General features: G+C 59.7%; 58 protein-coding genes (2 of these 58 only partly in view). 34 read left to right on the forward strand and 24 right to left on the reverse strand.

Annotated features, from left to right (window positions below):
* From ACHZCJ_RS15500 to ACHZCJ_RS15520, 5 genes are all read left to right on the forward strand, one after another.
* Positions 1-1438: the 3' portion of a TonB-dependent receptor domain-containing protein gene (locus ACHZCJ_RS15500; RefSeq protein ID WP_321327440.1), read on the forward strand. The gene continues 1289 nt to the left of window position 1, outside the view; 1438 of the gene's 2727 nt are visible here — the last part of the coding sequence; the start codon falls outside the window, past its left edge; it ends in the stop codon at positions 1436-1438.
* 185 nt (positions 1439-1623) lie between these two features.
* On the forward strand, positions 1624-3180 hold the full coding sequence (gene gspE, locus ACHZCJ_RS15505) for a type II secretion system ATPase GspE (RefSeq protein WP_321327442.1): 1557 nt from the start codon (positions 1624-1626) through the stop codon (positions 3178-3180).
* A gap of 65 nt (positions 3181-3245) precedes the next feature.
* Positions 3246-4043, forward strand: coding sequence for a tryptophan 2,3-dioxygenase (locus tag ACHZCJ_RS15510; RefSeq protein ID WP_321327444.1), 798 nt, complete (start codon positions 3246-3248; stop codon positions 4041-4043).
* A complete protein-coding gene (locus ACHZCJ_RS15515) occupies positions 4040-5161 on the forward strand; it encodes a class V aminotransferase (RefSeq protein WP_321327445.1) in 1122 nt (373 codons plus the stop codon). The genes ACHZCJ_RS15510 and ACHZCJ_RS15515 overlap by 4 nt, the downstream gene beginning before the upstream one ends.
* Positions 5162-5303: 142 nt before the next feature.
* A complete protein-coding gene (locus ACHZCJ_RS15520; RefSeq protein WP_159645144.1) occupies positions 5304-5990 on the forward strand; it encodes a crotonase/enoyl-CoA hydratase family protein in 687 nt (228 codons plus the stop codon).
* Positions 5991-6005: 15 nt separating this feature from the next.
* On the opposite strand, the gene ACHZCJ_RS15525 is transcribed toward ACHZCJ_RS15520, so the two are convergent.
* The 4 genes from ACHZCJ_RS15525 to ACHZCJ_RS15540 all read right to left on the reverse strand — a co-directional run bounded on the left by ACHZCJ_RS15525 (position 6006) and on the right by ACHZCJ_RS15540 (position 9458).
* The gene (locus ACHZCJ_RS15525) at positions 6006-6374 is read right to left on the reverse strand and encodes a VOC family protein (RefSeq protein WP_321327447.1); all 369 of its coding nucleotides are present in this window, start codon (positions 6372-6374) and stop codon (positions 6006-6008) included.
* Positions 6375-6395: 21 nt separating this feature from the next.
* Complete coding sequence (locus ACHZCJ_RS15530) at positions 6396-6926, reverse strand: DUF4199 domain-containing protein (protein WP_321327449.1); 531 nt, start codon at positions 6924-6926, stop codon at positions 6396-6398.
* A 93-nt stretch (positions 6927-7019) separates the two neighbouring features.
* Positions 7020-7433 (reverse strand): LuxR C-terminal-related transcriptional regulator, encoded by a 414-nt coding sequence (locus tag ACHZCJ_RS15535; RefSeq protein ID WP_321327450.1) that lies wholly within the window; start codon positions 7431-7433, stop codon positions 7020-7022.
* A gap of 81 nt (positions 7434-7514) precedes the next feature.
* Positions 7515-9458: a prolyl oligopeptidase family serine peptidase gene (locus ACHZCJ_RS15540; protein ID WP_321327452.1), complete on the reverse strand. Its 1944-nt coding sequence runs from the start codon at positions 9456-9458 to the stop codon at positions 7515-7517.
* A 71-nt stretch (positions 9459-9529) separates the two neighbouring features.
* Between ACHZCJ_RS15540 and pabB the strand changes: the two genes are divergently transcribed.
* The 6 genes from pabB (at position 9530) to ACHZCJ_RS15570 (ending at position 15021) form a co-directional block, all read left to right on the forward strand.
* Positions 9530-11362: an aminodeoxychorismate synthase component I gene (gene pabB, locus ACHZCJ_RS15545; protein ID WP_321327453.1), complete on the forward strand. Its 1833-nt coding sequence runs from the start codon at positions 9530-9532 to the stop codon at positions 11360-11362.
* A 31-nt stretch (positions 11363-11393) separates the two neighbouring features.
* The gene (locus ACHZCJ_RS15550; protein WP_321327454.1) at positions 11394-11576 is read left to right on the forward strand and encodes a type II toxin-antitoxin system HicA family toxin; all 183 of its coding nucleotides are present in this window, start codon (positions 11394-11396) and stop codon (positions 11574-11576) included.
* Between the two features lie 12 nt (positions 11577-11588).
* Entirely contained in the window at positions 11589-11975 is a 387-nt protein-coding gene (locus ACHZCJ_RS15555) for a type II toxin-antitoxin system HicB family antitoxin (RefSeq protein WP_100093946.1), read from the forward strand.
* A 374-nt stretch (positions 11976-12349) separates the two neighbouring features.
* Entirely contained in the window at positions 12350-12823 is a 474-nt protein-coding gene (locus ACHZCJ_RS15560) for a hypothetical protein (RefSeq protein ID WP_100093947.1), read from the forward strand.
* 156 nt (positions 12824-12979) lie between these two features.
* A complete protein-coding gene (locus tag ACHZCJ_RS15565) occupies positions 12980-13942 on the forward strand; it encodes a sulfite exporter TauE/SafE family protein (protein ID WP_321327456.1) in 963 nt (320 codons plus the stop codon).
* 71 nt (positions 13943-14013) lie between these two features.
* Positions 14014-15021: a DNA topoisomerase IB gene (locus tag ACHZCJ_RS15570; protein WP_321327458.1), complete on the forward strand. Its 1008-nt coding sequence runs from the start codon at positions 14014-14016 to the stop codon at positions 15019-15021.
* A gap of 90 nt (positions 15022-15111) precedes the next feature.
* On the opposite strand, the gene ACHZCJ_RS15575 is transcribed toward ACHZCJ_RS15570, so the two are convergent.
* Entirely contained in the window at positions 15112-15654 is a 543-nt protein-coding gene (locus tag ACHZCJ_RS15575; protein ID WP_321327459.1) for a GNAT family protein, read from the reverse strand.
* A gap of 45 nt (positions 15655-15699) precedes the next feature.
* Positions 15700-16353 (reverse strand): twin-arginine translocation pathway signal protein, encoded by a 654-nt coding sequence (locus ACHZCJ_RS15580; protein ID WP_394700146.1) that lies wholly within the window; start codon positions 16351-16353, stop codon positions 15700-15702.
* Positions 16354-16653: 300 nt separating this feature from the next.
* Here ACHZCJ_RS15580 and ACHZCJ_RS15585 point away from each other — a divergent pair, with 300 nt between their 5' ends.
* Positions 16654-17022, forward strand: a complete 369-nt coding sequence (locus tag ACHZCJ_RS15585) for a PRC-barrel domain-containing protein (RefSeq protein WP_236553950.1) — start codon at positions 16654-16656, stop codon at positions 17020-17022.
* A 95-nt stretch (positions 17023-17117) separates the two neighbouring features.
* Here the strand turns inward: ACHZCJ_RS15585 and ACHZCJ_RS15590 are convergent, their stop codons facing one another.
* The 3 genes from ACHZCJ_RS15590 to ACHZCJ_RS15600 all read right to left on the reverse strand — a co-directional run bounded on the left by ACHZCJ_RS15590 (position 17118) and on the right by ACHZCJ_RS15600 (position 18498).
* Positions 17118-17309, reverse strand: a complete 192-nt coding sequence (locus ACHZCJ_RS15590) for a DUF3008 family protein (protein ID WP_159645045.1) — start codon at positions 17307-17309, stop codon at positions 17118-17120.
* 49 nt (positions 17310-17358) lie between these two features.
* Positions 17359-17844, reverse strand: a complete 486-nt coding sequence (locus ACHZCJ_RS15595; protein ID WP_159645042.1) for an MgtC/SapB family protein — start codon at positions 17842-17844, stop codon at positions 17359-17361.
* 159 nt (positions 17845-18003) lie between these two features.
* Positions 18004-18498, reverse strand: coding sequence for a pyridoxamine 5'-phosphate oxidase family protein (locus tag ACHZCJ_RS15600; RefSeq protein WP_236553949.1), 495 nt, complete (start codon positions 18496-18498; stop codon positions 18004-18006).
* Between the two features lie 197 nt (positions 18499-18695).
* Between ACHZCJ_RS15600 and ACHZCJ_RS15605 the strand changes: the two genes are divergently transcribed.
* From ACHZCJ_RS15605 to msrA, 5 genes are all read left to right on the forward strand, one after another.
* Positions 18696-19985: an O-acetylhomoserine aminocarboxypropyltransferase gene (locus tag ACHZCJ_RS15605; RefSeq protein WP_159645039.1), complete on the forward strand. Its 1290-nt coding sequence runs from the start codon at positions 18696-18698 to the stop codon at positions 19983-19985.
* A complete protein-coding gene (locus ACHZCJ_RS15610; protein ID WP_321327464.1) occupies positions 19985-20287 on the forward strand; it encodes an alkylphosphonate utilization protein in 303 nt (100 codons plus the stop codon). The genes ACHZCJ_RS15605 and ACHZCJ_RS15610 overlap by 1 nt, the downstream gene beginning before the upstream one ends.
* Positions 20288-20360: 73 nt before the next feature.
* Positions 20361-21563 carry a pyridoxal phosphate-dependent aminotransferase gene (locus ACHZCJ_RS15615; protein WP_321327465.1) on the forward strand — a complete coding sequence of 401 codons (1203 nt, stop codon included), beginning with the start codon at positions 20361-20363 and terminating at the stop codon, positions 21561-21563.
* Positions 21564-21943: 380 nt separating this feature from the next.
* Positions 21944-22102: a hypothetical protein gene (locus tag ACHZCJ_RS15620; protein ID WP_159645008.1), complete on the forward strand. Its 159-nt coding sequence runs from the start codon at positions 21944-21946 to the stop codon at positions 22100-22102.
* Positions 22103-22107: 5 nt separating this feature from the next.
* Positions 22108-22845 (forward strand): peptide-methionine (S)-S-oxide reductase MsrA, encoded by a 738-nt coding sequence (gene msrA / locus ACHZCJ_RS15625; protein ID WP_159645003.1) that lies wholly within the window; start codon positions 22108-22110, stop codon positions 22843-22845.
* 162 nt (positions 22846-23007) lie between these two features.
* Here msrA and ACHZCJ_RS15630 read toward each other — a convergent pair whose 3' ends face one another.
* Entirely contained in the window at positions 23008-24978 is a 1971-nt protein-coding gene (locus ACHZCJ_RS15630) for a hypothetical protein (protein WP_321327467.1), read from the reverse strand.
* 113 nt (positions 24979-25091) lie between these two features.
* A complete protein-coding gene (locus ACHZCJ_RS15635; RefSeq protein ID WP_159644981.1) occupies positions 25092-25508 on the reverse strand; it encodes a helix-turn-helix transcriptional regulator in 417 nt (138 codons plus the stop codon).
* A 48-nt stretch (positions 25509-25556) separates the two neighbouring features.
* Here ACHZCJ_RS15635 and ACHZCJ_RS15640 point away from each other — a divergent pair, with 48 nt between their 5' ends.
* Complete coding sequence (locus ACHZCJ_RS15640) at positions 25557-26645, forward strand: alpha/beta hydrolase fold domain-containing protein (RefSeq protein WP_321327469.1); 1089 nt, start codon at positions 25557-25559, stop codon at positions 26643-26645.
* Positions 26646-26661: 16 nt separating this feature from the next.
* On the opposite strand, the gene infC is transcribed toward ACHZCJ_RS15640, so the two are convergent.
* On the reverse strand, positions 26662-27177 hold the full coding sequence (infC, locus tag ACHZCJ_RS15645; RefSeq protein ID WP_159644947.1) for a translation initiation factor IF-3: 516 nt from the start codon (positions 27175-27177) through the stop codon (positions 26662-26664).
* A gap of 166 nt (positions 27178-27343) precedes the next feature.
* Complete coding sequence (gene thrS / locus ACHZCJ_RS15650) at positions 27344-29344, reverse strand: threonine--tRNA ligase (RefSeq protein ID WP_321327470.1); 2001 nt, start codon at positions 29342-29344, stop codon at positions 27344-27346.
* A gap of 376 nt (positions 29345-29720) precedes the next feature.
* Between thrS and ACHZCJ_RS15655 the strand changes: the two genes are divergently transcribed.
* From ACHZCJ_RS15655 to ACHZCJ_RS15675, 5 genes are all read left to right on the forward strand, one after another.
* The gene (locus ACHZCJ_RS15655; protein WP_394700147.1) at positions 29721-30260 is read left to right on the forward strand and encodes a hypothetical protein; all 540 of its coding nucleotides are present in this window, start codon (positions 29721-29723) and stop codon (positions 30258-30260) included.
* On the forward strand, positions 30257-30448 hold the full coding sequence (locus ACHZCJ_RS15660; RefSeq protein ID WP_159644902.1) for a helix-turn-helix transcriptional regulator: 192 nt from the start codon (positions 30257-30259) through the stop codon (positions 30446-30448). The genes ACHZCJ_RS15655 and ACHZCJ_RS15660 overlap by 4 nt, the downstream gene beginning before the upstream one ends.
* A gap of 53 nt (positions 30449-30501) precedes the next feature.
* Positions 30502-30849 (forward strand): hypothetical protein, encoded by a 348-nt coding sequence (locus tag ACHZCJ_RS15665; RefSeq protein WP_159644872.1) that lies wholly within the window; start codon positions 30502-30504, stop codon positions 30847-30849.
* Positions 30850-31009: 160 nt separating this feature from the next.
* Positions 31010-31756: an alpha/beta hydrolase gene (locus ACHZCJ_RS15670; protein WP_394700148.1), complete on the forward strand. Its 747-nt coding sequence runs from the start codon at positions 31010-31012 to the stop codon at positions 31754-31756.
* Positions 31757-31797: 41 nt separating this feature from the next.
* Entirely contained in the window at positions 31798-32628 is an 831-nt protein-coding gene (locus ACHZCJ_RS15675) for a tetratricopeptide repeat protein (RefSeq protein ID WP_321327473.1), read from the forward strand.
* Positions 32629-32672: 44 nt separating this feature from the next.
* Here the strand turns inward: ACHZCJ_RS15675 and ACHZCJ_RS15680 are convergent, their stop codons facing one another.
* On the reverse strand, positions 32673-33392 hold the full coding sequence (locus ACHZCJ_RS15680; protein ID WP_321327474.1) for an SIMPL domain-containing protein: 720 nt from the start codon (positions 33390-33392) through the stop codon (positions 32673-32675).
* Between the two features lie 132 nt (positions 33393-33524).
* Here ACHZCJ_RS15680 and ACHZCJ_RS15685 point away from each other — a divergent pair, with 132 nt between their 5' ends.
* Complete coding sequence (locus ACHZCJ_RS15685) at positions 33525-33944, forward strand: VOC family protein (RefSeq protein ID WP_236554166.1); 420 nt, start codon at positions 33525-33527, stop codon at positions 33942-33944.
* Between the two features lie 9 nt (positions 33945-33953).
* Here the strand turns inward: ACHZCJ_RS15685 and ACHZCJ_RS15690 are convergent, their stop codons facing one another.
* Positions 33954-35678 carry a diguanylate cyclase gene (locus tag ACHZCJ_RS15690; RefSeq protein WP_321327477.1) on the reverse strand — a complete coding sequence of 575 codons (1725 nt, stop codon included), beginning with the start codon at positions 35676-35678 and terminating at the stop codon, positions 33954-33956.
* Positions 35679-35787: 109 nt separating this feature from the next.
* Here ACHZCJ_RS15690 and gloB point away from each other — a divergent pair, with 109 nt between their 5' ends.
* A complete protein-coding gene (gene gloB, locus ACHZCJ_RS15695; protein WP_321327478.1) occupies positions 35788-36510 on the forward strand; it encodes a hydroxyacylglutathione hydrolase in 723 nt (240 codons plus the stop codon).
* An 80-nt stretch (positions 36511-36590) separates the two neighbouring features.
* Positions 36591-37013: a hypothetical protein gene (locus ACHZCJ_RS15700; protein ID WP_321327479.1), complete on the forward strand. Its 423-nt coding sequence runs from the start codon at positions 36591-36593 to the stop codon at positions 37011-37013.
* Between the two features lie 94 nt (positions 37014-37107).
* Here ACHZCJ_RS15700 and ACHZCJ_RS15705 read toward each other — a convergent pair whose 3' ends face one another.
* The 6 genes from ACHZCJ_RS15705 to ACHZCJ_RS15730 all read right to left on the reverse strand — a co-directional run bounded on the left by ACHZCJ_RS15705 (position 37108) and on the right by ACHZCJ_RS15730 (position 42660).
* Positions 37108-37728, reverse strand: coding sequence for a hypothetical protein (locus ACHZCJ_RS15705; protein ID WP_321327481.1), 621 nt, complete (start codon positions 37726-37728; stop codon positions 37108-37110).
* Positions 37729-37795: 67 nt separating this feature from the next.
* Positions 37796-38146 carry an antibiotic biosynthesis monooxygenase gene (locus ACHZCJ_RS15710; protein ID WP_321327483.1) on the reverse strand — a complete coding sequence of 117 codons (351 nt, stop codon included), beginning with the start codon at positions 38144-38146 and terminating at the stop codon, positions 37796-37798.
* Between the two features lie 29 nt (positions 38147-38175).
* Entirely contained in the window at positions 38176-39042 is an 867-nt protein-coding gene (locus ACHZCJ_RS15715; protein ID WP_321327484.1) for an extensin family protein, read from the reverse strand.
* Between the two features lie 282 nt (positions 39043-39324).
* On the reverse strand, positions 39325-39642 hold the full coding sequence (locus ACHZCJ_RS15720; RefSeq protein WP_321327486.1) for an XRE family transcriptional regulator: 318 nt from the start codon (positions 39640-39642) through the stop codon (positions 39325-39327).
* Positions 39643-39644: 2 nt separating this feature from the next.
* Positions 39645-40007: a type II toxin-antitoxin system RelE/ParE family toxin gene (locus tag ACHZCJ_RS15725; RefSeq protein WP_321327488.1), complete on the reverse strand. Its 363-nt coding sequence runs from the start codon at positions 40005-40007 to the stop codon at positions 39645-39647.
* 895 nt (positions 40008-40902) lie between these two features.
* Positions 40903-42660: an AMP-dependent synthetase/ligase gene (locus ACHZCJ_RS15730; protein ID WP_321327819.1), complete on the reverse strand. Its 1758-nt coding sequence runs from the start codon at positions 42658-42660 to the stop codon at positions 40903-40905.
* A 245-nt stretch (positions 42661-42905) separates the two neighbouring features.
* Here ACHZCJ_RS15730 and ggt point away from each other — a divergent pair, with 245 nt between their 5' ends.
* On the forward strand, positions 42906-44642 hold the full coding sequence (ggt, locus tag ACHZCJ_RS15735; protein ID WP_394700149.1) for a gamma-glutamyltransferase: 1737 nt from the start codon (positions 42906-42908) through the stop codon (positions 44640-44642).
* Between the two features lie 14 nt (positions 44643-44656).
* Here ggt and ACHZCJ_RS15740 read toward each other — a convergent pair whose 3' ends face one another.
* Positions 44657-45694: a quinone-dependent dihydroorotate dehydrogenase gene (locus tag ACHZCJ_RS15740; protein WP_321327492.1), complete on the reverse strand. Its 1038-nt coding sequence runs from the start codon at positions 45692-45694 to the stop codon at positions 44657-44659.
* 196 nt (positions 45695-45890) lie between these two features.
* Between ACHZCJ_RS15740 and ACHZCJ_RS15745 the strand changes: the two genes are divergently transcribed.
* Both ACHZCJ_RS15745 and ACHZCJ_RS15750 read left to right on the forward strand, forming a co-directional pair.
* Complete coding sequence (locus ACHZCJ_RS15745; RefSeq protein WP_321327493.1) at positions 45891-47054, forward strand: isovaleryl-CoA dehydrogenase; 1164 nt, start codon at positions 45891-45893, stop codon at positions 47052-47054.
* Complete coding sequence (locus tag ACHZCJ_RS15750) at positions 47051-47713, forward strand: RNA methyltransferase (RefSeq protein WP_321327495.1); 663 nt, start codon at positions 47051-47053, stop codon at positions 47711-47713. Before ACHZCJ_RS15745 ends, ACHZCJ_RS15750 begins: the two co-directional genes overlap by 4 nt.
* Before the next feature lie 29 nt (positions 47714-47742).
* Here the strand turns inward: ACHZCJ_RS15750 and ACHZCJ_RS15755 are convergent, their stop codons facing one another.
* Positions 47743-49152, reverse strand: a complete 1410-nt coding sequence (locus ACHZCJ_RS15755; RefSeq protein ID WP_321327497.1) for an alkaline phosphatase PhoX — start codon at positions 49150-49152, stop codon at positions 47743-47745.
* Positions 49153-49232: 80 nt separating this feature from the next.
* Between ACHZCJ_RS15755 and ACHZCJ_RS15760 the strand changes: the two genes are divergently transcribed.
* From ACHZCJ_RS15760 to ACHZCJ_RS15775, 4 genes are all read left to right on the forward strand, one after another.
* Entirely contained in the window at positions 49233-49919 is a 687-nt protein-coding gene (locus ACHZCJ_RS15760; RefSeq protein WP_321327500.1) for a glutathione S-transferase family protein, read from the forward strand.
* A 93-nt stretch (positions 49920-50012) separates the two neighbouring features.
* A complete protein-coding gene (locus ACHZCJ_RS15765; protein ID WP_321327502.1) occupies positions 50013-51500 on the forward strand; it encodes a SulP family inorganic anion transporter in 1488 nt (495 codons plus the stop codon).
* A 395-nt stretch (positions 51501-51895) separates the two neighbouring features.
* A complete protein-coding gene (locus tag ACHZCJ_RS15770) occupies positions 51896-52528 on the forward strand; it encodes a glutathione S-transferase family protein (protein WP_321327504.1) in 633 nt (210 codons plus the stop codon).
* A gap of 3 nt (positions 52529-52531) precedes the next feature.
* Positions 52532-53398, forward strand: coding sequence for a DMT family transporter (locus ACHZCJ_RS15775; protein ID WP_394700150.1), 867 nt, complete (start codon positions 52532-52534; stop codon positions 53396-53398).
* Here ACHZCJ_RS15775 and ACHZCJ_RS15780 read toward each other — a convergent pair.
* Positions 53395-53910 carry a sterol desaturase family protein gene (locus ACHZCJ_RS15780; RefSeq protein WP_321327508.1) on the reverse strand — a complete coding sequence of 172 codons (516 nt, stop codon included), beginning with the start codon at positions 53908-53910 and terminating at the stop codon, positions 53395-53397. The two genes, ACHZCJ_RS15775 and ACHZCJ_RS15780, sit on opposite strands and share 4 nt — an antisense overlap.
* Before the next feature lie 102 nt (positions 53911-54012).
* Here ACHZCJ_RS15780 and leuC point away from each other — a divergent pair, with 102 nt between their 5' ends.
* Positions 54013-55255 carry the 5' portion of a 3-isopropylmalate dehydratase large subunit gene (gene leuC / locus ACHZCJ_RS15785; protein WP_321327509.1) on the forward strand. It continues 188 nt past the right edge of the window, so 1243 of the gene's 1431 nt are visible here — the first part of the coding sequence; the start codon lies at positions 54013-54015; its stop codon lies beyond the right edge, outside the window.

Raw genomic sequence — 55255 nt, forward strand, 5'->3', positions numbered from 1 at the left:
CTTTACCTATTTCTATGACCCGGTTGCCGAGGATTATGTCAATAACCTGCTGACCAACCCGCAGTCGGCCACTATCGCATTCAGCGATCTGAACGAAGATGTGTGGAATGGCGGTATAGATTTTGCCTATGCTCTGCCGACTTCGCGCAACATAACTTTGTCGGCCGGCTACAGCTATGTGAACACCAGCCGGAACGCATTCCGGCGCGACTTCCGCTACTTTCCGACCAGCAGCCTGCCGTTCGGGGTGAGCCAGGAGCGTCCAGATTATCTCGTTTCCGACTTTAATGTCTACGGCGGCTACACCGAAGGCATTACAACCGACGGTATTTTCATTCAGGAAGACCAGACCAATGCAGGCTCTCAGGCCTATGATGCAGAGCTGACCGTTCACGGTGCCTATGTCAAAGCCGATGTGGAACTGATTGACTTCGTTCAGGCCGAATTGGGTGTCCGCTATGAGTCGGCTGATCAGTCGATAACCGCGCTGGATATCTACAATGACGGCACGCTGGTGCAGACAGCCCCGCTCAAAAATGACTACTGGTTGCCTGCCGGTACACTGACATGGAATTTTGCCGAGGATATGCAATTCCGTGCAAGTGCTTCGAAAACCATCGCTCGTCCGCAATTTCGCGAACTGGCCCGCCCGCAATATCTCGACCCGGACTCCGGCCGGGTATTCTCGGGCAACCCCTTTCTCGAAGATAGCGAGCTGTTCAACGCCGAAGCCCGCGTCGAATATTATTTTGGCGATGGAGAACGTGTCCTGCTGGCTGGCTTCTACAAGAAGATCGACAATCCGATCGAACCCGTTGCATTCATTCCTGCCGGCAGTTCGGATTTCCAGACCACATTTGCCAATGCTCCGGAAGCCCAGCTATATGGTGCGGAAATCGAGCTGCTGAAATATTTCCCGATGGACGGGCTGGGGAGCTCAGACTTTTTTGCGGATAGAAGGTTCGTTGCGATTGCCAACTATACCTATACCGATTCCGAGCTGAAGGTGGGCACGAACGATACGACCATCCTGGACGATACGCTGGGCGTACGCTCGGCGGATCAGGTGTTCATCGACGGTTCGCCTTTGACCGGACAATCGAAACATCTGGCAAATTTCCAATTCGGAATCGAAAATACCGAACGGCTTTCGCAATATACTTTCCTGCTCAGCTATGCCAGCGACCGGGTCACCACGCGTGGCCCGATCACGGGTGGCCAGCCCGACCCGGATCTGGTGCAGGACGCAAGCCTGAAGCTGGATTTTGTTGCGAGAGAAGCGGTCACCATTGGCGGTCAGGAACTGGAAATCAAATTTGAGGCACGCAACCTGACCAACGAGAATTTCCGGGAAACCCAGTCCGGCAACGTTCTGATCATCAACCAGCAATATGATCTCGGCCGGAGCTTCTCCATTGGGGTCAAGGCGAAATTCTAGCCCCCCGGCGCGAGCGTAACCTATCTGTCATCTTAGTGTCGCGGAGGCGTCACCATAGCGATCTAGCCAGTGTAACGGGCAAGACAGGACAGGGACGTCGTGATAACCGGATTTCTGACAACAGGCTGCAAGAATAGGGTCGGATCGGCCGGGCAGGCCGTCCGATCCAATGACGGATTGCTGCCATGAATATGCCCGCTCCGGTCGAACAAACATCCGGCGGGAACACATCCCGGCCCATTTGCGACAGCCAAGCGCTATTGCTCGACCTTCCTTACAGCTATGCCCGCGATCAGGGCGTTATAATCTGTTCGATGGAGGACGAGCGGGCAACCATAGCAATGCGCGAGGGTGCGGACCCGTCCGCCTTGCTGGAAGTGCGGCGCTATCTGGCTCTGCCCTTCGATGTGGAACTGGTCGATGCTCCGGCGTTCGAGAAGCTGCTCAGCGCCCATTATGCGATGGACGGCTCGGCGGCCGCCATGGCGGGCGATATGGCGCTGGCCGGCGAGGGGCTGGACGATATTGCCGGGGATATCCCGAGCGCCGAGGATCTGCTCGACAGCGCCGATGACGCGCCGACCATCCGGCTGATCAACGGGATCATCGCCGAGGCGGCGCGGCAGGGCGCTTCGGACATCCATATCGAACCTTACGAGACGGGGCTGGTGGTCAGGATGCGGGTCGACGGCGTGCTGACCGAGAAATTGCGTATGCCGCCGCATGTCGCGGGCGTGATCGTCAACCGGATCAAGGTTATGGCGCGGCTCGATATTGCCGAGCGGCGGATACCGCAGGACGGCCGGATCAGCCTGACGCTGGGCGGAAAGCTGCTCGATGTGCGTGTTTCCACCTTGCCCAACCGGGCGAGCGAGCGGGTGGTGATGCGGATTCTCGACAAGGAAAGCGCCGGTATTTCGCTCGACCTGCTGGGCATGTCCCCCAATACCCACGCGATCCTCAGCGAGGCGCTCAGCGAACCCAATGGCATCATCCTGGTCACCGGCCCCACCGGCTCGGGCAAGACCACCACGCTTTACGCCGGCCTCAAGCAGCTCAACGACGGCAGCCGCAATATCCTGACCATCGAGGATCCGGTGGAATATGCGATCGAGGGGATCGGCCAGACGCAGGTCAATGCCAAGGTCGGCCTGACCTTCGCGGCCGGTCTGCGCGCGATCCTGCGGCAGGATCCCGATGTCGTGATGATCGGCGAGATCCGCGACCGCGAGACGGCCGAGATTGCGGTGCAGGCGAGTCTTACCGGTCATCTCGTGCTCTCCACCGTGCACACCAATGACGCGGTCGGTGCGATCACCCGGATGCGGGACATGAAGGTGGAGCCGTTTCTGCTCGCCTCGACCCTGCGCGCGGTGGTTGCCCAGCGTCTGGTGAGAAAGCTCTGCGACCATTGCCGCACCCCGATCCAGGCCGACGGGAGCCTCGCCTCGCTGCTCGGCTTTGACAATGGCACCGTGGTCTACCGCGAGACCGGCTGCGACCATTGCAACCATACCGGCTTTCAGGGCCGTATCGGCGTGTTCGAGGCGATCCGCATCGACGACACGCTGCGCAAGCTGATCAACGACGGTGGCGACGAGGCGCGCATCGCATCGCATGCATTTCTCAAACAGCCCAATCTGGGATCCGCTGCCAGAGCGCTCGTTCGCGAAGGCCTAACCACTGCCGAAGAAGGAATCCGGATTTCCCGCCGCGAAAGCGAGACGATATTGATTGGATGAGATGATTTCATCGGATATCAGTCCGCTTCTCTTCCCATCAGGCGATAGCGGCGTTACACTTCCGCATGACCGACACATCCACCATGACCTATGCGCGCTATCTGGCGCTGGACACATTGCTCGACGCGCAGCATCCCCGGTCCGATCTGGACGACGAGATGCTGTTCATCATCATCCACCAGACCAAGGAACTGTGGCTCAAGCAGATCATCCGCGAGATGCGCTTCGCCAAGCAGCAGATCAGGACCGATGCGCTCGTCCCCGCTTACAAGGCGCTGGCGCGGGTCAGCCGGATTCAGGCTGTCATGACGCTGAGCTGGGACGTATTGTCGACCATGACGCCGAGCGATTATACGCGCTTCCGTCATGTTCTAGGACCCAGCTCGGGTTTCCAGTCCGACCAGTTCCGGACCGTCGAATATATGCTCGGCCTCAAGGACAAGGGCTTCCTGAAATATCAGGAGGATCGTCCGGAAGCGCAGTCGGCGATGCAGGCCGCGCTGGACCAGCCGAGCATCTGGGATGATGCGATCGCGGCGCTGGCGCGGGCCGGTTTCGATATTGATCCAGAGCTTCTGGACCGCGATTTTTCGCAATCCCATCAACCGTCCGAACAGGTCGAGGCAGCGTTTTTGGAAGTCTATCGCAAGCCCGAGCAATATTGGGAGCTTTATCAGCTGGCGGAAAAGCTGGTCGATCTGGATGATGCAATGGCGACCTGGCGGCACAAGCATGTGCTGACGGTCGAGCGGATCATCGGCGGAAAAATGGGAACCGGCGGCACGGCGGGCGTTTCCTATCTGCAGAGCACATTGGGCAAACGCGCCTTTCCCGAACTATGGTCACTGCGCACCCAGTTATGAGCTGGAAACATCTGTTCTCCCGCTCTCTGTCGGCCAATCCGGAGCGGCTGCATTTTGCTGCTCACAGCCACCATCTCTGGCCCGATGCCAGCCACGACGGCCATATGACTGCCTGGCAGGATGCAGCGGCGTTGGCGGATCACAAATGGGACAAGATCATGGGGCCGGTCTGGACCGCAGCGCAGCAGCATGTTGCGAATGAACTGAACCTGCCCGATCCTGCCACCCTGTGCTTCGCGCCGAACACGCATGATTTCATCGTGCGCCTGTTGTCGGCCATCCCGAAGCGGCCAGTCCGGGTGCTGGCGACCGATGGCGAGTTTCACAGTTTTCGCCGGCAGATGACCCGCTGGGTGGAGGCGGGGGAGGTCATCCTGGAAACGGCTTCGTCGGACAGCTTGCTGGAGACGGCTCGATCCGGGCAATTTGATCTGATATTTGCGAGCCATGTGCTGTTCAATTCCGGCGCCATTGTCTCCGTGCTGGACGAGCTTGCGGCGCTGGCGCGTCCCGAGGGACCTTGGGTTGTGATCGATGGCTACCATGGCTTCATGGCGATCGAGACCGACCTGTCGCAAATTGCCGACCGGGTATTCTATCTTTCGGGCGGTTACAAATATGCGATGGCCGGTGAGGGTGCCTGTTTCCTGCACGCACCGCCGGGCTATGCCGAACGGCCGGTGGTGACGGGCTGGTATGCCGCCTTCGACGATCTGGCCCTGCCACCCGAAGAGGTCGGCTATGCACCGGACGGGCGGCGCTTTCTGGGCAGCACGTTCGATCCGTCCGGCCTTTACCGCTTCAACGCCGTCCAGAATATGCTGGCTGCGGAAGGGCTGACGACAGCGGTAATTTCCAGCCATGTCGGCGCATTGCAGGCGCAGTTTCTGGAAGAAGGTCCGCTGGCAGATTTCGAACTGCTCAATCCGCTTGGCGACCGGCAGCACGCCCGTTTTCTCGCCTTTCGCGGTGACACAGCCTCCGCGCTCCATGACCGGCTGGCCGCGTGCAATGTCGTGACCGATGTGCGCGGCGATGTCCTGCGGATCGGCTTTGGTCTTTATCATGACCACGACGATGTGGCCCGCTTGCTAAAAATAGCAGGCGAGCCGGGCTGAGGGATTTGCCGCTACGGCTTGTCAGCCCAGGCCCGTCACTCAGCGGCTTTCGAGATTTAGGCCGCACATTTTTCGATTGACCTGAGCCGATTCGGCCATAGGCTTAACCGGTCAATTAAACACGCATTGAAAGGGACAGGCCATGAGTATTTCCGTCGATATCCAGAATGATGTGGCTCTTATCACCCTCGATGACGGCAAGGCCAATGCGGTCAATTTCGACCTGATGATCGCGCTCAACGAAGCGCTGGACAAGGCTGAGGCGGACGCCAAGGCGATCGTGCTGGCCGGCCGTGAAGGCCGTTTTTCCGGCGGTTTTGATCTTGGCATGATGGGCAGCTTCACCCGCGAGGATTCCGTTCGTCTGCTCGATCGTGCTTCGGAGCTGGTGCTGCGGCTCTATGGCGGGCCGCTTCCTGTGATCGGTGCCTGCACCGGCCACGCGATTGCCATGGGCGTCTTCCTCCTGATGTGCTGCGACACGCGGGTGGGAGCCGCCGGCGAATTCAAGCTGGGCGCGAATGAATCGATTACCGGCATGACGCTGCCGGTCTTTGCGGTGGAACTGGCACGCGACCGGCTCAGCCCGCTGCACCAGACCCGCGCGATGATCCAGGCGTTTATCTATGATCCGAACGGCGCGGTCGAGGCGGGATATCTGGATATGCTGGTGGAACCGGACAAGGTGGTCGGACAGGCAACAGCGATAGCGGAGCAACTCGCCAAGCTGCCGGGCCATGCCTATGCCTATCAGAAATCGGCGATGCGCAAGCCGGCGCTGGACGCGATCCGCGCGAGCATTGGCAATCATCCGAATTTGCGGAACTAGCGCCGAGCGCCGCCGCTAGCGATGCTGGTCGATCAGGATCGGATTGCCATCGGGATCGGTGAGCATGATGCTGGCCGGACCTTCCCCGTCATCAGCCTGACTGTCGAGCTGCACGCCCGCTGCCAGCAATGATTTCTGGATATCGCGGACATCATCGAAATCGTCGAGATTCTGGCTTTCCTGATTCCATCCCGGATTGAACGTCAGCATATTTTGGGGAAACATGCCCTCGAACAGGCCGATCAGCGTCTCGCCATTTTTCAGGATCAGCCATTTCTGATCCTGATCGCCGGCGCATTGAACAAAGCCGAGTTTTTCGTAAAAGGCTCTGGAAGCGGCAATATCCTTCACCGCCAAGCTGATTGAAAAGGCTCCGAGTATCATATTCCCTCTCCTTGTGCGGGTTCATTGCCGTGCGGGCAGGATTTTCGGATTTTGCAGAAGCGCGGCCGACAGGATCGATATGATCAGGCCGACCGGAAATATCTCCAGAAAGGTCATCGGCATGCGGATATAGATTTTTCCGTAGTCGGTTCGCATTTTTTCCAGACCGGCGATTTCCTGCGCCAGTTTCTCCGCGGGCAGCCCGGCGGCTTTTCTGGCCTCGATCGCGCTGTTCACATAGCTGTCGATGAATGCATAGCCGTTGCTCATCGAATAGAGTTCCCAGACCAACGTATACATGATTCCGGCGATCACCGCGATGGCGAGCCCCATGGCAAAAGCGGGAAGAAAGCGGATCACCCCGCCCAGTTCCTGGTCGCGGTAGCGTTTGATACCGATGAATATCATCGACAGCGCAACCAGCATCGTCAGATAGCCGAACAGTTCGGATGACAGGAAACTACCGCCGTCGCTGACCACCAGGCCCAGGATCAGGGTGACGATAGTGATCGTTCCGGACAGCACTCCGTAGGTCAGGGCGATTTTCCGCATGATCGTTCCTCCGCTTGAGCGGTGGTTATGGCACCTGCTCCTGCATTTGGAAATCACCCGGATGGGTGATCTGGGGCCAATCACCCGGATATATTAGGGGATCAGATGCAGGTGCCGCGCCTGTTCGATCGCCCGGACGCGGCCGCTGACCTGCAGTTTTTCGTAAAGCCTAGCGATATGGGTCTTCACGGTGTTGGGCGAAATAGCGAGCGTCCGCGCGATCTCCTTGTTCGACTGTCCCGCTGCCAGCGCCACGAGTACTTCGAGTTCCCGGTCCGAAATGCCCAGCGATTTCAGCGCTGCCCTGTTCTGTTCAAACGGACCGCGCGCTTTTTTCGCGGTCAGCCTGTGCCCCACCCAGATGCCCAGCGCGGCAAAGACCAATGCGATCAGAACGACATAGATTTCCACCGAATAGACCTTGGTGAAATATTGATATTGCAGCCACTCCAGAGCGAAAACAGCGGCGGCGAGGGCCATCGCATAGAGGATGACAATCCTGGCCACCCGAAAGGTCACTCCTGCCACCGAGGAATTATAACGGCGGAAATGACCTTCGGGAAATTCATATGGCCGGCACCCTCTTATTCATTCTCCACCCAGTAAATATTTCTGCCAGAAGAGCAGGCTCGCCCAGAATTGATAATCGGCGTTGGCCTTCTTGCGGAAACCGTGCCCCTCGTTCTCGGCCAGCAGATGCCAGGCGGGACGCCCGTTGGCGCGGACCGCGGCGACGATCTGGTCGGCTTCGCTGGCCGGGACGCGCGGATCATTGGCGCCAGTGACCACCATCAGCGGGATATCGATCTCGCTGGCGCGGCGTAGCGGGCTGATTTCTTCCAGTTTGGCGCGTTGTTCGGGAATACGCTCGTCGCCATATTCCACCCGCCTGAGATCGCGGCGATAGGCCTGGGTATTCTCGAGAAATGTGACGAAACTGGAGATGCCGACGACTTCGAGCCCGGCCTTCAGTTTCCTGCCGTAGCGCAACATCGACGCCAGCGTCATATAGCCGCCGTAGCTGCCGCCGGTCACCGCTATGCGCTTGCGGTCGATCCGTTTGTCCTTGCGCAGATGATCGAGGAACGCCCCGATATCGAGCACGCTATTCTCCCGCAGCCACGGTCCGTTGTCCAGCGCGACAAATCTTTTGCCGAAGCCGGTGGAACCGCGAACATTGGGGTAGAATATGGCGACACCCAGCGTGTTGACGAGATAGTTGCTGCGCCCGAGAAAACGCGGGGTGGCCTGACCTTCCGGACCGCCGTGTATATTGATGATCAGCGGCCGTTTGCCGGTGTGGCGCGCAGGATCGGGGCGATACAGAAAACCGGAAATTTTCTCGCCGTCGAAACTTTCTATCTCCACCAGTTCGGGCGCGACATTGTCCGCTGCATCAAGCCCGCCGGTCTCGCTTCTGGTCCAGCGGGTCACCGCCAGCGTTTCCGGGTTGATGCTATAGGCATCTATGCCGGTCCGGTTGCTGTTCAGAGTGATGCCCAGTTCGCCCCAGGGCGCGAACTTGACACCACTGATCACGCCATCGGGCAAGCCGTCAACGATCCGGACCGCGCCGCTCTGCATATCATAGAATTTGAGCACGGAACGGCCCGCATGGTTCACCTCGAATGCGATCCAGCGGCCGTCAGGACTGATGTCGAAATCGGTGATATCCCGGATTTTCTCGTCAATCACCGGTTCAAACGTCGCGGTTTCCAGATTGACGATGCCGAGCCGTTTGACGTCGCTGCCATCGTCCGATGCTGCCCAGAGCCGGCCGTCGGGCGCGAATTTCAGCCCGTCATAGGCCACCGGCTGGTCGCTTTCGGTCAGCTTGCGCGATGTCCCGTCGGCAATGTCGATCAGATAGAGTTGGTTGTCGGTAACCGACACATAGTTGAACACCAGCAACTGCTTGTCATCGGGCGAGAAATCGATCGGGAACCAGCCGCCGCCGGTTGAGGCAACCAGCATTTTCGCGCTCTCCGGATCAGCCGGATCCATCAGGTAGATATCGTTATACAGACCGGTGCGCTTGTTCGAGCCGAAGGCGACCAGTGTGCCGCTGCTTGACCAGGGGCCCAGGCTGTTGCGGCTTTTGCCGTCGGTCAGCATTTTGGGCTGGCCCTTTTCCAGCGCGTAGATCTGGTTGACCTCGTTGCCGCCGCTGTCCTTCTCGAACAGCAGGGCCGAGCCGTCGGGCGCGTAACGGGCGGAATAGACCGGTTCGCTGGCGAAAGTCAGCTGCTGGCGCTGGCCCATCGGTGCAGCGACGCGGTGCAGCTGGCTGGTATCGGCGAAGCGGGTGGAAATCAGCATTGCCCGGCTTTTCGGATCCCAGTCGACGAAACTGGCGGTGCGATATTCCATATAGGGCCGGGTCTGCTCGACGATTTCCTGCGGGATGACAGGGACTTGATCGGCGACCAGCGCTGCCGGGCGAGGGGCAATCCCATCCGCCTCCGCGGCTGCTGGAGCACCGGTAAATACCGACAATATAAGGCCAATCTGCCAGGCCGGTCCAAAACGCATATGACAAGCTCCCTGTGTTTCTTTTGGCAAGCTTATGGACGAATGGTGGCAAAAGCAATTAGGGGAGGGAGGTGTTCGATGGAAATTCTCCCTTTGTCCTGCTCGACGATGCCCGGGCCTGTGATGCAGCGCCAGCGCGGCTTTACAGCGATCCGGTGGCGGTCATCCGGGCCGACAAAATGGAAGAATTGGAAGCATGTTTTGCCGCCCTGTCGCGGGCCCGATCGGCGGGGCAGCATGTGGCGGGCTATCTGTCCTATGAGGCGGGACTGGGACTGGAGGCGCGGTTGCGGGGCAAAATGCCGGCGGATTTGCCCGCCCCGCTGGCATGGTTTGGAATATTCAATGATTACAAGGAATTAAGTCCAGACGCCGTCGCCGAAGCGCTGCCCGACCGCCACGGGGCCTGGCTCGGGCGGCTCAAGCCCTCCATCGCGCGCGACGCTTATGACGCGGCGTTCAAAAAGGTACAAAATTATATCAATAATGGCGATATCTATCAGGCCAATCTCACTTTTCGCGCGGAAATGGACTTTTCCGGACATCCTCTGGCGCTTTATGCCGCAATCCGGGGCAGAGCGCAGGCCGGCTATGGCGGCGTGGTGTTTGACGGGAGCAACTGGATGCTGTCCTTCTCGCCGGAACTGTTCTTCGCGCTGAAGGACGGCCGGATCACCGCGAAGCCGATGAAGGGCACCGCCGCGCGTGTTGCCGATCCGACAGCCGACGCAGCGGTGCAGGACCATCTGCAAAGCGACCCCAAACAGCGGGCGGAAAATCTGATGATCGTCGACCTGCTGCGCAACGACCTTTCGCGGGTGGCGCAGCGCGGCAGCGTCGCCGTGCCGGAGCTGTTCCATATCGAAAGCTATCCGACCATCCACCAGATGACCTCGACCGTCACCGCGCAGCTGCAGGACGGGCTCGACGCGGTCGATGTGATTCGGCAGATTTTCCCCTGTGGCTCGATCACCGGCGCCCCGAAAATCCGCGCGATGGAGATTATCGACGAGCTGGAAAGCGCGCCCGCAGGCGCCCCCGCCGACCACGCCCCGCGCGGCATCTATTGCGGCTCGATCGGCCGGATCGACGCGCCCGACGCACAGGGCCGCTCCGACGCCGCCTTCAATGTCGCGATCCGCACCTTCTTCCTGCAAGAGAGCAAAGAAACGCTTTCCATCGGCCTCGGCTCTGGCATAGTGGCGGACTCGGACGGGGAAGACGAGTGGCGGGAATGCCTCGCCAAGGGGAGATTTGCGAAAGTGGATGCCAATGCGGAAGGCGGCCATAAGGTCGATCTGATCGAGACCATGGCCTTTGATCCCGCCAGCGGCATCGCCCGGCTGGAAGCGCATCTCGAGCGGATGAAGACCAGCGCCGCCACCCTCGACTTCGAATTCGACCGCCACTCCGCCCGCAACGCGATCCAGGCCATCACCTTTCACCAGGACAGCCCCGCGATGGTCCGCCTGCACCTCGGCCAGTCCGGCGCGCTGGCGATCGAGCTGAAACCGATGCCCGCCCCGCAGGACGGGCCCGTCCCATGCCGGCTGGTGCCGATGCAGGCCGACAAGGCGGATTTCCGGCTCCACCACAAGACCAGCGACCGGCGGGTCTATCAGGTCGCCAGCGAAGACGGCGGCCGGGGCGAGGGCGTCCACCCGATTTTCGTCGATGGCGAGGGCTTTGTCACCGAAGGCGCGATCTGGAATATCTTCGTCGAGCGCGACGGCAAGCTGCTGACGCCGCCTCTGGGCCGCGGCGTTCTGCCGGGCGTGCTGCGCGCGGAGCTGCTGGAGAGCGGGCAGGCGGTCGAGGCGGATTTGCGCGCGGAGGATCTGGCGGGCGGGTTTCTGGTGGGGAATAGTGTGCGGGGGTTGGTGACCGCTATAACCGTCGATTGACTTCCATCAAAAAATGTGTATATAAATACACATGGAGCGGAGCAGCAAGCCGATCATCCGGCGGCTCCGCAAGGAGGGCTATGAACTGGTTTCGATCAGAGGCTCCCACCATAAATATCGCAAGGATGATCGCACCATCATTGTTCCGCATCCCAGGAAGGACTTGCCCGTCGGCACGGCGCGCAGCATCGCCCGGATGGCGGGATGGATTTGAAAGGCCCAGCCCATGTTTTATTTTGCCGTTGTGCATAAGGATGAAGACAGCGCCTACGGAATTTCCTTTCCGGATGTGCCCGGCTGCTTTTCCGCCGCGGACCGGCAAGAGGATATTATTGCCAACGCGATCGAGGCACTGTCGCTCTATTTCGAGGATGAGGAGTTGATTCCCGCCAGTCCGATCGGCGAAATCCAGAAATCAGCTGCCGACGATCTGAAGCACGGCGCCTTTCTGGTCCAGATCCCCTATCTGGAGCGCACCGGCCGGACCGGCCGCTATAATGTGTCACTCGACACCGGCGTCGTCAAAATGATCGACAGCGCCGCCCGCACCCGCAAGATGACGCGCAGTGCGTTTCTGGAGGATGCGGCGTTGAAGGAGATTGGGGTCGGGTGAGGGGATGTGATGAGGTTTTACCAATTAGTCCGCTGGCACCGTAATTCTGGCAGCGCACCGGATCTCAGGTCTCCAGATCCACCGAATTGCTTTATTTAACCAATTGGTGAAAAATAGTTTCACTAATCGACGACCTCTCACCTAAGAGATGTGCTCGAATCACTTAATTGGGGGGTCCAATAATGAAGACGTTTTTGCTGGTGGCTACGGCTGCTATGAGTTTTACTGTAACACAAGCCATCGCTCAGGAAGCCACGCCAACGGAAGCAGTCGCTCCGGTTGCGGTACCGACATCGGCCGCGGTGGCCCCTATTCCTGAACTGGTGACTTAGAACGCGGTTTTACGCGCTGGAACGCCGATCACGCTTCGCTTGATGGAAGAAGTGACAACCAAGAAGAAGTCGGCCCGCGTTGGGCAACGCGTGCGCATGGAAGTTGCCGCCCCAGTCTACGTCAATGACGTCGTTGTTATCCCTGCCGGGTCGCCTGCTGAAGCGGAACTGACGAGCGTTCGCAACAAGGGCATGTGGGGCAAATCGGGCAAGCTTGAAGCACGTGCCCTGTTCGCTCGGGTCAACGGTCGGCAAATCCGTCTGACCGGTGCCTTTGACGACAAGGGTGTGACGGGAACAGCCGGCGTGGTTGGTGCGATTGCGCTGGTCCCGATTGCCGGATTTTTCATGACAGGAACCAGTGCCGTTTTCCCGATGGGGGGCGAAGTGCCGGCCTTTATCGATGAAGATGTGGAACTGGCTATTCAGGCAAAGAAAGCGGCGCCACTAACGGTTGAAACGCCAGCGGCTCCACTGGCGATCGAGGCGGAAACAAGCGCAGCCGCGACGGAATAATTATCATTAGAATGGCGGTGGCAGCGCGCTCTGAGACCGGACCTGTGCGGGTTTCTCGCGCGAACTGTCACTGCCATTCCCTTTTCACCATCCGACCCCACCTCGGTTGGTTCATTACCGCTTGCGTCGCGCTGCGCATTTCGCCAACGCCGCCACATGACCACACCCCAGCTTAAATCCACAGCACCACCGCAAGGCCGTATCGTAATCTACGGCGCTGCCGTCCTCCTCGCGCTTTATGCCGGCATATTGCTGTTTGCCTCTTATGATCCCGCTCTGCTGGGCCAGCTCTGGTTTCTGCCCGGCATCGGGGCGCTGGCGGCGGTGATTGCCAATACGTCGGGGACCGGGGGCGGGGTGGTGTTTGTGCCGGTGTTCAACGGGCTGCGCGAGCACGGGATCATGGCGCTCGATCCGCTGCGGGTCACCGCCGCGTCGATGGCGATCCAGTGTTTCGGCATGACCATGGGCGGGCTGCGCTGGACCGACCGTCTGCTGCACCAGCCGGCTGCGGACGCGGCTGGCGTGGCTGGCGCGGGCTATGTCCAGGTCCGGCCGCGCGATTTTGCCCTGGTGATCGGGGCCGTGCTCGCCTTTGCCCTGCCGGCGCTGCTGGCGATGCAGCGGCTGACCATGGTCGACGGGCAGATGATCCTGCTCGGCTACAAGATTTTCTCGATCTTTCTCGGCCTCGCGCTGATCATCACCACCTGGACGATCAACCACAAAAGGGCGGAGCGGGCGCGGCTGGAGAAGATCGATCTGCTGATCCTGATGCTGATCGCGATCCCCGGCGGCGCGCTCACCGCGCTCTTCTCGGTCGGCGTGGGGGAGCTGGTCGCGCTCTATCTGTTCATCCGCCACTATCCGGTGCTGCTGTGCACCGGCACCGCCTGCGTCATTTCCTCGATCAGCGTGCTGGTCGGCATCGTCTGGCATATCGAGATGGACACGGTGGCGTGGGAGATCGTGCTGCTGGCCGGACCGGGCGCGGTGCTCGGCGCCTTCCTCGCCCGCCCGATCGCCCTGTGGCTGGGCGCGAAAAGGCTGAAGACGCTGGACGGGACGTGGATTGTCCTGTCGGCAGTCTATCTGATCGTGCTGAACTGGGTTTTTTGAGCGGGACGGCGGGGCGCTGAACATTCGCTCCTGCCGCGGGAACCGAATATCGCGGCCGGCGTTTTTCGCTCATGATCCACGATTCCTCTCTCCGCATCCCCAGCCTGGTCTACAGCAGCGACGAAGAGCCGGGCATATCGAGGGTGCGGCGGGGGCGGGGGTTTCAATATTTGCTGCCCGACAAGAGCCATCTGAAATGCCGGGTGGAACTGGCGCGGATCAGGAAGCTGGGCATTCCGCCGGCCTATAGCGATGTGTGGATTTGCGTGAAGGCCAATGGCCATATCCAGGCGACCGGCTATGATGCCGCGACGCGCAAGCAATATCGCTATCATGACGACTGGCGGCTCTATCGCGACCGGCAGAAATTTGACCAGCTGGCGGAATTTGCGACGCGGCTTCCGCGGATCCGGCGCAAGGTGAACGCTCTGCTGCGGCCCGACGGCGCGGCCGATGTGCGGAGCAAGGAAGTGGCGATTGCCGCGCTGGTGCGGCTGATCGACCGCACCGCGATCCGGGTTGGCGGCAGCTCGCGGATGAGCAAGGGGGCGACCACGCTGGACGGCGGCAATATCCGCTATGACGAGGACAGGCTGCGCCTGCGCTATCGCGCCAAGGGCGGGAAGCGGGTGAGCTGCAGCCTGCGCGACACGCGGCTGCAGAGGATATTGGAGCGGATCGACGACCTGCCGGGCAAGCGCCTGTTCCAATATGTCGGCAGCGACGGCGCGGTCCATCCGCTCGACAGCGGCGACGTCAACGACTGGCTGAAAGAGGCGTCCGGTATGGACAGCCTGAGCGCCAAAATGTTCCGCACCTGGCACGGCAGCGTCGCCGCGCTGGATGCGATCGCGCCGGAGGAGAATCCGACGATCAAGCAGGCCTGCGAAGCCGCCGCCGCGACCCTGCGCAACACGCCGGCGATCTGCCGCAAGAGCTATGTCCATCCGGCGGTGCTCGATCTGGTCGAGATGGAGGCGGCGGAGCGAACGGCGCTGATCGATGGGCTTGGCGCGGATATCGCGGGCCTGCGGGTGGGCGAGAACCGTTTTGTCGGATTGATTGGCGGGGGAGACTGACTGTTCCCGATGCCCAAATCTTGTGCCGGTGCAGGCCTTGGCCGGGATAACGAATGCTGGAGAATCAGCCGGTGACGGTCTGGCATCCGGTTACAGCAATTGTTGCGCACCGCTCCATTCACGCCGCAGCAGGCCGTAGACCAGCATGTCGCACAGGCCTGCATGCGTGCGTTCATGTTCGCGCAAGCAGGCTTCGCGGGTGAAGCCCAGACGCTCGGCCAGCGCGACCGAGGCCAGGTTGCGGCTGTCGATTTCCGCGAACACCCGGCGGTGGTCCTCGCGTTCGAACAAATGGCTGATCAGCGCGGCGGTGCAGGCGCGGGCGACGCCCCGGCCCTGCCGGTCGGCGACCGTGACATATCCCAGCTCGCTCACCTGCTCGTCTCCGGCCGGGACCGCGACAAAGCGGCCGACAAGGGCACCGTCGGATTTGTCGATTGCGACCCAGCTGCGGCCATTCCATTCCGGATCGGTGAGCCAGGCGCATAGCTCGGCTTCGCTCTCGAAACGCGGGCGCGCGAGAAAGCGGCAGGCTTCCTCGCTCGCAAATGTTTCGAACAGGGCCGCGCTGTCCCCGGGCTCCAGCTTGCGAAGCCGATATTGGTCGGTCTCGATCAGTGGCGTGTCCGGCATCGGGTCACCCCCTTGTTCCTGTCCGCATCCGGCGGCTGTTCACGATCACTGGTCGGCCTTGCCGGCCTTTGATGCCGCCACGAGGGCGTCCCAGCTCTCCCAGTCGATCGCGCGGCCCGGATAGGCGACCTTCTCGAACGGCCAGTCGCTTTCTACCCAGCCGCGCGCCCAGGCATAGAGTTCGGCATCGAAGCCCGCGTCATATTCGGCCTTGGTCACCCACAGGCGGACCTCGGCGTCATGGCCGTCGACGCTGCTCGGGCGGACATAGAGCGAGCCCCGCTCGCGGCTGCCGTCCGGCGTCAGTACGGCATAGGCAAAGGACTCGCGTTTTGCGAAGCGGGCCTGTTCGGTTTCCATATCCCGCATCGCATCGGCAGCGGAAATATCCTTGTGCGGCCAGCCGGTGCTACGGGTGAAGGTCTGCTGCAAATGTTCGATCGAGGACATATAGGCCGCGAAATCGATGTCGACGAGGTCGGGGCCGAGCGGGACAAGCTTGAAATTTTCGGTTTCCACCAGCGTCGGAGCATCGAAATCGGCCGGTATGAAGGCGGAGGAAGCTTCGGCGCCCGGCGCTGCATCCGGCTCTGCAATTGCGGCGGTGCTGGCTGTTGCAAGGGCTGCCGCGGTGGCCGTGCCGCTCGTCATTACCAGCATTGCCGCCGTCAGGCCTGCGCCCGTCATCCTGAAATTCATCCTGCTTGCTCCCTGATCATGACTGTGTCCGAGGATCGCATCCGCCGGCGCCCGGCGCAACCTTCAATTGTTCCGGGGCGAATCTAGCTGAATTTCCGCTGGGCGGGGAGGGTGATCGGTAACCGCTGGGGTGCCCTGGGTGGAGCCCTACCCCGCCCTCAAAAAATTCCGGAAATATCCGGAACGATCTGCGCGCGCGTCCGTAGATTCCCTGTAGCCACATGGCACCGGCCTTCCCCCTTTCTTCGGCCCGCCATGGGGCTATCCCTGACAAAGGGCCCTGAAACCTAGAGGAGAGAAATGATGATGTTACAGGATGAGAAAAACCACAGTGTGATTGGCAGCGACCGCGTAGATGGCACCGCTGTCTACGGCTCGGACAAGGGCAAGATCGGATCGGTTGACAAGCTGCTGATCGACAAGCGCGGCGGCAATGTCACCGATGTGGTGATTTCCGCCGGCGGCTTCCTCGGCATTGGAGACGAGAAGCACAGCATCCCCTGGTCGAAACTCGATTATGATACCGAGCTCGACGGCTACCGCATCGACGTGACCAAGGAGCAGTTGATGGACGCGCCGCGCTTTGCCGGCAACGAACCGGACCGCGCCTATGACCGCGAATATCAGTCCAGTGTCTATAATTACTGGACGGTGACGCCTTACTGGTAAGCTGCGGCTGGCCAGACACAAGAAGCCGGGCGAAGCGATTTCGCCCGGCTTTTTCATGCGCGGCGCTGACTGTGGGTATAGGGCGGATGGACCGGCTAGCCGTCGCCGTCGACTTTTTCAGGCAGGCCGTCGTGGTCGGTGCCGGCATAATCTTCCAGCTCCTCTTCAGTCATGCTGTCATACATGTCCTTGGACGCGCCCTTGAGGTCGCCGACCTTGGTTTCGCCGCGCTTGGCGGACAGGGCCGCTCCGGCGGCGCGTTGCTGGGCTTTGGATTGGGCTGGCATGATATGTCTCCTTCGCTTGCTTGAGGGGTAAATGGATGCACTGGGCGAGTCAGGACCCGCCGGTCCCGTCTTCTTCGCCCGGGTCCCAGTGCGAGGTGAAGGGCGCGCTGGTGATCAGCACGGTCAGGATGACGGCGGTGATGATCGCCGCCAGCCAGAATTCACCGAAACCGCAGATCAGGCCGATCGCACCAGCCGCCCAGATTGCGGCGGCAGAGCCCGCGCCCTGGACAAAGCTGCCCTCGCGGAACATCGCACCGGCACCGAGAAAACCGATGCCGGTGATCACGCCTTCAAAGACGCGGCTGGGGTCGATGTCGCTTTGCGGATCGCTGGTGGATTCGAGCAGCTCCATCGCACCAATCGCCAGCGCGCAGGCGGCGATAGAGATGATCACGAAGGGGCGGAAGTCGATCGGCTTGCGGCGGATGAACCGCTCCAGTCCGATCAGAAAGGGCAACAGGGTCGCCGCGCCAAGCCGCCACAGGGCTTCCGTCCAGGAAATGGTGTCGGGTCCGGCAAACAGATTGGTCATGCTGAAGAAACGCGCGGAAGCCGGATTTGTTGCAGGCAGGCTGGCCGAAAAAAATCGGGGCCGCAGAAGTCTGCAACGGGGCGGGCTCCCGGCCTGTACCTGCTACGTTCCTTCTTCTTGCAACCCCTGTGGATCGCGCCTGAACGGCGATGGTCGCTTCTAGATCGCAACCCGGGCATGGTCGCCCATTTCCCCGCCGTCCATGGTCATGCCGGTCATCATCTTGAACATCCCGACAATACCGGGATCGGCTTCCCAGATTTCCGCGTCGCGCAGGTCCAGCCGCAGCATCAGCAGGTTCGGGTCCTGCCGGCCCTGCTCGTACCAGGCCTCGACCGGCTTGCTCCAGTGCTTGTCGATGATCGCGGAGTCGGTTTCCTCGGTCAGATTGCCGGAGACACAGGCAAAAAGATCATGGCCCTTGGAGACAAATTGCATCATCGCCGGGCCGCCCTTGGCCAGCCGGTTGTCGCGCGTGGTGAAGAACCAGATCGCGCTATTGGCATCCTTGTCCAGCTGCGCGCGCATCGGGATGCTGTGCTTGCGTTCATCGTCGAGCGCCATCATCACGAACGGGCTGTCGGCGATCGATTCCCAGAATTCCTCGCGGATTTCGTCGCGATCGGCTGTATTGGTCATATCATTGTTGCTCATGGTCTGTTTCCTTCTCTGCTTCATCCAATCAACGCGCAGGGCGGATAAAGTTTCAAAAATACCGCGAGATATTTGCAGAGAGGGATCGGATATGCGGGATATCCGGTCTCGCCCGCGCGAACCTGGCAGAAGTCCGGTTGCGGTAACGGCGCATTGATATTAGGCACGCTGCTTATTTCTTTGCACAAGGACGCATCATGACCGATCATCTGGAAAATCCGCAGCTTGAAACCATGGCGGTCCACGCCGGCACCGAACCGGATCCGACGACCAACGCTCGGATCACGCCGATTTACCAGACGGCGTCCTATGTCTTTGACGATGTCGATCACGCGGCCGACCTGTTCAACCTCGATGCGTTCGGCAATATCTATACCCGGATCATGAACCCGACCAACGGCGCGCTCGAAGGCAAGATTGCTGCGATGGAAGGGGGCGTCGGGGCACTGGCCGTGGCTTCGGGCCATGCCGCGCAACTGCTCGTCTTCCATGTGCTGATGGATCCCGGCGCGCATATTGTCGCGGCGAAGAAACTTTATGGCGGTTCGCTCAACCAGCTCGCCCATTCTGTGAAGAAATTCGGCTGGAACGTCAGCTTTGTCGATGCGGACAATATGGACGAGGTCAAAGGCGCAATCACCGATGACACGCGCTGCGTCTTTATCGAAAGTCTCGCCAATCCCGGCGGCGTGGTGCAGGATATTGCTGCCATCGCCGATATTGCCCATGCTGCGGGCATCCCGCTGATCGTCGACAATACCATGGCCTCGCCGATACTCTGTCGTCCGATCGAACATGGCGCGGATATTGTCGTCGAAAGCGGCACGAAATTTCTCGGCGGCCATGGCAACAGCATCGCCGGCCTGATCATCGACAGCGGCAAGTTCGACTGGACGAAGAGCGAGAAATTCGCCTTTCTCAACCAGCCCAACCCGTCCTATCACGGCAAGGTCTTTACCGATGCTTTCGGTCCGATGGCCTTCATTCTCGCGGCGCGCGCGCTGTCGCTGCGTGATCTGGGGCCGGCGCTCTCACCGCAGAACGCTTTCTACATATTGACCGGCATGGAAACTCTGGCGCTACGGATGGAGCGTCATTGCGACAACGCGCTGGCCCTGGCGCAGTGGCTGCAGGGGCGCGACGAGGTCAGCTGGGTGTCCTATGCCGGGCTGGCTGACAGCGACTATCATCCGCTGGCACAGAAATATCTCGGCGGCAAGGGCGGGGCGGTGTTCACCTTCGGCCTGAAAGGCGGCTATGAAGCGGGCACGAAACTGGTGTCGGCAGTCAAGCTGTTCAGCCATCTCGCCAATATCGGTGACACGAGATCGCTGATCATCCACCCCGCCTCGACAACACACAGCCAGCTGTCGGGCGATGAACTGGTTGCTGCAGGGGCAGGGCCGGACGTGGTACGCCTGTCGGTCGGGATCGAACATATCGACGATATTATCGCCGACATGCAGCAGGCACTGGAGGCTTTGTGATGAGTGATGGTTCAGGCGATTATGTCTATGACGAGGAAACCGGCGAATGGCTGAGCCCGGAGGATGCCGCGGCAAAGGCGGCAAGGCCCGAAGTGCTTGACGCGGTCGGCAATGTGCTGGCCGATGGCGATGCCGTTACGCTGATCAAGGATCTCAAGGTCAAGGGCGCGGGCCAGACTCTGAAACGCGGGACGTTGATCAAGTCGATTCGGCTGACCGATGACGATCAGGAGATTGATTGCCGGCACGAAGGCATAAAAGGTCTCGTACTGCGAGCAGAGTTTGTGAAAAAACGCAGCTGACCTATTCTCCCTGTTGCAGTGCAGCAGCAATGATATTAGGCAGTCACGCTTATTCCCTGCGACAGGATCTCCCATGACCATAATCTCGAAAGCCCTCGGACGTATTCAACCTTCTGCCACGCTGGCAATGACCGCAAAGGTCACTGAACTGAAGGCCCAGGGTATTGATGTAATCGGCCTCTCGGCTGGCGAACCCGATTTCGACACACCCGACTTCGTCAAGGAAGCGGCGATCCAGGCGATCCGCGACGGCGATACCAATTATACGGTGGTGGACGGGACGGCAGCGCTGAAACAGGCGATCGCAGACAAGTTCGCCCGCGACAACGGCCTGACCTACACGCCCAAGCAGATTACCGCCAACAGCGGCGGCAAGCACACGTTGTTCAATGCGCTGGTGGCGACGCTGGACGAGGGCGATGAAGTAATCATTCCCGCGCCTTACTGGGTCAGCTATCCCGATATCGTGAATTTTGCCGGCGGCAGTCCGGTGATTGTCGAGGCCGGGGCCGATCAGGGGTACAAGATTACCCCCGAACAGCTGAAAGCGGCGATCACGCCAAAAACCAAATGGGTGCTGCTGAACTCGCCCTCCAACCCGAGCGGCGCAGCCTATAGCGCGGACGAGCTGAAAGCGCTCGGTGCGGTCATATTGCCGCACGAGCATGTCATGGTGATGACCGACGATATGTACGAGCATATCTGGTATGCCGATTTCCCGTTCGCGACGATCGCGCAAGTCTGTCCCGAGCTGTATGACCGCACATTGACGGTCAATGGCGTGTCCAAGGCCTATGCGATGACCGGCTGGCGGATCGGCTATGCTGGCGGGCCGGAATGGCTGATCAAGGCGATGGCGAAGTTGCAGTCGCAATCGACCTCCAACCCCTGCTCGATTTCACAGGCGGCCGCAGTGGCCGCGCTCAACGGTCCGCAGGATTTCCTGGTCGAGCGCAATGCCGCGTTCGAGAAGCGCCGCGATCTGGTCGTTTCCATGATCAACGATACGCCGGGACTGACCTGTCCGATGCCGGAAGGTGCTTTTTACGTCTATCCGGATGCCAGCGGTCTGATCGGCAAGACCACGCCGAAAGGTGCGGTGATCGAAAATGACGAGGATCTGGTCACCTATTTGCTTGAAGAAGCGCAGGTTGCGGCGGTGCACGGATCGGCCTTCGGCCTCGGACCGGCATTCCGGATCAGCTACGCGACATCGGAAGATCTGCTGACCGAAGCCTGCACGCGAATCCAGCGGGCCTGCGCGGCGTTGATTTAAACGCTCATGCGCCGGGCGGGCGCATCCGCGCCCTTGGCTTTCCTCGCATAGGCTCGGGAGCGCGGTCGCGCTTGCCTCCGCTTCGCGTCTGTTTGGCGCTCCCGCTATTGGTTGGCTTCTAACCGAGGCGCAGCCGAGGCAAGGGCGCCAATAACAGATGGCGTCCGCCGCGCCTCATGGCGCGATAGCCAAGCGGGCGGATGCGCCCGCCCGGCGTATGAGGTTCGACAATAGCGCTATCCCGATAGAAAATCTTCCGGCGGACAAACTGAATATGATCTTGTGATCAGGTTCACAGCGGCGACAGGAATATTATATTAATTGCTGTAACCGACAGGCGGGACGACTCGAACCAGCGGATGACCCCCAAGGAACAGATGATGATGAAATTATTCAAATCCGATTTGACCTACAGTCTCGGCGGCGGCTTTATCGCCGGCGCGCTGATGCTGTTTTTCATGCAGCCCGCCGACCAGCCGTCGGATGCCGGCCAGACCCTGTCTTCCACGGTCAGCGCCGTTGCACAGATAGCGGGCTAGGCTCCGTGGGGCCCACCCTTTCCCGATCCATTGCCTTCGGCGCCAGCCTGGCCTGTGTCGCCGTGGTCTGGGCCGGAGCGCAGAGCGTCCTGTCCGGTGGTTATGATGGAGGGGCGGCTTTTGTCGCGGAAGCCCATGCGGCAGAGAAAGCCACGATCATCCCCGTGCCGCGTGTTGACGCAACCGAAAGCGGATCGCGCGCCGTAGCAATCTTCGCTGGCGGTTGCTTCTGGGGCGTCGAAGGGGTTTTTGAACATACCAGGGGCGTGATCAGCGCGTCTTCCGGCTATCATGGCGGCAGCAAGCGCAGCGCGTCCTACAAGCTGGTCAGCGCCGGACTGAGCAGCCATGCCGAAGCGGTGCGGGTTGTCTATGACCCCCGCCAGGTCAGCTATGGCAAGCTGATGCAGATATTCTTTTCGGTGATTGCCGATCCGACAATGCTCAATGCCCAAGGGCCGGACCGGGGCAAACATTATCGCAGCGCGCTGGTGCCGATTAACGGTGCGCAGGCCAAGGCAGCCCGCGCCTATATCACGCAGCTGGAAAAGGGCCGCTACTGGAAACGGCCGATCGTGACGAAGGTCGAGACCTACAAGACATTCTATCCGGCCGAAACCTATCATCAGGATTTCATGCAGAAAAACCCCCGTCAGGCTTATATTGTCCGCTGGGACAAGCCGAAGGTCGCCAATCTGAAGCGGCATTTCCCGGCGCAATTTCGCGCGAAGCCAGTCGGCTAGAAAAACGTCACGGATTTAATAAGCCGTTAGCTGTCGCCTGCTAGACAGATGCGCATGGTAAATCAGGAATTTGAAATAATACTCGCCTTTTCTGCCATTGCGGTAGGCATGGGCATGCTGTGGATGGCGCGCAGCCAGGCCGACTGATCGCGCCACCCATCTCTAGCGCAAATCCAGTTTGAAACCCGCCTTTGCGCGCCAACGCCATGCAGAGCCCGTTTCCAGTCGCGTCGTTTCGCCCTGCAAAACCTGGTCACCGGAACTGGGGTTGATGATTTTTCCGATGTCCGAGAGATAGCTGGCATCCGCTCCGATCGAGAATTTGAGATCCCGTGTGATATCGAACTCCAGCGCCGCCGACAGGCTGCCGGCAAAGGCCGTGCCGGAATCCGACTCATCGAAGCTGAGGGTGAAATCCTGGTCGGCCGGAGGGCACAGGGCACAGCTGTTCCATTCCATCGCATAGAGGTCGCTGTCGCGATAGTAGATACCACCGGCCGCAGAACCGGTCAGCGCGACACCGGGGCCGATTTCCTGCCTGATGCCGAGCCCGCCACCGATCCCCAGATAGGTGCTGGAAACGCCTTGGTCGCGGCTCTGTTCGAGAACCGATCCGAATACCGTCGACTCCGCCTTGCTGTCAAAGTCCATGTTGAACAGCAGGACATTGGCGAAGGCCGATGCGAAGGCGCTGAACCCGTCCTTATTGGCGATCGGGGTGACCAGTCCGACTTTAAACTCATGCAGGCTGAAGTCGGACTGGTTGAAGCCGGCTATTCCGCGGTTGCCGATCGCAAGGCCGGTTGACCCGCTGGGTGACGTCTCGCCATAGACAAAGCCGACATCTACCGGCCCGCCGGCGGCTATGGAAAATTCGGTGCGCGCATCACCCTCGCTATAGCCGTAGCTTCCATACAGGCTGAACTTGTCGTCGAGCTTGTAGTTGATGCCCAGAGAAAAGCCGGCGCTGTCGAATTTCGTTGTTGCCGGGTCGGCGAAGGTTTCCGTTCCTGCGCCCGTGCGCTGGAAGCCAATGCCGCTATTCCGGTTGCCGAGATCGAGGCTACCCAAGCTGCCAGTGAAAGAGACAGAGACCTCATCCCCGTATAGTCGGGACTTGTCTTGCGGTTCCGCATAGGAGCCCGCTGGCTCCTCGAAGACGGGGCGGACACCGTTATCTGGCGATATATCGGGCTTGTAGGTGACTTCGCGCTGCTCGTCCGAGGGCAATCTCTCGGGATATGCCGACATTCCGGCCATTTGGACAAGATAGTCTGTGCCAACCGAGGGCGAATATTCCCGATAGATCACGGTCCGGTCCGATGTCGATTGCGCCAGTTCCTCTGGCGATGGCGGGCATTTGAGCTGGCTCGGGAATATCACGCCCTCTATGGCCGGGTCGAGCTTGCGCAGCTGGTTGATCGCATCCTCCTGGTTCAGGTCCGGATCATTGGTCACCAATCGCTCGCGCAGGTCGTCCCGGATCGCCCTCAATTCGCGCCATTGGCCGAACAGCCTCTTATAACGCTCGATCCTCGAAGCATTGGTCTCCGGGTCGGCACCGGTTCGGCACAACTCCACCAGCCCGTCCAGCTCGGCCCTGATATCCGCGGCGGTCGGGACGGGGCGACCGGACAGGACGTCCGATGGCAGGGGCTCGACTTCCAGAGACGCGTCGGCTGGCGGCGGGGATGACGGCAGGCCGCCGCCGGCAGCGAGAGTATTAATGTCGGGAAAAACGTCGCACTTCAGGTCCGGCGGCGTTTGCAAGATTTCAATCTGTTGCAATTCGGGAGGGGGCAGCGGCCAGCTTTTAGGAGCAGGCGGACGGGATCCCCGCACCCGGATTTCGTTCATCACCGCGCCATAGCGAGTGGCATATTCGGATTTGAAACCGCGGATATGCACTTCGGACATCCTGCCGGGCGTTGCGTTGGCCCCATAGGCCGGGTTTCCTCGGTTCCGACCGCACAAGGTGCCGATATCGACCAGCCTGTTCACATGGGTGTCGAGATCTTCCGCTCCGCTAACCGCCACGGGAGTCGCCGAGCCGAGGTCCAGCCTCTCCCGCGCCTGTGCGTGGGTGGCGGTTCCGGCCAACAATAACGCTGTCGCAATCTGTACTCGTGTCATGATTCACTCCCTGCCTGGACAAAGCTGACCCTTGCCGACCGGGATATGGGCACGGCCCAAGCCGCGCATCATGCATTTATATTATATGCAAATGTGGGGACGCATCCGCGGCACTAGTGGCCGAAAACCTTGCGAAGGAGATCCGTCTGCCGCCGTGACCCGGTTTTTTCCAGCACCCGTTGCATGTGAACACGGGCGGTATTGACCGAAATTCCATGACATTCGGCATGTTCGGGTACGGAGAGACCGCCGACGATACTGTCGACCAGCTTGATCTCTGCCGGCGTCAGGCCATGGGCTTCGCCAAAGGCCGCGAAGTCGACGAACTGGTTTTCGCTCGATTGCCGGATACGGCTAACGATACCGTCCAGCGTTTCTTCGGGAAGATTGGCGATGATCTCCTCTACCCGTTCCGCCCAAACCGGTTCGGAACTGATTTTTACGCCGTCGCCGCGGAACTGATTCAGGAACGGACGGATATAGTCGACCTGATCCTCTTTGTGCTTCGCTTGCTGTTTCCTGTCCGTCATCCTGACCCCCTCTATCATTTTTTACGCTGGTGGAATAGAAGGATGGTCATGGAAGCCTCTGTCCCGGGATATCCTGCGATTGCAGATAGCGACATTGACCTCCGGCTGATCCAGCTGGAAGCGAATAAAATTGCCCACGCCATCCAGTCGCAAATGGCGCCAGTGGCGAAGGGTTTCTCCGATTTTGCCGCGCGGCTCGAAAACCGGTTCATCAAGAATATGCTGGTTCGCTCTCTGAAACCGGCAATCGTCAAAGGTGTCGACCCGGTCGAACGGGACCGGTTGCTTTCCGCTTACCGGACCGCAACCGCGAGAGGGACCTATGCAATTTTCAACCCGGCCATGCAATCGCCACCCGATACGCAACTGCTCTTCGACCCGGCGTCTCCGCTTGCCGCTGATTATGCGGACGCCGACTGGCCCGATGAAGAATTCGAGGAACCGATCTTATTCTACGTACCAGGTGGCGGTTTCATATTGCCACCATCGCCGAAACAGGTGGGGCTGGCTTTTCGTCTGGCCGAACATTGTGGATGTGAAGCGGTAATAGGCAAGCACCGTCTGGCACCCGAATATCCGTTTCCCCTGCCGGCCAAAGATCTGGCCGATCAATATGAGGCAATTCTCAAAGCCGGAAAGGCGCCGAGCCAGATCATTTTGTCCGGCGACAGTGCAGGCGCCACTCTGGTGCTGGCGATGATGCTGGAGTTGCGGGAGCGCAGGGTGCCGATGCCGGGCGGGGCGATCCTGTTCTCGCCATGGGGGGATCTGGCGATGCGGGGCTGGTCCTATATCTCCAGAAGCCTGAGTGGTAGCAGTCCGTTCCGGATGGAAACGGCTGCGTTTAGCGCCAAACTCTATCTCGGAAACACATTGCCGACCGATCCGCGCGCTTCGCCAGTCTACGCTGATTTGCGCGAATTTCCACCGCTCGCGATCCATTGCAGCCGGCATGACATGCATTTTGACGATGCCGTCCAGCTGGCCGAAAAGGCGCAAGCTGCCCATGTGCCGGTCCGGATGAACTATTGGGACAGCCCACGCCATCATCTCGAGCGTTTTGGATCCAAGGATGCCCGGAAAAGCTTCGATCTGGTGGCGGAATTCATCGATGCACGCTACCGGCGCACCAGCTGAAGGATAGCAGCCCGCGCTATTTCGGGCTGAGCACCATCAGCATCTGCCGGCCTTCCAGCTTGGGATAGGCCTCGACCTTCGCGGTTTCCTTCATGTCTTCCTGCACCCGGACGAGCAATTGCATGCCGAGCTGCTGGTGCGACATTTCGCGACCACGAAAGCGCAGGGTCACTTTGACCTTGTCGCCATTGTCGATGAACTTGTTAACGTTGCGCATTTTGACGTTATAATCATGATCGTCGATATTCGGACGCATCTTGATTTCCTTGACGTCCTGAACCTTTTGCGTCTTGCGCGCGGCATTGGCCTTTTTCTGGGCCTCATATTTGAATTTGCCGACGTCGAGATATTTGGCAACCGGTGGCTGCGCGTTCGGAGAGACCTCGACCAGGTCGAGGCCAACTTCTGCTGCTCGCTCGATCGCTTCCCTCGTGTTCATCACGCCAAGGTTCTCGCCCTTGTCGTCGATGACCCTTACGGTGTCGGATTTGATCAGATCGTTGAAGCGCGGTCCGCCTTTGACGGGCGGCATGGGGCGGCGAGGGGGTGCAGCTATGTTAATTACTCCTGAGTGTTAATCTATGGTGGCTCATTAGCGGCAAAGCTTGCCGGAATAAAGCCCTGTTGATGGCGAAAGCGTCATTGGCCATGACAGCCGTTGTTGGAATGCAACAGCGACCGGCCATATATCGTGACTTTTACGCCAATTTCAAGTCTGGCGGCAGCGCTTCGTCCTTCAGCATGGCCACGGCTTCGTCGAGCGTCAGGAACTGCTGTTCCTTCTGGCCCAGGCGGCGCAAGGCAACCTTGCCTTCTTCGGCCTCGCGCATGCCGACCACCAGGATATTGGGCACTTTTCCGACGCTATGTTCGCGCACCTTGTAATTGATCTTTTCGTTGCGCAGGTCGGCTTCGACCCGGATACCGGCGGCCTTCAGCTTTTCCACAACCTGTTTGGCATAGGGATTGGCGTCGGTCACGATGGTGGCGACGACCGCCTGGGTCGGTGCCAGCCAGAGCGGCATTTTCCCGGCAAAATGCTCGATCAATATGCCGATGAACCGTTCGTAGCTGCCGAAAATCGCGCGGTGAAGCATGACCGGACGATGGCGGTCGCCGTCTTCGCCGACATAGCTCGCATCGAGCCGTTCGGGGAGCACGCGGTCCGACTGGATCGTGCCGACCTGCCAGGTCCGGCCGATCGCGTCGGTCAGGTGCCATTCCAGTTTCGGCGCATAGAAAGCGCCTTCGCCGGGCAATTCTTCCCAGCCATATTCCTCCGTCGCCATACCGGCGTCGACCACCGCCTGGCGCAATTCCTCCTCGGCCTTGTCCCATTCCTCATCGGACCCGAAACGGTTATCTGGGCGCAGCGCCAGTTTGATGGAGAAGCTTTGAAAGCCCATTTCCTTGTAGACACGATTTGCCAGCGCGCAGAATGCCTGCACTTCCTCGACAATCTGGTCCTCGCGGCAGAAAATATGGGCGTCATCCTGGGTGAACTGGCGCACCCGCATCAATCCGTGCAGCGCGCCATGGGGCTCGTTGCGGTGACAGCAGCCATGTTCGAACAGCCGCAGCGGCAGGTCGCGATAGCTTTTGATCCCCTGGCGGAAGACCAGCACATGGGCCGGGCAGTTCATCGGCTTGATCGCCATCATGCCTTCGGTTCCGGTGACCACAGGGCCGTCGCTTTCGGCATCCGGCACCTCGTCGGGGACTGCGAACATATTTTCGCTATATTTGCCCCAGTGGCCGGACTGTTCCCATTGATGGACATCCATCAATTGCGGCGTCTTGATCTCGTCATAGCCGGCGCCGTCGATGGCGCGGCGCATATAGGCCTCCAGCTCGCGCCAGATGACAAATCCCTTGGCATGCCAGAATATGCTGCCCTGCGCTTCGGACTGGATATGGAACAGGTCCATTTCCTGACCGAGTTTGCGATGGTCGCGCTTGGCCGCTTCCTCGAGCCGGACGAGATGGGCGTTGAGCTGTTTCTTGTTGAGCCAGCCGGTGCCGTAGATGCGCGACAGTTGCGGGTTTCGCTGGTCGCCGCGCCAATAGGCCCCGGACACGCGCATCAGCTTGAACGCCTTTGGATCAAGCTTGCCGGTCGAGGCGAGATGCGGGCCGCGGCACATGTCCATCCAGTCGTCACCAGACCAGTAGACGGTGATCTCGTCGCCCTCGGGCAGTTCGGCAGCCCATTCGGCCTTGAACGTCTCGCCATCCTTCTGCCAGCGCGCGATCAGATCGTCACGCTCCCAGACTTCCCGGCGCAGCGGCTTGTCGGCGGCGATGATCCGCTGCATTTCTTCTTCGATTTTCGGCAGATCTTCGTCGGTGAAGGGATCGCCGGCGGGGGCGAAGTCATAATAGAAACCATCGTCGGTTGACGGACCAAAGGTGATCTGCGTGCCGGGGAACAGATTCTGCACCGCTTCTGCCAGCACATGGGCATAGTCGTGCCGCGCCAGTTCCAGCGCGTCTTCCTCATCACGCGAAGTGACGAGCGCAAGCTCGGTATCTTCCTCAAGGGGCCGCATGATATCGCGCAGCTCGCCGTCAATCTTGGCAGCCAGCGCCGCTTTCGCCAGGCCCGGTCCGATGTCGGCGGCAATCTGTGCGGGGGTCGTGCCCTTGGCCACTTCACGCGCACTGCCGTCGGGAAGGGTGATTTTGATCTGGTCGGTCATCGCAATATCTCAATATTCATCGTGAAGCGCCATGGCATAGAAAACCGCGCGCCGGAAGATGGTGTCTGCTGTTTTATCCGCGATTTCAGGAAGAGACACCGTCCACCCGAAACCGGGTGGCGGTGGATGCGATCAGGCCGCGACCATCCGTCCCCCGGAATGGGAGGTGATAGTGCCCCTGGTTGTGATCGTTATCCGAACCATGCGGCTCATCTAGCGCCAGCAGGCCGGAAGATCAACAATCATCGGAGTTAAGGACACAGGGACGGCGGGCGGTGTATCAACCACCAGCGACAATATGTCATGCTAGCTTGACATTTGTGAGCGAATCGGTCATTTAAGTCAAGGAAGCATGACATAATGTCCATGGAACTTGATGGAGACTGACGATGAGATTGAGAAAATGCCAAGGGCGCGCGATGACCCCGAACGAAAATATCGCGATGTGGGCGGCGCTGGTGATCCTGTTGCTGGGAGCGACGGGATGACCGGCAACGCCTCTCCCGGCATCTGGCAGCGATTCTGCCGCCTGCTGAAACCGGACTGGATGTTCGGCTTCATCCTGCTGGTCGGTCTCAGCCTGCTCGCGGTTTCGATATTCGATCCGCACGAGGTGCGCCCGGCCAATGTCACGCCGGCCGTCAAGATTATCGGCGCATCGCTGCTGGTTCTGCTGATATCCTATATCGCAACTTATGCAGCCGCGCTGGACCGCCGCAAACTGGAGGATTATTTTTTCCAGATGATGGCCAATGGCGCCATTGTCGCGATCATCACCGCCATTTTTGCCAATATGGTCTGGCTTGTTTTCGAAAAGCAGCTGGGCACGATGAGCGCGGACAATCTCGTGGCGATATTGATATCGTCCTGGGGCCTCGGCTATTTTTTCTATCGTATGCGCGGACTCAACGCATGAAGAACCGGCTCAAGGTTCTCCGCGCCGAGCGAGACTGGTCGCAGGCGGATCTCGCTGACCGGCTCAAGGTTTCGCGGCAATCGGTCAACGCGATCGAGACGGGGAAATATGATCCGTCCCTGCCGCTGGCGTTCCGCATTGCAGACCTTTTTGCCATGCCGATCGAAGAGATATTCCTGCGCGATTAAGGGGGGCGAAGATTTGTGATGCACCGGACGGCATCTTGGCTTAAGCTTCGCCTATGTCTGCTGCTCCCCATGTTTGGCTTATCGATGGCGACAGCGCGCTCAAACGGCGGGTGCGGATCGAGGTGATAGGCAAGAGTTTCACGCTGTACGAGCAGCAATGGCGCAGCGATGTCTATTTTTTCGGAGATCTCGTCTATCGCGGCAAGCAGGGCGATTCTCATGTTTTCGGCCTGGAGGATGGGATCAGGGATCGGCCCAAATGGAAGCTCGGGTTCAAGGGTGAAGTGCCAGCCGAACTGGTCTCGGTCTTGCCCCGGGCCAAGACACCGCTGCTGTCCAATATCGGCATGTTGGTCATCGCTTTTCTCTGTCTCGCAATTGTCTATTTTGCTGCTACTTAGTGCGCCTGCGCGTGCAGGTGCCCATCTCCCGAACCATATTCTGGCGACGATTGGGTTGTGCTGTTGACCGCGCGTCAACGTGCCTTCTCATCTACCGTTTTTGAACTATAGGACAGGAGATGGATCCCCGCCTCCGCGGGACACACAGACGGATGAATGTATGGAAGACGAAATCTTGTATCTCCAGCGTCCCGGCGGCGCGTCTCTGGCTTATTGCTACACGCCGCCCATGGCGGGGGTGAAGGGCACCACGCTGGTGTTCCTGCCCGGCTATATGTCGGATATGGAAGGCGGCAAGGCGCTGGCTCTTGATGTCTGGGCCAAGCAGCAGGGCAGGGCCATGTTGCGGCTGGACTATGCCGGTTGCGGTGCCAGCGGCGGCGATTTCGAAGATCAGAGCCTGATCGACTGGCGCGAGGATGTGCTGTTCCTGATCGACAAGCTGACATCGGGATCGATCACTCTGGTCGGCTCGTCTATGGGCGGCTGGCTGATGCTCCTGGTCGCGCTGTCGCGGCCGATGCGGGTGAAAAACCTGGTCGGTATTGCCGCGGCTCCGGACTTTACCGACTGGGGCTTCACACAGGATGAAAAGATGACGATTCTCCGCGATGGCAAGCTCGAGGAATCCAGCGAATATTCCGACGAGCCCTATGTCACGACACAGGTCTTCTGGCAGTCGGGCGAAGCCAATCGCCTGCTGCATCGGGAAATAGCCTTCGACGGGGCGGTGCGCCTGCTGCACGGACAGAAGGATAGCGAGGTGCCATGGGCATATAGTCTGGAACTGGCCAAGAAAATCCGTTCAGACGATGTGCAGGTCCATCTGGTAAAGGATGGCGATCACCGGCTGTCCCGGGATCAGGATATCGCCCTGCTGATCGACGTGGTTGCACGATTGGGATGATTTTTGGGCGCTGAAACAATGTTATAACAGGCATATCTCTGATGATATCTTCTCTAGTTCTGCCGCTTCTGCTGCAATCGGCAACCCCTTATGGTTCTCCGATTGACCCCCTGATGCGGCCATCGGAACCGCGGACCGAAGCCCCCGCCGGTCCGCTGCCGCTCGCGCCGAAAAGCCCGGCCGATATCCGTTTCAACCAATGTATCGACCAGGCTGCGGAGGATCCCGATAACGGATTGCTCGCTGCCAACGGATGGCAGATTGAGGGCGGCGGCTATCTCGCGCGCAATTGTCTCGGCTTCGCTTATGCAGAGCTGGAGCAATGGCCAAAGGCCGTTTCCGCCTTTGTGCTGGCGGCAGAAGGAGCGGAAACCGCGGGCGATGATCGCGCCGCGATTTTCTGGTCACAGGCCGGCAATGCGGCCTTCGTCGCCGGTGACAATGCGGCCGCTCTGAAATATCTCGGCTCGGCGCTGGAGCAGGATCAGCTGGACGCCCTGCTGAAGGGCGAAGTGCATCTCGACATGGCGCGTATATATGTCGCGATGAATCAATATGATGCGGCGAAGCAGCAATTTGTGCTGGTTCATGATCTCGTCCCCGAGGATCCGCTCGGCTGGCTGCTGTCGGCCACATTGGCGCGGCGGATGGGCGATCTTGCACTGGCAAAAGCGGATATTGCGGTGGCGGCAGGGTTGGCGGTCACCGATCCGGCAATCGCGCTTGAAGCGGGTAATATCGCCTATGAAGCGGGCGATGTTGTGAATGCCGAAAGCAATTGGGAACAGGCGGTAAAATTCGGACCCGACAGCCCCTCGGCCAAAACCGCGGAACGCTATCTCGAGCAATTGCGGGCCAGCGCCACGGAATAATTCTTCCCGCAAGGTGACCCGCAGGCCCGTTGCGCCCAGTGCCTTCAGTCGAGATAGAAATTGACGGTCGTGACCACGCGGACCTTTTTATACGGCGTATCGGTGACGCCGTAACCGCCGGCATCACCATCGCGGCTGTTGATGCTGAAATAGCCCTGGGTGGCAGATTTGATGCCACCGACGTCGGTGCCGCTATCCTCGGCAAACTGCTCCGCTGACTTGCGCGCGTCCTTGGTGGCTTCGGCGACCATTTCCGGTTTGATCTCGTCGAGCTTGGTGAAGGTGTAGCTCATGCCCGACCCGTCCTCGAGCACGACGCCGCGCCGGACCAGATCGAACTGGCGCGCGACGGCGGCCTGCGCCTTGTCGATATCATTGGTGCGCAGGCTCAGCCGCTGGCGGATCGTATATTGCGGGATGCCATTGCTGCTATATTGATTCACATTGGCGCCGGTCGGCTTGAGCGCATCCGCCTCGAAACCGAGCTCCTTGAAAAAGGCCGTGATCGCGGCCGTGTCGCGGTCGATGTCGGTCTGGGCGCTCTGCAGATCGCTAGACTGGGCGCTATAGGCAATGGTCCAGGTCGCCAGATCAGCGGTCACCTCGCGCTCTGCCAGGCCGCGCACAGTGACGCTGCGGTCTGCCATCTTCGCGCGCAGCAGCCCGTCGCCGAGCAGATAGCCGCCCACCATCAGTCCGACCGTCAGCAATCCGGCGCTGGTCAGCCAGACCTTGTTCCTGCTTTCGATAAATTTCTCGCTCATCTCTCTTTCCCTCCGTCCGAAAGCGGCTTAGGCTGTTGCAAATGACCCGGTTCGGCTTTGCGATATCAGCGATGAACCGTTTCTGAATAGCGACGAATGGAGTTTATAGTGGCCATAAAATATCTGCACACCATGCTCAGAGTCAGTGACCCGGAGGCGACCATCGCCTTTTTCGGCTTGCTGGGTCTGGAGGAAGTGCGCCGTTACGACAGCGAACAGGGGCGCTTTACCCTGATCTTTCTCGCCGCCCCGGGCCAGGCCGATATCGCCGAAGTCGAACTGACCTATAACTGGCCTGCCGAGGATGGCAGCCCGGCCGAACAATATGACGGGGGCCGCAATTTCGGCCATCTCGCTTATGCAGTCGACGATATCTATGCCCTGTGCCAGACATTGATGGACGCCGGCGTGACGATCAACCGTCCGCCGCGTGACGGCCATATGGCCTTCGTACGCACGCCCGATAATATCTCGGTAGAGCTGTTGCAGAAGGGCGATAGAATGCCGGTCCAAGAACCCTGGGCGAGCATGGAAAATATCGGCGAGTGGTAAGCGTCTGATCTAGATCGAAGCGGTGCCGGCCGGTTTGACCGGTCCCGACGAGGAAATATCGATCCAGACAATCTGGTTGCGGCCATTTTTCTTGGCGTCATAGAGGCGCCGGTCAGCGGTCGCCATCGCACTACGCAGCGAATCGCGCCGGCCGAGCGATGCAACGCCAACCGAAAAGGTGACCGGTTCCCGGATTTCCGGGACTTCCTCATGCACCGCCATGATCAGTGTCTCGCAAATTTCGGTCAGGACATTGGCCGGATAGTTTCTGCGCTTGTCACGCCCCTTGTCCTTGATCAGCAAGGTGAATTCCTCGCCACCGATACGGGCTGCGAAATGGCCGGTGCCATCCAGCTGCCGGCCGACGACCCGCAGGACTTCATCCCCGACCTCGTGGCCGTAGCGGTCATTGACCCGTTTGAAGAAATCAATGTCGATGATTGCAAGATGGCTATAGCGGCGGTCGCGCTGATTGCGCCGATATTCGCGTTCAAAGGACCGGCGGTTGTTCATCATGGTCAAGCCGTCGGTATCGGCAAGCAGGGTCAGTTCAACCTGTTTTCGGAGGGTATTCTCATGCTTCTGGCGCAGGAGCCAGATGCGATTGGCGACGCCGAGCGCGAGAATGATGGTTTCCAGCACCAGTGCGAAATAGAGACCATAGTCCAGCGCCGGCCAGCCGATATACAGGTCCATGCCCCGTGCCACCCGGTCCAGGCCGAAAAAGACAATGGGTGTCCACCCGGCAATCTGAAACCAGATGGCCTTGCTGCCGCGGCGCAGCGCGTGCCCCATCGCGTAGAGAACGATAAAAAAGGCCGGCAGAAAGGACGCGTGATAATAGTTGCGGGCATCCATGTCATAGCCCTCGTCGATCCTCAGGACGAAAGCGGTGACGAAGACCGGCAGAACCGACGAGAGGATGATCCCGTTTCGCAGCCATGGCGCGATCTTGCCCGGTTCGATGAAGCGGACCAGGAAAAAGCCGCTGGCTGCAACCGCAATGGCCAGCGCCCAGTAGTTGATCAGCATCTTGGCCAGCAGGCTGGTCTCGGGGAAGGCCAAAAACATCAGGCCGGAGGAGCTGAACGTGTAGGCGACCGTCGCGGCAATCATCGCGCTATGCCAGAGCATGAAACTGTAGCGCAGCGCGGCATAGAAGAAGATATGGTAGAATAGCGGCATGATCACCATGCCGCACAGGACGCCGAACATGATCGAAAGCGGCAGTTTGAGCCCGTCCCATTTGTCTTTTGATGCCAGCTGGATCAGTGACATGCTGCTGACCACTTTCGGATTGTCGATGGCGATATAGACATGCGTTATCCGGTTCCGCAGCTCCGGATTTTCCGAGCCCGGGACGGGAAGCCCGTAATGGCCCTTCGGGCGCCAGCTATCGATCACCTGCTGCTCGGAGAAACTGGACGAGATCAGGCTGCCATCGTCCAGTTGCGCATGGACCTGCATCGTTGTCAGGCCATTATTGTCGCCCTGGACCTCGACCGAGCCGGGCGGGAGCCGGTCGGCAAGAAACGGAATCTTGACCCAGACGCGCGGACCGTCGAGCGCATATTTATTATCGGAACAGTCGAAGGCCTTGCCCGATTGCAGCAGGCTTTCCGCGGTCACGTCCGCGGCGCTGCTTTGCGTGCACAGCCGGTTGGCCATCGGAACTTCGGCCAGAGCCGGAGACCAGAGGCACAAATAGGCCAGAAACGCGACAAACAAGCGCAAATCACGCCCCTTCCCAAAATCACTGCTGCAGAGCCCGTTCGATTAGGTTAAAACTCTTATTTTGCGGTTAAATATCGACAGGATAAAATTTGCGGAGTAATTTGACGCCATGCTTGAGATTATCAGAATCCCCGTATTGTCCGACAATTATGTCTGGCTGGTCCACGAACCGGAATCGCGGGAGACAATGGTGGTCGACCCGGCGGTTGCAGAACCGGTGCTTGCCGAGGCAGAAAAGCACGGCTGGAAAATCACCCAGATCTGGAACACCCACTGGCATCCCGATCACACCGGCGGCAATGCCGCGATCAAGGAAGCGACCGGCTGCCGGATTACCGGCCCGGAAGCGGAGCAGGAACGAATCCCGACCCTCGACGTAAAGGTGAAGGAAGGCGACACGGTGCAACTGGGTGATGTGACCGCCGAGGTGATCGACGTACCGGCCCATACTGCCGGTCATATTGCCTTTCATATCCCGTCAGAGAAGGTTGCCTTCGTCGGCGATACATTGTTCGCGATGGGCTGCGGGCGATTGTTCGAAGGCACGGCCGAACAGATGTATGACAATATGCGCAAGCTTGAGGCGCTCCCGGAAGCCACCAAAATCTATTGCGCGCATGAATATACCCAGGCCAATGGCGAATATGCGCTGGTTGCGGAACCCGACAATCTCGCGCTGAAAGAACGGATGGCCGAGGTGTTGACCCTGCGCGCGCGGGGCGAGGCGACGGTGCCGACGACGATCCGGCAGGAACGCGCCACCAACCCGTTCATGCGGGCGGCATCGGCCGAGGAGCTGGGCGCACGGCGGACGGCCAAGGATAATTTCTGAATCCCCGTCCGTTTCAGCCCCGGTTCAGCCGGAAGGTAGATATAGTTGTGTCGATGGGGATCGATAACGGGAGACGGATCATGAAAAAATTGCTTTTAGCCTTTCCTGCGGCGGTGCTGCTCGCCGCGCCCGCCAGTGGCGGCGAAACGATCGAACTTACGGAAAAGCAGCAGGCGAAGCTCGACAAGCAGCTTGAAGGGCGGAGCCCGCGCAAGGCACAATCCTGCATCGACCGGAATGACCAGCGCAAAATGACGGTGATCAGCGACGATATCCTGATCTTCGCGTCGCGACGCAATGCCAAGACCATTTATATCAACAAGCCGCCCGGCGGATGTCCTGGTGCGGACCGCTATATAATGTCCTACCGGCGCACAACCGGCTCGCTCTGCTCGGGAGAGATCATCCAGCTGATCGACAATATGAGCGGCGCGACCATGGGCAGCTGCACCTTCGGGGATTTCGTGCCCTATACCAAGGATCTCTCGGTCGGTTCAAAATAGCCAGCCGCGGATGCCATATCGGAAACGGGATGGCGCGAAGGCAGGGCCGTGGCTGGCGCGGCCGGTTTCTTTCGACTAGGGAGTGGCGGCCGGTTCATAGTCCGGGGGCCTTGTCCCGTCTCTCCGCCTTTTCGTCCGTTTTCAGGGCATCGCGATGTCTAGCCAGACGCTGGCGATAGTCCGCGCCGTCGCCATATTCCTCGAACAGGCGCTGCCTCTTGTGCTGGCCGCGGACCTTCAGCGCATGTTTGATCGGGCACCAATATTGCTCGGTGCGTCCGGCGACCTCCCGGACATAGGCGATGACGCCATTGGCATAGCTGCAATAGGTGCAGTTGATCTTCTCGATCGCGTTCAGATAGGACAGTCTCCCGCGGTCATAGGCGATATAGTCCCGCCGCCGGACCCGTTCGATCCCGTAAGCGCGAAAGCAGATCGCCTGATAGATGGAGACCGACAGGTCGAGAAAGGCAAAGGGCAGCAGCAGCGCATAGATGACCGGCGCCGTCAGGATCACCGAAATCTGCGCCTCGGATATATAGCGCAGCACACCGACACGCAGCGACCGGTGCATCGCCGCCAGATCGCGGTCGAGTTCCGCCCGGCCCTTGTCCAGCCGCTCGCCCATCTCGGCCCGTTCTTCGGCGATCCGCACTTCAAGCTCCGCTTCGAGCGCGCGGATGCGATCGACGATGGCGCTTGCCTTGCTGTTCACCGGTAGACCCTCCTGTTGACCCGCCGCGATATTTCACCGGTTTCGGCGGGAGGGCCAATCCGTATAGCTACCTAGTGGTGCCAGCAGCAGAATGAGCGGCCGGCGCGCTGTGATCGAGCAGATCGTCGGTAACATGCATCAGCAGCAACGGCTCGTCGGCGGTATCGGCGACCGCATCGACAAATGCCTGTCGCGTTTCCGGATCGTCATAGTTCATTTTGGCGTCAAAGGCCTTTTGCCACGTGGCTTCGTCCGGCCATTCGGCTACGCCGATAAAGCGGCCGTTCTGGTCGCGGTGCAGGCGGGAGCCGAGGCTGCCATATTTCTCCCGGATCAGCCGGGTTCCGCGCCGCCAGGCTGCCCGGAACTGTTCCTCCTTGCCCGGATGGACCTTCCACCAATAAGCTGCAACAAACATCGGTCTTTCTCCTCTGTGACTGCCGTTCGCTAACGGCAATATTGATAGCCGCCGCGCCGGGCCTGGTCGAAATGCAGATGGTCGGCGTGGGCCTTGTTATAATCCGGCGACAGAGTCGTCCCGAAAATCTCGCAGGCGCCGTCGTGCACCTCTTTCAGGAAGCGCGACCGCTCGTCATCCGCGTCCCAGTGGCCGGCGACCGAGACCGTGCGCCCGTCGACGAGGCGGAAGGCGGCGATGTCGATCGCATTGGCCGTGGCATGTTCGCTGTAATTGCCCGTCTGCCCGCCGCCGATCCGCCGGCAGCTGTAACTGCCATAGGTGGAGATCGACTCGACCGTGCTGCCGAGATGTCGGGCGGCGGCGGCTTTGACGATCTGATTTTCCCACAGCACCAGGCTGACCGCCATCGGGCAGCTGGTTTTGGCGGCGGGACTATAGGCGATCGCCTGCGGCTGGTCCCGGGTGAGCGTGACGCCATTGTCATAACCGCATTGCGGACCGGCGCTGACCGGCGGCAGGGGCGAATAGCCTATCGCTGCAGCTTCGAGCAGGCCGTGACACTGCGGCGTATCGTCGGCGAGCGCGTCAATCTTGCGGGTGGTGAACGGGCCGATCGGCGCGGCCAGCGACAGCGGCGTCCACGGCATCCGGTGATCGTGCCGGATCCATTCATAGCCACGTAGAGCGAGCGCCAGAAAGACCACCAGCAGGATCGTCCGGAAAGAGATGGTCACCAATCCTTTTGCGCTGGCGCTGGTCGCTGGAGGCAACCGGGCTTGCGCCGCGCGAAAAACCCGATCGCGCTCGCCTTGCCGGCCCGCTTCTGGCGCGCCCGCGTGGGGAGCCGCCCAATATCCTGACTGTTTTTCCGTGCGTTTTGCATATCCATCCAACCAGCACGCCCCGAAAAAGTTCCCTTTGCTACTGGCCGACGACCGCGCGCCGTCGATCTCGTGCGAAGTCGCGAAGGCACGAAATATTAGCGGGCAGCCGCCTCCTTCACCTTCTCCCGTAACGGAGAAGGATACGAAGCCTTGTCCGAAGGATTAGGCGCAGTTGGATGAAGGCGTTCCGCTGCTGGGTTGCTGTGCCACCAGGGTGCGGTAAACCCTCACCCAGCTCCGACTAGGCCGCAAGCTGCCGTCGTTCCTTCACCAGGCAAGCCTCAAATTCTCCTACCCAAGGTCACCGACATTTGTGATGTTCACAACGCCTTTGCCTGGCAGTTCCACGCGCAATTCCAGCTTGCCTCCTGCGGCTTCCACAAACTTGCGTAATGTCGAAAGATAGAGATCGGTTTGATGTTCTATCTTGTGCACCGATGGCTGTTTGACGCCCAGCGCTTTGGCCATTTGAACCTGACTGCGATTGGCCAGTTTGCGAAAGGCTTTAAGCCCTTCTACTTCGGCAACCAGTTCTTCGGTGCGCGCAGCAATTTTCTGGCGCCGTTCGGCCGGTAACGCATCCCGAATGGTTTTGATATTCCGTCCCAACGTCAATTCTCCTTCTTGGCGAGTGCCGCCAAATGTGCGTCAAATCTCTTGTCCGCCTTGTTGATCAGATTTTTATAAAAGCGCTTCTGGCTGCCGCCGGATTTGTCTCCTGCGATCAGGATCATGGCTTTTCGCTCCGGATCAAATGCAAATGCCACGCGCCATACGCCGTCAGCGGCATTGAAGCGCAGTTCCTTCATGTTGCCATGTCTTGAACCCGATAGGGTGTCGGCATGCGGCCTGCCAAGCTGTGGACCATAGATTTCCAGCAACCCTGCCATCGCAAGCAGTTCATCCTGAACAGCCTCGTCGAGTTTCGCGAACTCGCTTTCGAAATCTACATGAAACTCAACGTCCCAAGTCATGGCTTTATATAGCTTGAAGGCTATTTTCCTGTCAATAGCTCTGAGGCTATATTTTAATTAATCAATCCAGCGTTTGTAAAAGATCAACCGTCCAAAACTCGAAACGTCGAATGATCGAGTTATTCTATCCTCCCATCATTGGGCTCGCACGAAGCCACGAAGACGCAAAGCGAGCTTCACCTTCTTCCGTGAGGGAGAAGGATACGAAGCCTTATCCGAAGGATTAGGCACAGTTGGATGAGGGTGTCTGCCGGTTGGGTTGCTGTGCCCCTAGGGTCCGGTAAACCCTCACCCAGCTCCGACTAGGCAGCAAGCTGCCAAGTCTGCGCAACCCTCTCCCTTGAGGGAGAGGGAGTAGGTGCATTTGGTATACTAGTACCGTATATCCCTGTAATTGGTTACAGTGACTGAGGCTTGAAAGCTTCAATGGAAGCAGGCATGTTAGTGCGACTGACGATATACTTGTTAAAAACTTTTGTTGTCATCAGGGGAATGGTATATTCCGTGGGTGGTGTTTTTCACAACGCTAGGTGGTTTCAAATATGAGAAACATATTATTGGTATCTAGTAAACTTAGATTTATGGCTACTTTTCTTGGAATATCTGCGTTTCTATTTTTCTTGGATTTTACCTACAACTTCACAGGCGCGTTAAATTTTCAGCTAGCTCCAGATCGTCGTGTTATAATACAAGCCATTTGTATATTTGTAGTCCTTGCATGTATTTTGGTTAAGGACACAATCGAGAAAAGAGAGCAGATAAAATAAGCGGCTGACATAGATATTATCATTTATATTGCGACTACGGTGTGGATTACAGAGATAGGTGCAGTAACCCCTATATATCAAAGGATAAATGCTTCTTTTCAGGCATCTTTCCTACTCCCCCCAACCCACTACTTCTTATACAACCCGTCCAGCCGCTCCTGATAGCGCTCCCGGATCACATGCCGCCGGATCTTCATGCTCGGGGTCAGTTCTTCATTCTCGATCGCGAACGGTTCGTCGGCGAACTCGAACCGCCGGACTTTTTCGATGACGGAGAGGTCCTTGTTCACCCGGTCGACCGCTTCCCGCACCGCCGACTTGAACGCCGGGTTGGCCTGCAGCTTGATGAAATCATAGGCCATGCCTTGCTCGCGCGACCATTCGAGCGCCCATTCGGGGTCGGGGACGATCAAGCCGACCATATAGGGTTTCTTGTCGCCGCTGATCATCGCCTGCAGGATTTCCGGCTGGATGGTAAGCATGCCCTCGACCTTTTGCGGGGCGATATTGTCGCCCTTGTCGTTGACGATCAGGTCCTTCTTGCGGTCGGTGATCGCGACCCGTCCGGCTTCGTCGATATGGCCGATGTCGCCGGTGTGCAGCCAGCCGTCCTTGAGCACCTTGTCGGTCTCTTCCTGGTTGCGCCAATAGCCGTGCATGACCAGCTCGCCGCGGACCAGGATTTCGCCGTCCTCGGCGATCTTCACCTCGGTGTCGATCATCGGCGGGCCGACCGTGTCCATCTTCAGGCCGGTTCGCGGGCGGTTGCAGGCGATGATCGGGCCGGATTCGGTCTGGCCATAGCCCTGCAACATGGTCAGGCCGAGCGACTGGAAGAAGACGCCGATTTCCGGGTTGAGCGGGGCGCCGCCGGAGACCATGGCCTTGATCCGTCCGCCGAAGCGTTGCTGCACCTTGGGGCGCAGCGTCTTGTCGAGAAAAGCATCCATCAGCTTGTCGCGCTTGCGACCCTTGCCTTCAGCCTCGCGATGGCCGATGGCGAGCGCCTTGCCGAGCAGATAATTGGGCATCTTGCCCTGTTTCTCGACCGTCTTGATCAGCCGCGCGCGCAACACCTCGAACAGCCGCGGGACGACCACCATGATAGTCGGGCGGACTTCCTCGATATTGGAGGCGAGCTTTTCGAGCCCCTCGGAATAGAAAATCTGGGCGCCGAGGCCGATCGGGAAAAACTGGCCGGCGCTATGTTCATAAGCGTGGCTGAGCGGCAGGAAGGACAGGAAGACCTCGTCGTCCCAGCCGAAATCGCTTTCGATCACCTCTGCGGGTCCCTTGGTATTGTGCAATATCGCGCCATGATGCTGCATCACGCCGCGCGGTTTGCCGCCGGTGCCGCTGGTGTAGATGATGCAGGCGGTCTCGTCGCGGGTGATGCTGGCGACCTGCTCGGTCACTTCGGCGACATCCGCGTCGCTGCCCTGGACCAGCTTGTCCCAGCTGTAGAGGTCGAAATCGCCGGACTGGCCGATGCGCAGGTCGGTGATGCCGATGATGATATTGGCGTCGGCAGAGCTGATCACCGACGGCAGCAGGTTTTTCGCCAGCTTGATGTCGGAGACGATCACCGCATGAGCGCCGCTGTTATCGAGAATATGCTGGTGATCGGCCGGGGTGTTGGTGGTGTAGGTCGGCACGGTGATGCAGCCGGCCGCCATGATGCCGAGATCGGCGATACACCATTCCGGTCGGTTCTCGGAGACCAGCATCACCCGGTCGCCCTTTTTCAGTCCGATCCGCTTCAGCGATTTCGCCAGCGCCGCAACCTGCCGTGCCGCTTCGTTCCAGCTGGTCGCCTGCCACGCGCCGTCTTTCTTGGCGTGCAGAAACGGCTTGTCACCGCCCTGACTGGCGCGGTCGAAGAACATCGATACCAGATTCTGATATTGGTCGATTTCCAGATAACGGTTTTTCGGCTTTTTCTGGCCCACGCAACAATTCCTCTCTCACGCTCCGGCTTGGTTCCGGGCTTGGATCATAGAACAAGGACTAGCGCGGTTGAAACCGCTGGGCAATTCTTTAGGTGAAATCTGTTGCCGAGATGCCGGCCGGTGCCAGCGCCGTCACTGTCAATGGACAGGGCCGTTGCACCTGGTCTATAGCTTCAGCCTATATGAAAATGTCCCGTCTTATCGCTGCTGCGGCAGCGCTTCTCACCGCTTCCTGTGCCCAGACCGGGCAAATTGAACCCGCCATTAATCCGGCGTCAGCCGCTTCCGCAACGCAGCAGGCCGAGCCATTCGTTATTGCTGCCAATCCGCTGGCGGCCAAAGCGGGGCAGGATGTTCTGAAACGTGGTGGCAGCGCCATAGATGCGGCGATCGCCGTGCAGGCGATGCTGTCGCTGGTCGAACCACAAAGCTCCGGGCTCGGTGGCGGCGCGTTCCTGACCTATCTGGACGGCGCGACGGGCAAGCTGACCATTTATGACGGCCGGGAAACCGCACCGGCACAGGCCAGCCCTACCATGTTCCTGGGGCCGGACGGCAAGCCGCTAGGCTATCGCGACGCCGTCACCAGCGGTCGCGCGACCGGCGTGCCCGGGGCCGTGGCGATGCTGGCGATGGTGCATGAGGATCATGGCGCGCTCGACTGGAGCAGCCTGTTTTCGGCGGCCGAGCGGACAGCGGAGGAGGGCTTCATCATCAGCCCGCGGCTGGGACGCTTTCTGGGAATGCCTTTTCCGCAACTGGGCACGCCCGACGCGACCGCCTATTTTGCCAAAGCCAATGGCGAGCGCAAGACCACCGGCGACCGGCTGAAAAATCCTCAATATGCAGACTTCGTCAGGCGCCTGGCAGCCAACGGGCCCGAAGCGCTGTATCGCGGGTCCACGGCGGCAAAGATTGTTGCCAAGACTCGCGCCGCGCCGCTCGAAGGCCGGATGACGATGGCCGATCTGGCTGGCTACAAGCCGGTCAGGCGCGAAGCGCTATGCAACCCCTATCGCGTCTATCTGGTCTGCGTTCCGCCACCGCCGTCGAGCGGAGTGGCGCTGTTGCAACTGCTGGCGATGCTGGAAAAAACCGATATCGCCACGCGCGGACCGGAAGACGCGCAGGCCTGGTTCCTGTTCGCCGAGGCGAGCCGGCTGATGTATGCCGACCGCGATCAATATGTCGGTGATCCGGCTTTTGCATCGGTCCCGGTCAAGGGCCTGCTGGAACCGGCCTATGTCGCCTCGCGCGCGGCGCTGATCGGCGAAAGTGCAGCGACTTCTCCCCCCCAGGCCGGGACTCCACGCGGTGCGGTGCAGGCCGCCGCGGATAAGACGTTGGAACCTGCCGGGACATCCCATTTCATTGTTCGCGATGCCCAGGGCAATGTGGTTTCGATCACGACGACGGTGGAATCGATCTTTGGCAGCGGCCGGATGGTCGACGGTTTCTTCCTCAACAACCAGCTGACCGATTTCTCATTCAGCCCCGTTGACGAGAATGGGCGTCCTGCCGCCAACGCAGTGGCGCCGGGCAAGCGGCCGCGTTCGTCGATGACCCCGACCATAATACTCGACCGTGATGGCAAGTTTGCGGGTGCGATCGGATCGGCCGGCGGCAACAGCATTCTTGCCTATGTGGCGAAATCGCTGGTTGGCGCGATCGACTGGAACCTGTCGATGCAGGAGGCGCTGGCGCTGCCCAATCTGGTGGCGCGGGGTCCCAGATTTGGCGGGGAACTGGACAAGTTCGCGCCGGGCGTTGCCGACGGGCTGGCCGCGCGCGGGATTGATCTGAAGCCGGGGCAGGGCGAGGACAGCGGCGTGCACGCCGTGATCATCCGCGATGGCAGGGTCGATGGCGGCTACGACCCGCGCCGGGAAGGTGTGGTGCTGGTGGGGACCGGCGAATAGCGTAACAGCCGGCTTTATGCCGTGCCGACTGCTTCGCTGATATTGGCAAAGCCGTCCTTTTTGAGCAATTTCGCCAGCTGGCAGTTCATCGCCGCGGCGATGGCCGGGCCTTCGTAGATCATCGCGGTGTAAAGCTGGACCAGCGAGCCGCCGGCGCGGATGCGTTCATAAGCGTCTTCTGCGGTGGCGATGCCGCCAACCCCGATCAGCGGGATTTTCCCGCCGCTGGCCTTGCGAAAATCCTTGAGCCGTTGCAGCGCGAGGCCCTTGAGGGGCGCGCCCGACAGGCCGCCGGTCTCGGACCGGTTGCTGGATTTCAGATCGGGCCGGGTGATGGTGGTGTTGGAAATGATCAGCGCCGCGATCTTCTGTGCCGTCGCGACTTCGACAATATCGTCGATATCCGCCGGTTCGAGATCGGGGGCGACTTTCAGGAATACCGGCGTTTTTGATTTGCCCATCGCGTCCATCACGGCGGCGAGCAGGTCCGCCAAGGCGCCCTTGTCCTGTAACGCGCGCAGGCCCGGCGTGTTGGGGGAGCTGATATTGACCGTCAGATAATCCGCCAGCGGTGCCATATTCTTTGCGCCGATGACATAGTCGGCGATCCGGTCGGTGCTGTCCTTGTTTGCACCGATATTGATGCCGAGCACGCCTTTGCCCATCCGTCCGCGCATTTTTTCGAGGCGCGGCAGGGCTTCCTGCTGGCCGCGATTGTTGAAGCCGAGCCGGTTGATCACCGCCTTGTCCTCGACCAGCCGGAAGATACGCGGCTTGGGATTGCCGGCCTGCGGCAGCGGCGTCAGCGTGCCAACCTCGGCAAAGCCGAAGCCCATGCGGATCAGCGCGTCGGGTACTTCGCCATTTTTGTCAAAGCCGGGGGCCATGCCGATCGGGTTGACGAAGTCGAGCCCGGCGACACGGGTTGCCAGAACGGGATCGCATTTGGGCGCGGGGCCCATTGGGACCGTCTTGAGACCGGCAATGGTCAGGCCGTGGGCGCGTTCGGCTTCGAGCGCGAAGATGAAGGGCTTTGCAAGGTTATAGAGCATCGCCGTGCTATGGCATTGGATGGAATATTGAGCAACGCAAAACCCCTGTGTTCCCGCGAAGGCGGGAATCCATCTCCCGACCTGCGCTCTTGACGCAATAGCAGGAGATGGCCCCCTGCCTTCGCAGGGGCACACTAAGCTGGAAACCCGAATATTATCTGCTAAACCGCTCGCAGAAAAACATTGAGGACTTAACATGATTGCGACGCCACAATTTGATTTCCAGCTCGGCGAAATGGCGGACCAGATCCGCGATACCACGCGCCGCTTTGCCGAAGAGAAGATCATGCCTCTGGCCCAGAAAATGGACCGCGAGGACTGGTTCCCGCGCGAGCTGTGGGAGCAGATGGGCGATCTCGGCCTGCACGGGATTACGGTTGACGAGGCAGACGGCGGGCTCGGGCTCGGCTATCTCGAACATGCGATCGCGGTCGAGGAAGTCAGTCGCGGCAGCGCCGCTCTCGGCCTCAGCTATGGCGCGCACAGCAATCTGTGCGTCAACCAGATCCGCCGCTGGGCTTCGCCTGAACAGAAAGCCAAATATCTGCCCAAGCTGATCTCGGGCGAACATGTCGGATCATTGGCGATGTCGGAAGCCGGAGCGGGCAGCGATGTGGTGTCGATGAAGCTCAAGGCCGAAGCGGTGCAGGGCGGCTATGTCCTCAACGGCACCAAATTCTGGATCACCAACAGTACGGACGCCGACACATTGGTCGTCTATGCGAAAACCCGTCCGGAAGTCGGCTCGGGCGGGATCACCGCCTTCCTGATCGAGAAAGGTATGAAGGGTTTCTCCATCGGCCAGAAAATCGAGAAAGTCGGGATGAAGGGCAGCCCGACGGCGGAACTGGTGTTCGATGATTGCGAAGTGCCGGAGGAAAATGTCATGGGGCCGCTCAACGGTGGTGTTGGCGTGCTGATGTCCGGTCTAGATTACGAACGCGCGGTGCTGGCCGCGATCCCGCTCGGTCTGATGCAGGCCTGCATCGACACGGTCATCCCCTATGTCCGCGAACGCAAGCAGTTCGGCAAGCCGATTGGGAGTTTCCAGCTGATGCAGGGCAAGATTGCCGACATGTATGTCCGCCTCAACAGCGCGCGCAGCTATGTCTATAATGTCAACAAGGCCTGCGATGCCGGACAGACCACGCGCTTTGATGCCGCCGGGGCGGTGATGCTGGCGAGCGAGAACAGCGTGCGGGTTGCCGAAGAATCGGTGCAGGCGCTTGGCGGTGCGGGCTACACCACCGACTGGCCGGTCGAGCGCTACTGGCGGGACAGCAAGCTGCTCGACATCGGCGCGGGCACCAACGAAATCCGCCGGATGCTTATTGGGCGTGAATTGATCGGGGCTGGATGATGGACGGAATAGACGAAAATAATACAGGTGAGAACAAACGTTCAAAACCCTCGGTTCGGGCTCGTGCCGATGCGGTCAAACCTTTTGTCTGTAAAAATTTGATCGCGGTGATTGAGGATCCCACGAACATCAAAAACATTGGCACCGTCATCCGTAATGTGAATGCGCTTGGCGTCGAGAAGGTTTACATCGTCGATCCACGAAAGGCATTGCCTGATGATTGGCAGGATATGCGAGAAAAAAAGTCACTGTCGAAAACATCGGTTTCGGCGGTAAAATGGAGCTTTGTAAAGCGGTTTGATAGCACCGAAGATTGTCTAAACCATTTGGAGCGAAAGAACTTTCATTCCGTGGTCACCTCGCCTCATGTGAAAGGCATGACCAATGTATATTTGCATGAAGGCGAATATACTGAACATGCGAAACTCGCGGTGTGGTTTGGGAATGAAAAACGCGGGATCAGCGATCTGGCTGTCGAAAGAAGCGACATGTGCGTCGCAATTCCGATGTTCGGTATGATCGAAAGCCTTAATCTTGGTACCTCCTCAGGCATCGTTCTGTATGAAATCACGAAACAGAGACGTGAATATCAGAGCAAATATCGGAAAAGGGACAAGCGCGGTGAGCGTGCAAATCCCCTTCCGACAGTTTTAACCTGAAGAAGTGGTTTAAGAAGCTTAGAGCAATATCAGACCCGCAACGTCTCCCAGGGGCCGTTGATCGCATAAGTATATCCCGGCTCCTGCACATTGACGAACAGCGTTGTGCCGTCGGGCGAGAAGCAGGCGCCGCAGAATTCGCTCTGGTCCTTGTGCGCATTGCGGGCAATGTCGTAGATCTTGCCGTCGGGCGTCAGGCCGCGCAGATATTGATCGCCGCGACCATCTTCGCAGAGAATGATATCATTCCACGGCGCGACCACCAGATTGTCGCACATGTCGAGGGAATCGGCGTTGGCGGATTCGTAGAATAGCTGCAGATATCCGCCGGCCTCCGGCCCGCTGTCCGGGTTCTGGTCGGGCGTGTAGCGCCAGATCTGGCCGACGCGTTGGGCGCCGCCTTCGGTGCAGGTGAAATAGAAGTCGCCCGTCGTGCCATCGGTGCGCAGCGCATAGTCCAGCCCTTCTCCGCGCATGAAGCGGGCGGCGCCAGCGGCATGGCCACGCTGCGCCAGGTCGCCGTCCGGCGCCTCGACATCATCCAGATCGATCCACTCGACGACATAGTCCTGGCCGACGGCAAAGGGTTCTTCCGCATTGCCACCCCAGTCCTCGGGCCAGTTGGATGTGACGGCGGATTTCCGGTTGGTAAGCGCCAGCGCCTGCAGGCGCCCGCCTTCCTGCAACTCGCCGCGTACATTGGGAATGAAGCGGTAGAACAGCCCGTCGCGCGCGTCTTCGGTCATATAGACGATGCCGGTTTTGGGGTCCACCGAAGCGGCTTCATGTGCGAACCGGCCCATGGCCTTCAGCGGGATCGCGTCGATCAGGCCGGTGGCGCTGGACGGGGTCTCGAAGACAAAGCCGTGATATTTGCCCGGTCCCTCTTCCGGCTTGAGCATTTCTTCCTCACAGCTGAGCCAGCTGCCCCAGGGGGTGGGGCCGCCGGCGCAATTGGCCGCGGTGCCGGTCAGCACCAGAAAATCCCGCTCCATCCTTTTGTGTTTCAGATCATAGACGAGCTTGGTCACCCCGCCGAAAAAGGGTGAGCCGTCTTTCTTGCGGTCATAGAGCTGGCTGTCCGACACCCGGTCCAGCAGTTCATTGCCCTTTCCGAACGGGCTGCCGACGGGGATGCTGTTCCAATTCTCGTGATTGCGCATCAAAATGCATTTGTCGCTGTCGTCGGGATGGGCGAAACAGGCCATGCCGTCGGGGCGGCCGGGGCGGTAAAATCCGTCGGACATCATGCCGCCGGCCTCGCTGATCAATGTATAGGAAAAGCCTTCCGGCAGATCGAGCCGTTTGGCCGGATCGGGCAGGAGAGGGAACGCGCGATTGGCGCTGTGCGCGCGGGCGCAACCGGCCAGCGAGACGGAGGCATAGAATAAGCCTACGGCCTGGGCGGAGCGGATAAAATCTCTTCTGGATAAAGTCATCGTTCAATCTTCCCGTTGTCGGTGCTAGCATGGCTTGGTGCGAATGAAGCTGGCCCTTACAGACCAAAGAAAACAGATTTATGACCTACACGCTGATCACCGCCAACCGCAACTATTCCAGCTGGTCGCTGCGGCCATGGGTCCTGATGAAGGCGCTGGATATTCCGTTTGCGGACGAGATCATCTATTTCGAAGAAGATAATTATGACCGGTTTCGGGCCTTCGCGCCCAATGCGCAGGTGCCCTGCCTGAAAGACGATGGTCAAACCGTCTGGGATTCGCTGGCCATCATGGAATATCTGGCGGAGCGGCATCCCGGCTGCTGGCCGGAAGACAAAAAGGCGCGGACATGGGCGCGTTGTGCAACGGCAGAAATGCACGGCGGCTTTGCGCCGCTGCGCAATATCTGTCCGATGAATGTCGGCTTGCGGGCACGGTTGCACGCGGTCGAACCCGCACTGCAACGCAATCTCGACCGGATCGGGGAACTGTTCGCGCAGGGGCGGGAGGACTTTGGCGGGCCATGGCTGGCCGGTGACCGGTTCACGATCGTCGATGCCTTTTACGCCCCGGTGGCCTATCGCGTGCGCAGCTTCGATCTCGACATCGGCGAAAAGGGGCGGACGTGGGTTGACCATATCATCGCCCATCCGGCGATGCAGGACTGGGAGCGGCAGGCGCTGGCCGAGCCGGAGCGTGAAATTGCCCATGAAGAGGAGATCGCTGCGGTAGCTACGGTAACGGCGGATTTCCGGGCCAACAGCTAGCAGCCCAAACTTGACGGCTCGGGGCCAATAGTCCATTGGCCGGGCCGTTCTCGCTGCATTGCAGCATTACCACCCTCGGACAAAGGATATTCCATGGCGATTCACAGCGATTTTCGGCGCGACTGGCTGTCGAACCCCAAAACCGAATTTCTGGCCGGACTGGTTGTTGCGCTGGCTCTGATTCCCGAGGCTATCGGCTTTGCGATTATCGCGGGTGTCGATCCGCGCGTGGGCCTCTATGCGAGCTTCTCGATCGCCGTGATAATCTCGATGGTCGGCGGACGCCCGGGGATGATCAGCGCGGCGACCGCTGCAGTCGCGGTGCTCGTCGTGCCGCTGGTCCGCGATCATGGCGTCGAATATCTGTTCGCCGCGACGATCCTGATGGGGATATTCCAGGCGATTGCAGCGTTCCTGAGGCTCGACCTGCTGATGCGATTTGTCTCGCGCTCGGTGATTACCGGCTTTGTCAATGCGCTGGCGATCCTGATCTTCATGGCACAGATTCCACAGATGACCGGCGAGGCCTTCACCTGGCAGACCTATGCGATGATCGCCGTCGGGCTGGCGATCATCTACGGCCTGCCGAAGATTACCACTTTGGTGCCATCACCGCTCGCGGCGATCATTGTGCTGGCCGCGGTCAGCATGTATTTCCGGGCCGATGTGTTTACCGTCGGCGATATGGGCGAACTGCCCGACAGCCTGCCGTGGCTACATATCCCGCAAGTGCCGATCACTTGGGAAACGCTGCAGATCATCGCGCCCTATTCGCTGGCGATGGCGGCGGTTGGCCTGCTTGAATCGCTGCTGACGGCGTCGATCGTCGACGACATGACCGAAACCCGCAGCGACAAGCGACGCGAAACCTATGGCCAGGGCATCGCCAATTTCGTCACCGGCTGGATCGGAGGCATGGGCGGTTGCGCGATGATCGGACAGTCGGTAATCAATATCAAGTCGGGCGGCCGGCGGCGGCTGTCGACCTTTGTCGCCGGTGTCATGCTGCTGATTCTTATCGTCGGGCTGGGCCAGTGGGTTGGCCAAATCCCGATGCCGGCGCTGGTTGCGGTGATGATCTTTGTCTCGATCAGCACCTTCCGCTGGAAAAGCTTTACCGAGATTACCCACCATCCCTGGCCTTCCAACGTCGTGATGATCGCAACGGTCGTCATGGTCGTGGCAACCCATGATCTGTCGATCGGCGTCCTGACCGGCGTGCTGCTGTCCGGCATTTTCTTCGCCTGGAAAGTCCGCCAACTGGTCACGATCCAGGATTTCGTCGAGGTTACGACTCATCGTTATGTCTTCGGCGGCCAGATTTTCTTCGGCTCGGTCGACATGCTGTACGAAGCGATGGAGTTTAACGAGGAAGGCATCGACAAGGTCATCATCGATGTTCACGACGCCCATTTCTGGGATATCAGCGCCACCGGCATGCTCGACAAGATTGTCGACCGGCTGAAAAACGAGGGCAAGACCGTCGAACTGATCGGCATGAACCAGGCGAGCGCCACTCTGGTCGAGAAATACAGCGAGAATGACAAGCCGTTCGAGAGTCTGGGTGTGGTCGGGCATTAGGTCTGTTGTGCCCCTGCGGAGGCAGGGGCCCATCTAGAGAAGGTGCGGCAAGCCCAGTGCCGGGTGTGCTACCAGACCTGAGTTTAGCGCGTAAACGTTTCCTGCCCTTTCACCGCAACAGCAGAGATGGGCCCCTGCCTGCGCAGGGGCACGGTTCTCTGCGAACATTGATGGGCTCCGGCGTAGGCCGGCGCTCAGACGATCGCGCAGGAACATTCTGGACACTGCCCTTCGGCAGGGAACAGGGACGGCCGGCTATGCGGTCTGTGCTCCGTACCTGATGCGGAGCACAAAACTTCATTTATGCTGAGCCCGTCGAAGCACGATGAGCACTAGCAAATTGTCCTTCGACAAGCCCTGGACGAACGGTATAGGTGCCGGCAAAGGAGAACTCCATGATCAAGCTGCACCATCTCGAAACCTCGCGCTCGTCGCGTATCATCTGGCTCTGCGAAGAGGGCGGGATCGAATATGAGATGGTCCGCTATGCCCGCGATCCCAAAACCCGGCGCTCGCCGGCAGCACTCGCTGATGTGCACCGCCTCGCCAAGGCGCCGACGGTGGAAGTCGATGGCCATGTGATGGTCGAATCCGGCGCGATCCTCGAATATCTGGTCGAGCGGCACAGCGATGGCGCGCTCGGCGTAGCAGTCGACCATCCCGAACGGGCGAAATATCTCGAATGGCTGCATTTTGCCGAGGGCACGATGGGCATGAGTTTCATCATCACCGGGATTGCGCCGATGCTCGGCGGCCTGCCTGATGTGATGGGCGGATTTCTGAACGCCGAAGTGAAAAATCTGCTCGATCATGTCGAGGTCGAGCTGGAGGGCAAGGATTTTCTCGTCGCCGACAAGTTCACCGGCGCGGATATCAATCTGCATTACATGCTCGAAGGCCGGGCCGCGATGGGACAGCTCGACAGCCGTCCCAATTGCAAACGCTATTTCGAAGCGCTGGTCGCGCGGCCCGGTTATCGGAAGACGGTGGAACTGGGCGGTCCGGTACTGATGACCCGGCCCAGCTGAGTCGTGAAAAAATTGGACGGGTCCCTGGCGACCTTCATCCTGTTGCTGGGCATATTGCTGGCATTCGCCGGCAATTCGCTGCTGGTCCGCATCGCGCTGGCTGGCGGGCAGATCGACTGGGCCGGCTACACCATTGTCCGGCTGGTTGCCGGCGCGCTGATGTTGTGCGTGCTGTTCACGGCGCAGAAGCGCAAACCGGTCCTGCCGGGCCGGCGCGATGCGGCAGGGGCTTTGGCGCTGTTCGTCTATGCGGTGGCTTTCTCCTGGGCCTATGTCAGGCTTGATGCGGGAATCGGTGCACTGATCCTGTTTCCGGCGGGACAGATTACCATGCAGATCATCGGCTTGTTCCGCGGTATTGTGCCGACCAGGGGGCAATTGGCCGGGGTGTTGATCGCACTCGCCGGACTTATCTATCTTATGGCACCGGGTGTGACCGCGCCGCCGCTGGCGAGCGCTATCCTGATGGCCTGCGCCGGGATCGCCTGGGGCTTTTATACATGGTCCGGCAAGCTCGGCACCGATCCGACGCTGGCCACGGCCCGCTATTTCGTGGGGGCCAGTCTGCTGGCTCTTTTGCTGCTGCCGCAGGTGGATATGTCCATGCTCAGTTGGCGCGGCATCGGCATCGCTGCAATCTCGGGTGCCATCACGTCTGCGCTCGGCTATGTGCTCTGGTACAAGATACTGACCCGGATATCGATCACCTCCGCAGCCGTTTCGCAACTTTCTGTCCCGGCAATTGCCGCCATCGGAGGCGTGATACTGCTGGACGAAATCATGACCAGCCGGTTGCTGGTCGGTGGCATGATCATCTTCGTCGGTATCGGTCTGACCATCTGGGCGTCGATCAGGGGCGGCCGGACCTAGCCCACCGCATCGCGCACCACAGCGACCCCGGCCTCGCGTTGCGCCCGCAATTCCGCTTTCAGCTTCGCGGGATCGCGCGCAAAAACGAAGCCGAAGCTGACTCCGCCTTCCCTGCCGATGGTGGCGTGGTGGAGCTTGTGCGCCTGCACCAGCCTTTTGGCATAGCCGCGCTTCGGCACATATTTAAAATATCTCTGATGCACCAGGCCATCGTGGACCAGCGTGTAGATGATGCCGTAGAACAGGATGCCGAGGCCGATCCATGTGCCCGGCTCCCACGCGCTCGCACCCATGATCAGCGGGCTGCCGACGGCGAACATCGAAATGCTCATCACCGCGCCGGCGATGCCATAGAGATCGTTTTTCTCCAGTGCCTTGTCATGCGGCTCGTGATGGTCGCGGTGCCAGCCCCAGCCGAAGCCGTGCATGATATATTTGTGACTCGCCCAGGCGACACATTCCATCGCGATGACGGACGCAATGATAGTGGCGAGGATCGCAAAACTGCTCATTGTGCGACGATAGGCTTATTTGATTGGCAATTGAAGCCACTTCTGACTTGCACGGGCAATTGATCTGACTAAACGAAACACCATATTGGAAGTCAGGAGCTTATGACCATAGCAAAAACTCTTTACGAGAAAATCTGGGATGCCCATGTTGTCGACCAGCGGGATGACGGCACGGCGCTGATCTATATCGACCGTCATCTGGTGCACGAGGTGACCAGCCCGCAGGCTTTTGAAAGCCTGCGCAAGGCGGGCCGCAAGGTGCGACGGCCGGATCTGACCCTGGCGGTGCCCGATCACAATTTGCCGACCACGGCGCGGCTCGATGCGCAAGGCAACAAGATCCCGATCGCCGATCCGCAGAGCGCGGCCCAGCTGGAAGCGCTGGAAGCCAATGCGCCAGCTTTCGGCATCAAATATATCGGTGCCAGCGACATCAACCAGGGTATTGTCCACGTGATCGGTCCGGAGCAGGGCTTTACCCTGCCGGGCACGACCATGGTCTGCGGCGACAGCCATACCGCTGCGCATGGCGCATTGGGCGCGCTGGCCTTCGGCATCGGAACCAGCGAGGTCGAGCATGTGCTGGCGACGCAGACGCTCCAGTTGACCCGCTCGAAATCAATGGAGATACGGGTCGAGGGGCTACTCGGTCCCGGTATCAGCCCGAAGGACTTGATCTTGCATATCATTGGCGTGATCGGCACGGCGGGCGGCACCGGCCATGTGATCGAATATCGCGGCGAAGTGTTCGAGCAGATGTCGATCGAGGGCCGTCTGACCGTCTCCAACATGTCGATTGAGGGCGGCGCGCGCGCTGGCCTGATTGCACCGGATGAAAAGACGTTCGCCTATCTGAAGGGCCGTCCGATGGCGCCGAAGGGGGCCGACTGGGATGCGGCCGTGGCTTATTGGAAGACGCTGCCGACCGACGAAGGCGCGAAATTCGACAGAAGCGTCACCATCAATGCAGCCGATGTATCGCCGACCGTTACCTGGGGTACCAGTCCGGAAGATGTCGTGCCGGTCAACGGCGTGGTGCCGGCGCCGGAGAGCTTTGCCGACGCGTCCAAACAGGATGCGGCGCGCAAGTCACTGGACTATATGGGACTGGAAGCCGGCCAGGCCTTGCGCGATGTAGCGGTGGAGAATATTTTTATCGGCAGCTGCACCAACAGCCGGATCGAGGATTTGCGGGCTGCAGCCTCGATACTGGAAGGCCGCAAGAAAGCGGATAATGTCAAATGGGCGATCGTCGTGCCTGGTTCCGGTCTGGTCAAGGCACAGGCCGAAGCCGAAGGGCTCGACCGCGTGTTTACCGATGCCGGGTTTGAATGGCGCGAGCCGG

The sequence above is a fragment of the uncultured Parasphingorhabdus sp. genome, from assembly GCF_963677535.2.
Lineage (GTDB): Bacteria > Pseudomonadota > Alphaproteobacteria > Sphingomonadales > Sphingomonadaceae > Parasphingorhabdus.

Excerpts from the sequence above, each read along its gene's own strand:
- gspE (WP_321327442.1), top strand. The coding sequence starts at position 1,624 with ATGAATATGCCCGCTCCGGTCGAACAAACATCCGGCGGGAACACATCC.
- ACHZCJ_RS15510 (WP_321327444.1), top strand. The coding sequence starts at position 3,246 with ATGACCGACACATCCACCATGACCTATGCGCGCTATCTGGCGCTGGAC.
- ACHZCJ_RS15515 (WP_321327445.1), top strand. The coding sequence starts at position 4,040 with ATGAGCTGGAAACATCTGTTCTCCCGCTCTCTGTCGGCCAATCCGGAG.
- ACHZCJ_RS15520 (WP_159645144.1), top strand. The coding sequence starts at position 5,304 with ATGAGTATTTCCGTCGATATCCAGAATGATGTGGCTCTTATCACCCTC.
- ACHZCJ_RS15525 (WP_321327447.1), bottom strand. The coding sequence starts at position 6,374 with ATGATACTCGGAGCCTTTTCAATCAGCTTGGCGGTGAAGGATATTGCC.
- ACHZCJ_RS15530 (WP_321327449.1), bottom strand. The coding sequence starts at position 6,926 with ATGCGGAAAATCGCCCTGACCTACGGAGTGCTGTCCGGAACGATCACT.
- ACHZCJ_RS15540 (WP_321327452.1), bottom strand. The coding sequence starts at position 9,458 with ATGCGTTTTGGACCGGCCTGGCAGATTGGCCTTATATTGTCGGTATTT.
- ACHZCJ_RS15550 (WP_321327454.1), top strand. The coding sequence starts at position 11,394 with ATGGAGCGGAGCAGCAAGCCGATCATCCGGCGGCTCCGCAAGGAGGGC.
- ACHZCJ_RS15555 (WP_100093946.1), top strand. The coding sequence starts at position 11,589 with ATGTTTTATTTTGCCGTTGTGCATAAGGATGAAGACAGCGCCTACGGA.
- ACHZCJ_RS15560 (WP_100093947.1), top strand. The coding sequence starts at position 12,350 with ATGGAAGAAGTGACAACCAAGAAGAAGTCGGCCCGCGTTGGGCAACGC.
- ACHZCJ_RS15565 (WP_321327456.1), top strand. The coding sequence starts at position 12,980 with ATGACCACACCCCAGCTTAAATCCACAGCACCACCGCAAGGCCGTATC.
- ACHZCJ_RS15570 (WP_321327458.1), top strand. The coding sequence starts at position 14,014 with ATGATCCACGATTCCTCTCTCCGCATCCCCAGCCTGGTCTACAGCAGC.
- ACHZCJ_RS15575 (WP_321327459.1), bottom strand. The coding sequence starts at position 15,654 with ATGCCGGACACGCCACTGATCGAGACCGACCAATATCGGCTTCGCAAG.
- ACHZCJ_RS15580 (WP_394700146.1), bottom strand. The coding sequence starts at position 16,353 with ATGAATTTCAGGATGACGGGCGCAGGCCTGACGGCGGCAATGCTGGTA.
- ACHZCJ_RS15585 (WP_236553950.1), top strand. The coding sequence starts at position 16,654 with ATGATGATGTTACAGGATGAGAAAAACCACAGTGTGATTGGCAGCGAC.
- ACHZCJ_RS15590 (WP_159645045.1), bottom strand. The coding sequence starts at position 17,309 with ATGCCAGCCCAATCCAAAGCCCAGCAACGCGCCGCCGGAGCGGCCCTG.
- ACHZCJ_RS15595 (WP_159645042.1), bottom strand. The coding sequence starts at position 17,844 with ATGACCAATCTGTTTGCCGGACCCGACACCATTTCCTGGACGGAAGCC.
- ACHZCJ_RS15600 (WP_236553949.1), bottom strand. The coding sequence starts at position 18,498 with ATGAGCAACAATGATATGACCAATACAGCCGATCGCGACGAAATCCGC.
- ACHZCJ_RS15605 (WP_159645039.1), top strand. The coding sequence starts at position 18,696 with ATGACCGATCATCTGGAAAATCCGCAGCTTGAAACCATGGCGGTCCAC.
- ACHZCJ_RS15610 (WP_321327464.1), top strand. The coding sequence starts at position 19,985 with ATGAGTGATGGTTCAGGCGATTATGTCTATGACGAGGAAACCGGCGAA.
- ACHZCJ_RS15615 (WP_321327465.1), top strand. The coding sequence starts at position 20,361 with ATGACCATAATCTCGAAAGCCCTCGGACGTATTCAACCTTCTGCCACG.
- ACHZCJ_RS15620 (WP_159645008.1), top strand. The coding sequence starts at position 21,944 with ATGATGAAATTATTCAAATCCGATTTGACCTACAGTCTCGGCGGCGGC.
- ACHZCJ_RS15630 (WP_321327467.1), bottom strand. The coding sequence starts at position 24,978 with ATGACACGAGTACAGATTGCGACAGCGTTATTGTTGGCCGGAACCGCC.
- ACHZCJ_RS15635 (WP_159644981.1), bottom strand. The coding sequence starts at position 25,508 with ATGACGGACAGGAAACAGCAAGCGAAGCACAAAGAGGATCAGGTCGAC.
- ACHZCJ_RS15640 (WP_321327469.1), top strand. The coding sequence starts at position 25,557 with ATGGAAGCCTCTGTCCCGGGATATCCTGCGATTGCAGATAGCGACATT.
- infC (WP_159644947.1), bottom strand. The coding sequence starts at position 27,177 with ATGCCGCCCGTCAAAGGCGGACCGCGCTTCAACGATCTGATCAAATCC.
- thrS (WP_321327470.1), bottom strand. The coding sequence starts at position 29,344 with ATGACCGACCAGATCAAAATCACCCTTCCCGACGGCAGTGCGCGTGAA.
- ACHZCJ_RS15655 (WP_394700147.1), top strand. The coding sequence starts at position 29,721 with ATGGAGACTGACGATGAGATTGAGAAAATGCCAAGGGCGCGCGATGAC.
- ACHZCJ_RS15660 (WP_159644902.1), top strand. The coding sequence starts at position 30,257 with ATGAAGAACCGGCTCAAGGTTCTCCGCGCCGAGCGAGACTGGTCGCAG.
- ACHZCJ_RS15665 (WP_159644872.1), top strand. The coding sequence starts at position 30,502 with ATGTCTGCTGCTCCCCATGTTTGGCTTATCGATGGCGACAGCGCGCTC.
- ACHZCJ_RS15670 (WP_394700148.1), top strand. The coding sequence starts at position 31,010 with ATGGAAGACGAAATCTTGTATCTCCAGCGTCCCGGCGGCGCGTCTCTG.
- ACHZCJ_RS15675 (WP_321327473.1), top strand. The coding sequence starts at position 31,798 with ATGATATCTTCTCTAGTTCTGCCGCTTCTGCTGCAATCGGCAACCCCT.
- ACHZCJ_RS15680 (WP_321327474.1), bottom strand. The coding sequence starts at position 33,392 with ATGAGCGAGAAATTTATCGAAAGCAGGAACAAGGTCTGGCTGACCAGC.
- ACHZCJ_RS15685 (WP_236554166.1), top strand. The coding sequence starts at position 33,525 with ATGCTCAGAGTCAGTGACCCGGAGGCGACCATCGCCTTTTTCGGCTTG.
- gloB (WP_321327478.1), top strand. The coding sequence starts at position 35,788 with ATGCTTGAGATTATCAGAATCCCCGTATTGTCCGACAATTATGTCTGG.
- ACHZCJ_RS15700 (WP_321327479.1), top strand. The coding sequence starts at position 36,591 with ATGAAAAAATTGCTTTTAGCCTTTCCTGCGGCGGTGCTGCTCGCCGCG.
- ACHZCJ_RS15710 (WP_321327483.1), bottom strand. The coding sequence starts at position 38,146 with ATGTTTGTTGCAGCTTATTGGTGGAAGGTCCATCCGGGCAAGGAGGAA.
- ACHZCJ_RS15725 (WP_321327488.1), bottom strand. The coding sequence starts at position 40,007 with ATGACTTGGGACGTTGAGTTTCATGTAGATTTCGAAAGCGAGTTCGCG.
- ACHZCJ_RS15730 (WP_321327819.1), bottom strand. The coding sequence starts at position 42,660 with ATGTTCTTCGACCGCGCCAGTCAGGGCGGTGACAAGCCGTTTCTGCAC.
- ggt (WP_394700149.1), top strand. The coding sequence starts at position 42,906 with ATGAAAATGTCCCGTCTTATCGCTGCTGCGGCAGCGCTTCTCACCGCT.
- ACHZCJ_RS15740 (WP_321327492.1), bottom strand. The coding sequence starts at position 45,694 with ATGCTCTATAACCTTGCAAAGCCCTTCATCTTCGCGCTCGAAGCCGAA.
- ACHZCJ_RS15745 (WP_321327493.1), top strand. The coding sequence starts at position 45,891 with ATGATTGCGACGCCACAATTTGATTTCCAGCTCGGCGAAATGGCGGAC.
- ACHZCJ_RS15750 (WP_321327495.1), top strand. The coding sequence starts at position 47,051 with ATGATGGACGGAATAGACGAAAATAATACAGGTGAGAACAAACGTTCA.
- ACHZCJ_RS15755 (WP_321327497.1), bottom strand. The coding sequence starts at position 49,152 with ATGACTTTATCCAGAAGAGATTTTATCCGCTCCGCCCAGGCCGTAGGC.
- ACHZCJ_RS15760 (WP_321327500.1), top strand. The coding sequence starts at position 49,233 with ATGACCTACACGCTGATCACCGCCAACCGCAACTATTCCAGCTGGTCG.
- ACHZCJ_RS15765 (WP_321327502.1), top strand. The coding sequence starts at position 50,013 with ATGGCGATTCACAGCGATTTTCGGCGCGACTGGCTGTCGAACCCCAAA.
- ACHZCJ_RS15770 (WP_321327504.1), top strand. The coding sequence starts at position 51,896 with ATGATCAAGCTGCACCATCTCGAAACCTCGCGCTCGTCGCGTATCATC.
- ACHZCJ_RS15780 (WP_321327508.1), bottom strand. The coding sequence starts at position 53,910 with ATGAGCAGTTTTGCGATCCTCGCCACTATCATTGCGTCCGTCATCGCG.